This window comes from Saccharopolyspora sp. NPDC002578, assembly GCF_053592695.1.
Map to the genome: position 1 here is coordinate 57,672 of NZ_JBSFWJ010000017.1, position 48,216 is coordinate 105,887.

The 48,216-nt window shown below is 71.3% G+C and carries 42 protein-coding genes; 25 read left to right on the forward strand and 17 right to left on the reverse strand.

What is annotated here, in order from left to right:
- Nucleotides 1–169: 169 nt before the first annotated feature.
- Entirely contained in the window at nucleotides 170–1,276 is a 1,107-nt protein-coding gene (locus tag ACWD38_RS11270; protein ID WP_184484134.1) for a sulfite oxidase, read from the forward strand.
- Nucleotides 1,277–1,821: 545 nt separating this feature from the next.
- On the opposite strand, the gene ACWD38_RS11275 is transcribed toward ACWD38_RS11270, so the two are convergent.
- Nucleotides 1,822–3,099 carry an acetyl-CoA C-acetyltransferase gene (locus tag ACWD38_RS11275; protein WP_184484136.1) on the reverse strand — a complete coding sequence of 426 codons (1,278 nt, stop codon included), beginning with the start codon at nucleotides 3,097–3,099 and terminating at the stop codon, nucleotides 1,822–1,824.
- Nucleotides 3,100–3,382: 283 nt separating this feature from the next.
- Here ACWD38_RS11275 and ACWD38_RS11280 point away from each other — a divergent pair, with 283 nt between their 5' ends.
- Together ACWD38_RS11280 and ACWD38_RS11285 are read left to right on the forward strand one after the other, a co-directional pair.
- The gene (locus ACWD38_RS11280; protein WP_184484138.1) at nucleotides 3,383–4,720 is read left to right on the forward strand and encodes a 3-oxoacyl-ACP reductase; all 1,338 of its coding nucleotides are present in this window, start codon (nucleotides 3,383–3,385) and stop codon (nucleotides 4,718–4,720) included.
- Nucleotides 4,717–5,562: a MaoC/PaaZ C-terminal domain-containing protein gene (locus ACWD38_RS11285; protein ID WP_184484140.1), complete on the forward strand. Its 846-nt coding sequence runs from the start codon at nucleotides 4,717–4,719 to the stop codon at nucleotides 5,560–5,562. Before ACWD38_RS11280 ends, ACWD38_RS11285 begins: the two co-directional genes overlap by 4 nt.
- Before the next feature lie 109 nt (nucleotides 5,563–5,671).
- Here ACWD38_RS11285 and ACWD38_RS11290 read toward each other — a convergent pair whose 3' ends face one another.
- Nucleotides 5,672–6,361, reverse strand: a complete 690-nt coding sequence (locus tag ACWD38_RS11290; RefSeq protein ID WP_184484142.1) for a TetR/AcrR family transcriptional regulator — start codon at nucleotides 6,359–6,361, stop codon at nucleotides 5,672–5,674.
- Between the two features lie 179 nt (nucleotides 6,362–6,540).
- Between ACWD38_RS11290 and ACWD38_RS11295 the strand changes: the two genes are divergently transcribed.
- The gene (locus ACWD38_RS11295; RefSeq protein ID WP_184484144.1) at nucleotides 6,541–7,092 is read left to right on the forward strand and encodes an SCP2 sterol-binding domain-containing protein; all 552 of its coding nucleotides are present in this window, start codon (nucleotides 6,541–6,543) and stop codon (nucleotides 7,090–7,092) included.
- A gap of 161 nt (nucleotides 7,093–7,253) precedes the next feature.
- Nucleotides 7,254–8,468, forward strand: coding sequence for an acyl-CoA dehydrogenase family protein (locus tag ACWD38_RS11300; protein WP_184484146.1), 1,215 nt, complete (start codon nucleotides 7,254–7,256; stop codon nucleotides 8,466–8,468).
- 73 nt (nucleotides 8,469–8,541) lie between these two features.
- Here the strand turns inward: ACWD38_RS11300 and ACWD38_RS11305 are convergent, their stop codons facing one another.
- From ACWD38_RS11305 to ACWD38_RS11315, 3 genes are all read right to left on the reverse strand, one after another.
- The gene (locus ACWD38_RS11305) at nucleotides 8,542–9,627 is read right to left on the reverse strand and encodes a HigA family addiction module antitoxin (protein WP_184484148.1); all 1,086 of its coding nucleotides are present in this window, start codon (nucleotides 9,625–9,627) and stop codon (nucleotides 8,542–8,544) included.
- An 11-nt stretch (nucleotides 9,628–9,638) separates the two neighbouring features.
- Nucleotides 9,639–9,929, reverse strand: coding sequence for a type II toxin-antitoxin system RelE/ParE family toxin (locus ACWD38_RS11310; RefSeq protein WP_343071736.1), 291 nt, complete (start codon nucleotides 9,927–9,929; stop codon nucleotides 9,639–9,641).
- A gap of 165 nt (nucleotides 9,930–10,094) precedes the next feature.
- Nucleotides 10,095–10,634 (reverse strand): DUF4232 domain-containing protein, encoded by a 540-nt coding sequence (locus ACWD38_RS11315; RefSeq protein ID WP_450124013.1) that lies wholly within the window; start codon nucleotides 10,632–10,634, stop codon nucleotides 10,095–10,097.
- A gap of 491 nt (nucleotides 10,635–11,125) precedes the next feature.
- Here ACWD38_RS11315 and ACWD38_RS11320 point away from each other — a divergent pair, with 491 nt between their 5' ends.
- Nucleotides 11,126–11,362: a hypothetical protein gene (locus ACWD38_RS11320; protein ID WP_184484154.1), complete on the forward strand. Its 237-nt coding sequence runs from the start codon at nucleotides 11,126–11,128 to the stop codon at nucleotides 11,360–11,362.
- Between the two features lie 138 nt (nucleotides 11,363–11,500).
- Here the strand turns inward: ACWD38_RS11320 and ACWD38_RS11325 are convergent, their stop codons facing one another.
- The 3 genes from ACWD38_RS11325 to pdhA are packed head-to-tail and all read right to left on the reverse strand — an operon-like array spanning nucleotide 11,501 to nucleotide 15,176.
- Nucleotides 11,501–12,886: a dihydrolipoamide acetyltransferase family protein gene (locus tag ACWD38_RS11325; RefSeq protein ID WP_450124014.1), complete on the reverse strand. Its 1,386-nt coding sequence runs from the start codon at nucleotides 12,884–12,886 to the stop codon at nucleotides 11,501–11,503.
- Between the two features lie 11 nt (nucleotides 12,887–12,897).
- Nucleotides 12,898–13,932, reverse strand: a complete 1,035-nt coding sequence (locus ACWD38_RS11330; RefSeq protein ID WP_184484158.1) for an alpha-ketoacid dehydrogenase subunit beta — start codon at nucleotides 13,930–13,932, stop codon at nucleotides 12,898–12,900.
- Nucleotides 13,932–15,176, reverse strand: a complete 1,245-nt coding sequence (gene pdhA / locus ACWD38_RS11335; RefSeq protein WP_184484160.1) for a pyruvate dehydrogenase (acetyl-transferring) E1 component subunit alpha — start codon at nucleotides 15,174–15,176, stop codon at nucleotides 13,932–13,934. Before pdhA ends, ACWD38_RS11330 begins: the two co-directional genes overlap by 1 nt.
- Before the next feature lie 380 nt (nucleotides 15,177–15,556).
- Between pdhA and ACWD38_RS11340 the strand changes: the two genes are divergently transcribed.
- Both ACWD38_RS11340 and ACWD38_RS11345 read left to right on the forward strand, forming a co-directional pair.
- Entirely contained in the window at nucleotides 15,557–16,231 is a 675-nt protein-coding gene (locus ACWD38_RS11340) for a GOLPH3/VPS74 family protein (RefSeq protein ID WP_184484162.1), read from the forward strand.
- A gap of 51 nt (nucleotides 16,232–16,282) precedes the next feature.
- Entirely contained in the window at nucleotides 16,283–17,704 is a 1,422-nt protein-coding gene (locus ACWD38_RS11345) for a M20/M25/M40 family metallo-hydrolase (protein ID WP_450124015.1), read from the forward strand.
- A gap of 47 nt (nucleotides 17,705–17,751) precedes the next feature.
- On the opposite strand, the gene ACWD38_RS11350 is transcribed toward ACWD38_RS11345, so the two are convergent.
- Complete coding sequence (locus ACWD38_RS11350; RefSeq protein ID WP_184484166.1) at nucleotides 17,752–17,928, reverse strand: PspC domain-containing protein; 177 nt, start codon at nucleotides 17,926–17,928, stop codon at nucleotides 17,752–17,754.
- Nucleotides 17,929–18,164: 236 nt separating this feature from the next.
- Complete coding sequence (locus tag ACWD38_RS11355; protein WP_184484168.1) at nucleotides 18,165–18,962, reverse strand: endonuclease/exonuclease/phosphatase family protein; 798 nt, start codon at nucleotides 18,960–18,962, stop codon at nucleotides 18,165–18,167.
- A gap of 478 nt (nucleotides 18,963–19,440) precedes the next feature.
- Here ACWD38_RS11355 and ACWD38_RS11360 point away from each other — a divergent pair, with 478 nt between their 5' ends.
- The 5 genes from ACWD38_RS11360 (at nucleotide 19,441) to ACWD38_RS11380 (ending at nucleotide 26,114) form a co-directional block, all read left to right on the forward strand.
- On the forward strand, nucleotides 19,441–20,241 hold the full coding sequence (locus tag ACWD38_RS11360) for a transporter substrate-binding domain-containing protein (protein ID WP_184484170.1): 801 nt from the start codon (nucleotides 19,441–19,443) through the stop codon (nucleotides 20,239–20,241).
- 191 nt (nucleotides 20,242–20,432) lie between these two features.
- Entirely contained in the window at nucleotides 20,433–21,221 is a 789-nt protein-coding gene (locus ACWD38_RS11365; protein WP_184486017.1) for an amino acid ABC transporter permease, read from the forward strand.
- Between the two features lie 52 nt (nucleotides 21,222–21,273).
- Nucleotides 21,274–22,032, forward strand: coding sequence for an amino acid ABC transporter ATP-binding protein (locus tag ACWD38_RS11370; RefSeq protein WP_450124016.1), 759 nt, complete (start codon nucleotides 21,274–21,276; stop codon nucleotides 22,030–22,032).
- A 259-nt stretch (nucleotides 22,033–22,291) separates the two neighbouring features.
- A complete protein-coding gene (locus tag ACWD38_RS11375) occupies nucleotides 22,292–24,568 on the forward strand; it encodes a bactofilin family protein (RefSeq protein WP_184484172.1) in 2,277 nt (758 codons plus the stop codon).
- 673 nt (nucleotides 24,569–25,241) lie between these two features.
- Entirely contained in the window at nucleotides 25,242–26,114 is an 873-nt protein-coding gene (locus tag ACWD38_RS11380; protein WP_184484174.1) for an SGNH/GDSL hydrolase family protein, read from the forward strand.
- Nucleotides 26,115–26,257: 143 nt separating this feature from the next.
- On the opposite strand, the gene ACWD38_RS11385 is transcribed toward ACWD38_RS11380, so the two are convergent.
- Nucleotides 26,258–27,472, reverse strand: coding sequence for an ROK family transcriptional regulator (locus tag ACWD38_RS11385; protein ID WP_184484176.1), 1,215 nt, complete (start codon nucleotides 27,470–27,472; stop codon nucleotides 26,258–26,260).
- Between the two features lie 167 nt (nucleotides 27,473–27,639).
- Between ACWD38_RS11385 and ACWD38_RS11390 the strand changes: the two genes are divergently transcribed.
- The 3 genes from ACWD38_RS11390 to ACWD38_RS11400 are packed head-to-tail and all read left to right on the forward strand — an operon-like array spanning nucleotide 27,640 to nucleotide 30,703.
- Nucleotides 27,640–28,983, forward strand: a complete 1,344-nt coding sequence (locus ACWD38_RS11390; RefSeq protein WP_450124017.1) for an extracellular solute-binding protein — start codon at nucleotides 27,640–27,642, stop codon at nucleotides 28,981–28,983.
- Nucleotides 28,983–29,888 (forward strand): carbohydrate ABC transporter permease, encoded by a 906-nt coding sequence (locus tag ACWD38_RS11395; protein WP_184484180.1) that lies wholly within the window; start codon nucleotides 28,983–28,985, stop codon nucleotides 29,886–29,888. Before ACWD38_RS11390 ends, ACWD38_RS11395 begins: the two co-directional genes overlap by 1 nt.
- The gene (locus tag ACWD38_RS11400) at nucleotides 29,885–30,703 is read left to right on the forward strand and encodes a carbohydrate ABC transporter permease (protein ID WP_184484182.1); all 819 of its coding nucleotides are present in this window, start codon (nucleotides 29,885–29,887) and stop codon (nucleotides 30,701–30,703) included. Before ACWD38_RS11395 ends, ACWD38_RS11400 begins: the two co-directional genes overlap by 4 nt.
- Before the next feature lie 145 nt (nucleotides 30,704–30,848).
- On the opposite strand, the gene ACWD38_RS11405 is transcribed toward ACWD38_RS11400, so the two are convergent.
- Nucleotides 30,849–31,013: a hypothetical protein gene (locus ACWD38_RS11405; RefSeq protein ID WP_184484184.1), complete on the reverse strand. Its 165-nt coding sequence runs from the start codon at nucleotides 31,011–31,013 to the stop codon at nucleotides 30,849–30,851.
- Nucleotides 31,014–31,159: 146 nt separating this feature from the next.
- Between ACWD38_RS11405 and ACWD38_RS11410 the strand changes: the two genes are divergently transcribed.
- Entirely contained in the window at nucleotides 31,160–31,882 is a 723-nt protein-coding gene (locus tag ACWD38_RS11410; protein ID WP_184484186.1) for a tyrosine-protein phosphatase, read from the forward strand.
- Nucleotides 31,883–31,951: 69 nt separating this feature from the next.
- On the opposite strand, the gene ACWD38_RS11415 is transcribed toward ACWD38_RS11410, so the two are convergent.
- Together ACWD38_RS11415 and ACWD38_RS11420 are read right to left on the reverse strand one after the other, a co-directional pair.
- On the reverse strand, nucleotides 31,952–33,772 hold the full coding sequence (locus ACWD38_RS11415) for a phosphoenolpyruvate carboxykinase (GTP) (RefSeq protein ID WP_184484188.1): 1,821 nt from the start codon (nucleotides 33,770–33,772) through the stop codon (nucleotides 31,952–31,954).
- Nucleotides 33,773–34,189: 417 nt separating this feature from the next.
- Nucleotides 34,190–34,906, reverse strand: coding sequence for a DUF6802 family protein (locus ACWD38_RS11420; RefSeq protein ID WP_184484190.1), 717 nt, complete (start codon nucleotides 34,904–34,906; stop codon nucleotides 34,190–34,192).
- A 122-nt stretch (nucleotides 34,907–35,028) separates the two neighbouring features.
- Between ACWD38_RS11420 and ACWD38_RS11425 the strand changes: the two genes are divergently transcribed.
- Nucleotides 35,029–35,970 carry a quinone oxidoreductase family protein gene (locus ACWD38_RS11425; RefSeq protein ID WP_450124018.1) on the forward strand — a complete coding sequence of 314 codons (942 nt, stop codon included), beginning with the start codon at nucleotides 35,029–35,031 and terminating at the stop codon, nucleotides 35,968–35,970.
- A 243-nt stretch (nucleotides 35,971–36,213) separates the two neighbouring features.
- Here ACWD38_RS11425 and ACWD38_RS11430 read toward each other — a convergent pair whose 3' ends face one another.
- The 3 genes from ACWD38_RS11430 to ACWD38_RS11440 form a co-directional block, all read right to left on the reverse strand.
- Nucleotides 36,214–38,082: a dynamin family protein gene (locus ACWD38_RS11430; protein WP_184484194.1), complete on the reverse strand. Its 1,869-nt coding sequence runs from the start codon at nucleotides 38,080–38,082 to the stop codon at nucleotides 36,214–36,216.
- A gap of 627 nt (nucleotides 38,083–38,709) precedes the next feature.
- Nucleotides 38,710–39,063, reverse strand: a complete 354-nt coding sequence (locus ACWD38_RS11435) for a nucleotide exchange factor GrpE (protein ID WP_425503589.1) — start codon at nucleotides 39,061–39,063, stop codon at nucleotides 38,710–38,712.
- 139 nt (nucleotides 39,064–39,202) lie between these two features.
- On the reverse strand, nucleotides 39,203–40,756 hold the full coding sequence (locus tag ACWD38_RS11440; protein ID WP_450124019.1) for a dynamin family protein: 1,554 nt from the start codon (nucleotides 40,754–40,756) through the stop codon (nucleotides 39,203–39,205).
- A gap of 187 nt (nucleotides 40,757–40,943) precedes the next feature.
- Here ACWD38_RS11440 and ACWD38_RS11445 point away from each other — a divergent pair, with 187 nt between their 5' ends.
- The 7 genes from ACWD38_RS11445 (at nucleotide 40,944) to ACWD38_RS11475 (ending at nucleotide 47,727) form a co-directional block, all read left to right on the forward strand.
- Complete coding sequence (locus ACWD38_RS11445; RefSeq protein ID WP_184484200.1) at nucleotides 40,944–41,345, forward strand: hypothetical protein; 402 nt, start codon at nucleotides 40,944–40,946, stop codon at nucleotides 41,343–41,345.
- Between the two features lie 97 nt (nucleotides 41,346–41,442).
- Nucleotides 41,443–42,624, forward strand: coding sequence for a sensor histidine kinase (locus tag ACWD38_RS11450; RefSeq protein WP_343071646.1), 1,182 nt, complete (start codon nucleotides 41,443–41,445; stop codon nucleotides 42,622–42,624).
- Between the two features lie 140 nt (nucleotides 42,625–42,764).
- On the forward strand, nucleotides 42,765–44,297 hold the full coding sequence (locus tag ACWD38_RS11455) for a glycosyltransferase family 39 protein (protein WP_450124020.1): 1,533 nt from the start codon (nucleotides 42,765–42,767) through the stop codon (nucleotides 44,295–44,297).
- Between the two features lie 72 nt (nucleotides 44,298–44,369).
- Nucleotides 44,370–45,026: a response regulator gene (locus ACWD38_RS11460; RefSeq protein ID WP_184484204.1), complete on the forward strand. Its 657-nt coding sequence runs from the start codon at nucleotides 44,370–44,372 to the stop codon at nucleotides 45,024–45,026.
- Nucleotides 45,027–45,075: 49 nt separating this feature from the next.
- Nucleotides 45,076–45,876, forward strand: a complete 801-nt coding sequence (locus ACWD38_RS11465; RefSeq protein WP_343071647.1) for an HAD family hydrolase — start codon at nucleotides 45,076–45,078, stop codon at nucleotides 45,874–45,876.
- 178 nt (nucleotides 45,877–46,054) lie between these two features.
- Complete coding sequence (locus tag ACWD38_RS11470; protein ID WP_184484206.1) at nucleotides 46,055–47,005, forward strand: ABC transporter ATP-binding protein; 951 nt, start codon at nucleotides 46,055–46,057, stop codon at nucleotides 47,003–47,005.
- Nucleotides 47,002–47,727 carry a hypothetical protein gene (locus ACWD38_RS11475; protein WP_184484208.1) on the forward strand — a complete coding sequence of 242 codons (726 nt, stop codon included), beginning with the start codon at nucleotides 47,002–47,004 and terminating at the stop codon, nucleotides 47,725–47,727. The genes ACWD38_RS11470 and ACWD38_RS11475 overlap by 4 nt, the downstream gene beginning before the upstream one ends.
- The last annotated feature ends 489 nt before the right edge of the window (nucleotides 47,728–48,216 follow it).

The following is a 48,216-nucleotide window of genomic DNA, read 5'->3' on the forward strand; positions in this document are numbered from 1 at the left end:
CTCTGTGGGTGAGTTGGCGCCGTTCTCCCGGGCGGTTTCGGCTTGTTGACCAGCGCATACGGTCATTTCGGCGGGTTTCCGGGGAACACGGGACTCCACTCGTTCGGCCGAGCGCCTGCGATGTGGACGGGAGTTCCCGACGGGCCCGCTCGCAAGCATGCTGGCGGACATGGATGCACAGCTGCGCGACGTGAGCCTGCCGTCCCGGATCGCCGAGCCGGGCGAGGGCATCAGCACGGCGGAGTTGGCGCTGGCCGCGCGCAACCACGGGATCCCGCTGGAGGCGCTGCGCTACGACGTCACCCCGATCGGGCTGCACTACCTGCTCACCCACTACGACATGCCCGCGCTGGACGCGGCGAGCTGGCGGTTGTCGCTGACCGGTTCGGTGGCGGGCGCGCGGGAGTTCGCGCTCGACGAGCTGCGGTCCCTGCCGTCCCGCACGGTGCGGGTGACCATGGAGTGCGCGGGCAACGGCCGGGCCCGGATGCATCCGCGCCCGGTGAGCCAGCCGTGGCTGGTGGAGGCCGTCGGCACCGCGGAGTGGACGGGGGTGCCGCTGCGCCACGTGCTCGACGCGGTGGGCGTGGGCGACTCGGCGGTCGAGGTCGTGTTCACCGGGGCCGATCACGGCGTGGAACGCGGTGTGGAGCAGGACTACCGGCGCGGCCTGCCGCTGGCGGAGGCGCTGCGCGACGACGTGCTGCTGGCCTACGAGATGAACGGTCAACCGCTGCCGCCGCAGCACGGGCATCCGGTGCGGCTGGTGGTGCCCGGCTGGTACGGCATGGCGCACGTGAAGTGGTTGCGGGAGATCTCGCTGGTCGACGAGCCGTTCACCGGCTACCAGAACGCCGTGGCGTACCGCCTCAAGCAGTCGGCGGACGATCCGGGCGTGCCCGCCACCCGCATCGAGCCGCGTTCGCTGATCGTGCCGCCGGGCTTCCCCGACTTCATGTCCCGCGACCGGGTGGTCCGGCCGGGGCCGCTGACGGTCACCGGCCGCGCCTGGTCCGGCCACGCCCCGATCACCCGCGTCGAGTTCAGCACCGACGGCGGCACCACCTGGGCGGACGCCGACCTGGACGCGGCGGGACCGCGCTGGGCGTGGCGCGGCTGGCGCGTGAGCTGGCGGGCGGAGCCCGGCGAGCACCTGCTCACCGCCCGAGCGACCGACGCCGAAGGCCACGTGCAGCCCGTGGACGAGCCCTGGAACCGAGGCGGCTTCGCCAACAACCTCGTCCATCACGTCCCGGTCACCTGCATCGAAGACTGACCCGCCCCACCCCGAACGCAACGAACGGCTTGGCGCCCCGAAAACCACCGACCCGTTCACCGATCACCGAGGGACCTCGCACCACCAACACCGACAAAGCCGCAAAGACACCCCCACGCCCCACCCGAAGGCCGTGCACCGGACAAGCGAAGCAAACCCGCCTAGCGTCGAAGCCGTGCGCTGGGCGGCGAAGCCCACCTGCCTCTCGGCCGAAGGCCGTGCTTTTGCGGCGTAGCCGTGCTTAGCGGCGAAGCCGTGCAGTGGGCGGGCGAAGCCACGCCTGCCTCGCGGCCGAAGGCCGTGCCTCGCGGCGAAGCCGTGCCTTGGGCGAGCGGAGCGAAGTCTGCCTGGCGGCCGTAGGCCGTGCCTGTATGTGCGAAGCACATAGCCCACGTCAAAAAAGTGGCCCATCCGCGGGTTCTCAGCCGGTCTCTCGCGAGGACAGCTTTTCCCTCGTGGCGGAGCCACTTGGGAAAAAGATCCCGCAGCGAGAGACCGGCTGAGGTTCCGCCACCCAACCCCCAAAGCAGAACGACCGGCTCGAATCACCGCTCCAGGATCGCAGTGACCCCCTGCCCGCCTGCTGCGCAGACGGAGATCAGCCCACGACCGGAACCGCGTTCGGACAGCAGTTTCGACAGGGTCGCCACGATCCGTCCGCCGGTGGCGGCGAACGGGTGCCCGGCGGCCAGCGAGGAGCCGTTGACGTTCAGCTTCGCCGGGTCGATCTCGCCGAGCGGCGCGTCGAGGCCGAGCCGGTCCTTGCAGAAGTCGGGGTCCTGCCAGGACTTCAGCGTCGCCAGTACCTGCGAGGCGAACGCTTCGTGGATCTCGTAGAAGTCGAAGTCGCCGAGTCCGATCCCGGCCCGCTCCAGCAGCTTCGGCACCGCGTACGCCGGTGCCATCAGCAGGCCTTCGTCGCCGCTGACGTGGTCGACGGCGGCGGGCACGATGTCGCTGAGGTACGCGAGCACGGGCAGCTTGTGCGCTTTCGCCCATTCTTCGCTGGCCAGCAGCACCGTGGAGGCGCCGTCGCTGAGCGGCGTCGAGTTGCCCGCCGTCATCGTCGCGCCGTCGCCCTTGCCGAACACGGGCTTGAGCTTGGCGAGCTTTTCGGCGGTGCTGTCGGGGCGCAGGTTCTGGTCCCGCGTCTGGCCTTGGAACGGGGTGATCAGGTCGTCGAAGAAGCCGCGGTCGTAGGCGGCGGCGAGGCGCTGGTGGCTGCGGGCGGCGAGTTCGTCCTGGTCTTCGCGGCCGACCTGCCAGTCCAGCGCGGTGCGGGCGGCGTGCTCGCCCATCGACAGGCCGGTGCGCGGTTCGGAGTTCTCCGGGATGTCGGGCACGACGTGCTGGGGCCGGACGCCGGTGAGCGCTTTGACCTTGCCGCCGGTGGTCTTGGCGTGGTTGGCGGCGAGCAGCACCCGGCGCAGGTCGTCGTTGACGGCGATCGGCGCGTCGCTGGCGCTGTCGACGCCGCCGGCGATGCCCGAGTCGAGCTGTCCGAGCGCGATCTTGTTCGCGACGGAGGTCACGGCTTCGAGGCCGGTCGCGCAGGCCATCTGCACGTCGTGGGCGGGGGTGCGCGGGTCCAGGCCGGAGCCGAGCACGGTTTCCCGCGCCAGGTTGAAGTCGCGGCTGTGCTTGAGGACCGCGCCCGCGACGAACTCGCCGACGAGTTCGCCTTGGAGGCCGAAGCGGGCGATCAGCCCGTCCAGCGCGGCGGTGAGCATGTCCTGGTTGGACGCCTGCGTGTAGGGGCCGCCGGATCGGGTGAAGGGGATCCGGTTGCCGCCGACGATCGCGACGCGTCGAGTGGTGGGCATGCGGGACTCCTTCGAGACGGGACCGGTGGTCCGTGTGGTCGTGACTGCGGGCGGGCCGTGACCGCTGCCGGGTGCCGGCGGCGGTCGGTTTTCCGCCGGGGTGGCCGGGCGCCGGATCGGCCGGGGCGGGCCGATCGTGCCGGGGCTCTGGTGCCGACCCCTCGGACCCTCTAACCTACCCGTGGGTAGGTTAGACGTCGAGTCCGCTGCCCGCGCGTCCGCCGTGCTTCGGCGAGCGGGCCCTGCCAAGTTCACCCGACCACCCGCCTCCACGGGAGCACGCATGTCCGACCGGTACCAGCAGTTCACCTCGACCGGATTCGGTCGATCGCTCGCCCAGCGCCTCGGCCTGCCTACCCCCACGCCGCTGCGCCGCTACCAGCCCGGTGACCCGGTGGTGAACGGCCCGGTGCTCACCGGCGCCGCCGACGGCTCGCGGCTCGGCGACGCGATCGCGGCGACGTTGCGCGCCGTCGACGCCGAGGTCCGCACCGAATCCGCCGAGGACGCCCGCTACGCCGCGCTGGTCTTCGACGCCACCGGCATCACCTCCAGCGACCAGCTCAACCAGCTGCGCGCCTTCTTCGGGCCGGTGATCCGCCAGGTCGGCACCTGCGGCCGGGTGATCGTGCTGGGCACCCCGCCGGAGGAGACCACCGACGCGCGCGAGCGCGTCGCGCAGCGGGCGCTGGAAGGCTTCGTGCGCACCGTCGGCAAGGAGCTCAAGCGCGGCGCCACCGCTCAGCTCGTGTACGCCTCCGAAGGCGCCGAGCAGTCCCTCGACTCGACGCTGAGCTTCCTGCTCTCGGCGAAGTCCGCGTTCGTCTCCGCCCAGGTCGTGCGGGTCGGCCGCGCCGAGGCGCCGCAGGTCGACAGGGAGAAGCCGCTCAAGGACAAGGTCGCGCTGGTCACCGGTGCCTCCCGGGGCATCGGCGAGTCGATCGCGGAGACCCTCGCCCGCGACGGCGCGCACGTCGTCTGCCTGGACATCCCGGCGCAGGGCGACGACCTCACGAAGGTCGCCAACCGCATCGGCGGCTCCGCGCTGCAGCTCGACATCACCGCGGAGGACGCGCCGCAGCGCATCGTCGAGCACTTCGCCGAGCGCCACGACGGGCTCGACGTCGTCGTGCACAACGCGGGCATCACCAGGGACAAGACGCTCGGGCGGATGGACGACGGGCGCTGGGACTCGGTGCTGGCGGTGAACCTCACCGCGCAGGAGCGCATCAACGAGGCGCTGCTCGCGGACGGCTCGCCGCTGCGCGACGGCGGCAGGCTCATCGGCGTCGCCTCGATCAGCGGCATCGCGGGCAACGTGGGGCAGGCCAACTACGCGGCCTCCAAGGCGGGCGTGATCGGCCTGGTGCAGGCGCTGGCGCCGGTCGCGGCCCGGCGCGGCGCCACCATCAACGCCGTCGCGCCCGGCTTCATCGAGACGAAGATGACCGCGGCCGTGCCGCTGTTCATCCGCGAAGCGGGCCGCCGGATGAGCAGCCTCTCGCAGGGCGGCCGGCCGGTCGACGTCGCCGAGACCATCGCCTGGTACGCCAACCCGGCCTCCTCCGGGGTCAACGGCAACGTCGTGCGGGTCTGCGGCCAGAGCCTGCTGGGGGCGTGATGAGCACCGAAGTCGACGCGGCGCCGAACCTCTCCGCGCTCTACGCGAAGGCCGCCGTCACCGGTCCGATCCGGCGCGGCGGCGAGCTGCCCGCCACCGAGTACGTCCGGCGCGACATCACGATCGACCACGCGCACCTCGCCGAGTACGACCGGGTCTGCGGCTTCGGGCTGCGCGACGTGCTGCCCGCGACCTATCCGCACGTGCTCTCGTTCGGGCTGTCCGTGCGGCTGATGACGGATCCAGGCTTCCCGTTCCCGCTGGTCGGACTGGTGCACGTGGCCAACAGCATCACCGTGCACCGGCCGGTGCTGGTGACCGACGTGCTCACCCAGCGGGTCCGGGTGGCGAACCTGCGCCCGCACCCCAAGGGCAGGCAGCTCGACGTGATCACCGAGACCAGCGTCGAGGACGAGGTGGTGTGGCGGGAGACGAGCACCTACCTGCGCCGCGGCAGGTCCGACGATTCCGCGCCGCGCGCCGACCGGGTCGCGGAGATCGAGCCCGGCTCCCCCACCGCGTTCTGGCAGGTGCCCGCCGACCAGGGGCGTCGCTACGCGGCGGTGTCCGGGGACCGCAACCCGATCCACCTGCGGGCGCTGACGGCGAAGGCGTTCGGCTTCCCGCGCGCCATCGCGCACGGCATGTGGACGAAGGCGCGGGCGCTGGCCGCGCTGGAGGGAAGGCTGCCGGAGTCGTACACGGTGGACGTCGACTTCGTGAAGCCGCTGCTGCTGCCTTCGAAGGTGGAGTTCACCGCGATCGGGGACCCGGGCGACGGCGCCACGTTCGCCGTGCACTCCCGGTCCGGCAAGCCGCACCTGTTGGGACGGGTGCACTGACCTGCGGGAAGGCGGGGAAAGGTCCGCTGCGGAGCGGACCTGGATGAGGGAGGGCGGGGGCGGTCGAGTCGCGGGGGTCAGGTAAGCGACTCGGCCGTTCCCGCCCAGCTCAGTCCTCGTTCGCCGGGGCTTCGGAGCTCGCCGGGGCCCAGGAACGGCCTTCGACGAGGTCGCCGAAGCCCATCCAGGCGAGGTTCATCAGGCGCATCGCCAGCCCGTCCGCGGTGTGCTCGGGATGTTCGATCCACCAGTCCAGCAGCGATTCGCCCGCGCCGACGAGCGCCGCCGCGAACGGTTCCATCTGCTGGACCTGCATCGGCCGGACCGCGTTCTCGGTGGCGCGGGCCAGCAGCGTCGCGATGAGGACCACCGCCCGTTCCCGCCACTGCCCGAACTCGGTGGCGAACGGCTCGCCACCGGCGGCGGCCTGCCGGTGCACCAGCGTCCAGCTGGCGCGGTTGCGCTGCACGTAGTCGAAGAACACCCGCAGCCCGCGCCACAGCTGCTCGTCGGGCGTCACCTCGGGGTCGACGGCGGTCCCGATGGCTTCGATGAGCCGGTTGGCCTCGCGTTGGATGCACGCCACGAACAGCTCTTCCTTGGAGCCGAGGTAGGCGTAGATCATGGGCTTGGAGATGCCGGCGACTTCGGAGATCTCGTCCATCGACGCGAGGTGGAAGCCGCGGGCGGCGTAGACCTCGACGGCCGCGTCGAGGATCTGGCGTTCCCGCACCGAGCGCGGCAGCCGCCTGCTGCGGGGGCGCGGGTTCTCCTCGTGATCGTCCGGGTCGGACTGCATCCCACCTCCTGTTTCCCTGGCCGGGGCGCTCGTCGGCCGGTCTGCCGATCGGGTGTCGTAGCGTCGTTCGGCCGGTTCGGATCTGCGGGAAAGGCTAGAGCAGAACGATCAGCGGCATGCCTTGCCCGCCTAACCTACTGACGCGTAGTCTTACCCGCCAGTAGGTAAATGGAGGTCACATGTCCCAGACGGATCCGATCAGCGCGCTCGCCGAAGCGGACCCCAAGAAGATCGGCGAGGAGGAGTTCGTCGCGCTGCTCGAAGCGGCATCGACCCAGGCCTCCAATGGCACCGCAGACCTCAGCGCCCTGCGCCCCGAGCAGTTCGCCAAGCTGATCTCCCGCGCGTCCGCGAAGCAGGTCGAAGCGGTCATGGCCCGCCCCGAACTGCGCGTGCAGGTGCTCGACGAGGTCTTCCGCCGGATGAGCGAGCACTTCAAATCGGACAAGGCCCGCTCCACCGAGGCCGTCGTGCGCTGGCGCATCGGCACCGACGAGCAGGACACCGTGCGCTACGAATCCGTGCTCTCCGGCGGTACCTGCACGGTGAACAAGGAGCCGCAGCACGACGACCCGCGCGTCACCATCATGATCACTCCGGTGGAATTCCTCAAGCTGGTCTCCGGCAACGCCTCGGCCCCGGTGCAGTTCATGAGCGGGAAGCTGAAGGTCGCCGGCGACGTCGGATTCGCCGCGGGACTCACCAAGCTCTTCCAGATCCCCAAGGCCTGATCCGCCCCCACGGCTGAGAACCCGCGGCGGCCCGCGGTCGTTGCTCCGCCGGGAGGGGACAACCGGAATCGCCGCCGCGCCCGCCCCGTCGACCGCCAGGGTCGAGGTCGCGCACCCTCCACCACCGCGTCACGCACTCCGCCACGAACTGAAGGATTTTGATGAGCTTCTCCCTGGAACTGAGCGAAGAACACACCGACCTGCGCGATTGGGTGCACGGATTCGCTGAGAAGGTCATCCGCCCGGCCGCGGCGGAGTGGGACGAGCGGGAGGAGACTCCCTGGCCGATCATCCAGGAGGCCGCCAAGGTCGGCCTCTACGGCTTCGAGACCATCGCGACCTTCTGGGCCGACGACACGGGCCTGTCGCTGCCCATCGCCAACGAAGAGCTGTTCTGGGGCGACGGCGGCATCGGCATGGCGATCTTCGGCACGACGCTGGCCGTCGCGGGCATCTTCGCCGCGGGCACCCCGGACCAGATGGCCGAGTGGGTGCCGCAGTGCTACGGCGACGAGGACGACCCGAAGGTCGGCGCGTTCTGCTCCTCGGAGCCGGCCGCGGGCTCGGACGTCTCGGCGATGCGCACCCGCGCCGTCTACGACGAGGCCAAGGACGAATGGGTACTCAACGGCCAGAAGGCCTGGGCCACCAACGGCGGCATCGCCAACGTGCACGTCGTGCAGGCCGTCGTCGACTCCTCGCTCGGTTCGCGCGGGCAGGCCGCGTTCATCATCCCGCCCGGCACCAAGGGCCTGGAAGCTCCCAGCAAGATCAAGAAGCACGGGCTGCGCGCCTCGCACACCGCCGACGTGTTCCTCGACGACGTGCGGGTGCCCGGCAGCTGCCTGCTCGGCGGCAAGGACAAGCTGGACGAGAAGCTCGCCCGCGCCCGCGAAGGCGGCGGGAAGGGCGGCGGCCAGGCCGCGATGAAGACCTTCGAGCTGTCGCGGCCCACCGTCGGCGCCCAGGCGCTCGGCATCGCGCGCGCCTCCTACGAGCACGCGCTGGAGTACGCAAAGGAGCGCGAGACCTTCGGCAGGCCGATCATCGACAACCAGTCGATCGCCTTCACCCTCGCCGACATGCGCATGGAGATCGACGCGGCGCGGCTGCTGGTGTGGCGCGCGGCGTGGATGGGCCGCAACGACGTGCCGTTCACCGCGGGCGAGGGCTCGATGTCGAAGCTCAAGGCCGGCCGGGTCGCGACCTGGGCGACCGAGCGCGCCATCCAGATCCTCGGCGGCAACGGCTACACGCGGGAGTTCCCCGTCGAGCGCCTGCACCGCGACGCGAAGATCTACGACATCTTTGAGGGCACCGAGCAGATCCAGCAGCTCGTCGTCGCCCGCAACATCTCCGGCCGCCACATCCGATGAGCCGGTAGGCCGGTCTCCGGTGCGAAAGCCCCTGACGTCGTGGACGTCAGGGGCTTCCCGCCGTCGTGACCGGTCAGTCGTTCCACCGGGCGAGCACGTTCTTGACCCGCGGGACCGCGGCGTTGAAGTGGCTCCACGGGATCACTCCCGCGTGCTGCAATTTCCCCACGAGCACCGCCGGGTGGACTCCGAGCCGAGCTGCTTCCGCCTCGACCGCGGCCTTCGAAATCCGGCCCGTCGTAGCGAACCGCCCGGGGATCGCCCAGTCGGCGGCGACCGAATCCGCGTCGCGCTCCTGTTCGGTGTCGGCGGCGGTGCCCAAGTCCACGTCGATGGTGTAACCGCTGGTCACGTGCCCCAGGTGTACGTGCGCGATCTCGTGCAGAACGGTGAACAGGACACCGTCGAACCTGCCGCCGCGTCCGGAGATGCCGATCACCGGGCCCCGGTCGTCGCAGAAGGCGACACCGTCCATCTTGCCGCCTCGGAACGAATCGACGTGGACCAGGCGAACGCCGACCTCGGCGAGCAGCGCGGGAAGCGTCGACAGCGCGGCCGGTGTGATCACGGTTCGCGTCAGGTGGCGGCCCAGCGCCGCCAGCCCGTCCGGGGCGAACGGTTCGACCGGCCGATCGCGCGCCACCGCGCGAACGCAGCCCACCCAGCTCAGTTGCGCGGGTGAGAGGGCTTCCGCTTCTTCCACGCGCCGCGCGGCGACCGCGAAGGTCGGCGTCTCCTCCGGCGAGCTGATCCCGAGGAGGGCGCACACGGCGTCCTCCTGGGCGTCGATGTCGTCGCCCTCCGGTGCGAAACCTCGCTTGCGCAGTTCCGTCAACGGGGCGATACGGCGAAGCCTCGCGCGGCGTGCGACCTCGCTCAGCCGATCCGCGAGGGGCTCTCGCCGGAGCTTCCACAGCCGGTAGGTGTCCTGGAGGCCGAGCCAGGTCTCCGGTGTGGTGTCGGTCGCCGCGGCGATCTCGGTGGCGGTTTCCGGAGTGATCTCCTTGTGGTTGTTGAGGATCTGGGACACCACCTGTGGGGGGCGACCCAGGATCTCGGCGAACTCGGCGCCGGTCAGCCCGCGCGCGTCGAGCTCGTCGCGCAGGTACTCGCCGACCGGGAACGCCTCGGCCGGCCGCGACGCATCGATGATCTCCATGCCGCCTCCTCTCAGTGGTAGTCCACGACTTCGACGACCACGACGAGCTTCCCGTCAGCGTCGGTGTCGAAGAGCAGGATGAGCCGCCACTGATCCGTCAGCCGGATCGAGTGCTGACCGGACCGGTCCCCCTTGAGCTTCTCGAGCCGCAAAGCCTTGTGCCGTCGCAGTTCCAGCTCGGTCGGCACCGCCGCCAGCAGTCCGACCTTCTTGCGGAACGCGCGGATGAGTTCCGGGCCGAACCGGGGTGCGCGGAAGTCGTGATCCACGTAGAGGCGACGCAGGTCGTCGTCCTTGAACACAAGCCGCAACCATGCGCTCCTCCCTTCACCCTAGGGGTGATACGAGACTACCTCGAATTGGGCGGGAGCTTAGGTCGATCGCGAGCCGATGTGGGCTTCCGCTGCCGAAGGCGACCCGAACGATGAGTCGGGTGACTTCTGATCAAGCCCGGGGCTCGGATCGGGTCAGGGCTGCGGGGCCGAGTTGATGTTGGTGATGGTGACCGGGCCGGGGACCGTCGCGCCGTTCCACGGGAGGGTCACGGCGTAGGGGGCGACCGGGCCGGGGAACGAGATCTCGACGCCGCCGGGGGTCGCGCCGGGGATGCTGTTGCCGGTGTTCGGGTCGGTCACCGGGTAGCTGAACGCGGCGGTGGCGGGGTGGTCCTCGTCGATGCGGACGTCCTCGGCGCCGCCGCTCGGGCGCGTGGTGGGGATGTGGGCGGAATTGCCCTGCACGTCCAGGAATTCGAGGCCGGGGGCGCCGCCGAGCAGGCAGCTCGCGCCGGGCTTCGCGGTGAACCGGACGTCGCCGCCCTCGTGCATCATCGCGTGGTCGAGCGGGCCGATGGTGACGTCGACCTGCTCCGGCGTGCAGTACTCGTCGTAGTTCGGGTGGTCGCTCGGCATGGCCTGGGCGGTGCCCGCGAACGAGACCGCGGCGAGCAGGGCGGATCCGGCGATGGCGGCGATCTTGGCGCGCTGGGTGCGGAACATGGAACTCATCTCCCCGGTGTCGCCGTGCGATCCCCCCGACGGGGACCGTTGACCGTCACGGCCACACGTTCGAGTGATGTTCGGGAGCCCCTCCGCGTTGACTCGGTGTGATGCGGAACACGGCATCGAGTTCTTGCGGTGGCCCGGAATCCCCGCTGACGAGGGGTTCGCGGGAGCGGGCGCGCGAGGTTGCCGGAGCGTGGCGATCGCCACTCGGGGAATGACCGCAGCGGCCTCGATGTTGGAATGTGGGATGGAAACCTCCAGGGGTGTGCACCCTCGCGAGTGGCGCGAGGCATCATGGACTCACCCGAAGGAATGAATATCGGTGGTCGGCGCGAGGCGAACGGTCTAGTTCGCGTTTGATCGGCACGGTGAGCGCGTGGGCTCCACCGGGCCGTCGGCTGTCAGAGCCGAATCGCGCCACGAGCTCGGCGCCGCACGGGTGCCGGCTCGATCTCAGCAACACGGCTTCGAGAACGAAACGGGAGGGCGAAGCGGTGAACAAGCCCGATCCAGGTACGCCGATCTTCGGCGAGCTGAACAACGAGCTCGGCGGTCTGCCGGACATCGACGTGCACGAGTTCGACTCGCACAGCTTCGACTTCGGTGGCGGTTCGGCCGAGTCCGACGGCAGCGGCGCCGCCGCCGCACCCGCCGCCCGGCAGAGCGCGAACACGGCCGCCAAGGCGAGCAAGGGCGGCCGCGGAGGCGGCCGCCGCCGCAAGGAGGACTGATCGCCCGTCCCCGACCTGCGGGAACGGGGACCGGTAGCCGCGTGCGGAGCTGGGGGCGGCGCACGACGACAGCAGTACCGCGCACGACGGCCGGGGTGAACGCGCTCAGCGCTCACCCCGGCCGTCGTCGTCAGCGGATCAGTACGTGATGGCCAGGCTCGGGTCGGCCAGCAGCGCGCCGACGTCGGCCAGGAACTGCGAACCCTGCTGGCCGTCGACGACGCGGTGGTCGAAGCTCAACGCCAGCTGGCACACCTTGCGCGGGACGACCTGCCCGTCCACCACCCACGGCATGTCGCGGATCGCGCCGAACGCGAGGATCGCGGACTCGCCGGGGTTGAGGATCGGGGTGCCGGTGTCGACGCCGAACACGCCCACGTTGGTGATCGTGATCGTGCCGCCCGCCATGTCGGCGGGAGTCGTCTTCCCCTCCCGCGCGGTGGCGGTCAGCGCCTCCAGCGCCGCTGCCAGCTCGCGCAGCGACATGCCGTCGGCGTCCCGGACCTTGGGCACCACCAGACCGCGCGGCGTCGCCGCCGCGATGCCCAGGTGCACGTAGTCCTTGTAGACGATCTCCCCGGCCTGCTCGTCCCAGGTGGCGTTCACGTCCGGAGTGCGCCGCGCCGCCAGGCACAGCGCCTTCGCGGCGAACGCCAGCGGCGTGACCTTCACGCCCTGGAACTCCGGGTGCGACTTGAGCCGCTGCCGCAGGTCCATCATCGGCGTCACGTCGACGGTGAGGAACTCCGTGACGTGCGGTGCGGTGAACGCGCTCTGCACCATCGCCTGCGCGGTGGCCTTGCGGACGCCCTTGATCGGCACCCGGCGCTCCCGCGCGCCCGCCGGAGCGGCCGCGGCGGGGGTGACCGGTGCCGACGCGGTCTCGACGTCCTGGCGGGTGATCACCCCGCCCGCCCCGGACCCGGCGAGGGCCCGCAGGTCCACGCCGAGGTCCTTGGCGAGCTTGCGCACCGGCGGTTTGGCCAGCGGCACGGAGCCGCGAGCCGACCCCCCGGCGGGAGCCGGAGCGGGTGCCGGAGCAGCGGCAGCGGCCGGGGCCGCGGCCTGCGCCGGGACGGCGGGTGCGACGGCCGAACCGGCCATCGCGCCCTGCAACGCCTGCTGCGCCGCCCCCGCGGCCGGCGCGGGGGCCTTGCGCGGGCGGCGCTTCGAACTCGTCGCCTGCGGCCCGTAGCCGACCAGCGTCGCGGTCTGCCCGTTGGTGTCGGCCTCGGCGGGAGCCGGGTCCGGAGCGGGCTCGTCGACCGCGGTGCCCTCCGGGTCGAGGTCGATGGAGATGATCGGCGTGCCGACCTCCACGGTCTGCCCCGCCTCGGCGAGCAGCTCGACGACCTTGCCCGCGTAGGCGCACGGCAGTTCCACCGCGGCCTTCGCCGTTTCGATCTCGACGAAGACCTGGTTGACCGCCACCGTGTCGCCAGGGCTCACCTTCCAGCCGAGGATCTCGGCTTCGGTGAGTCCTTCCCCGACGTCGGGCAACGGGAAGTGCTTGAGTTGCGGCATCGGAGACTCCCTCAGAAGGCCAGCGAGCGGTCGACGGCGTCGAGCACTCGATCCAGGTCGGGCAGGAAGTGCTTCTCCAGCTTCGTCGGCGGGTACGGCACGTCGAAGCCCGTCACCCGCAGCACCGGTGCCTCCAGCGAGTAGAAGCACTCCTGCTGCACCCGCGCGGTGATCTCCGAGGTGATCGACGACTCCGGCGGCGCTTCGCTGGCCAGCACGAGCCGGCCGGTGCGGCGCACCGACTCGAACACCGGGCCCAGGTCCAGCGGGGACAGGCTGCGCAGGTCGATGACCTCCAGCTCGGTGCCCTCCTCGGCGGCGGCGTTCGCCGCGGCCAGGCAGGTCGGCACCGTCGGCCCGTAGGTCGCGATCGTCGCCGCCGTGCCCCTGCGCAGCACGCGCGAAGCGAACAGCGGCGGCGGCTGCGCCTCGGTGTTCAGCTCGGCCTTCTCGTAGTAGCGCCGCTTCGGTTCGAAGAACAGCACCGGGTCGTCGCACTCGATGGCCTGGCGCAGCATCCAGTAGGCGTCGACCGGGTTCGAGCAGGACACCACCTTCAGCCCGCCGATGTGCGCGAACAGCGACTCCGGGGATTCCGAGTGGTGTTCGACGGCGCCGATGCCGCCGCCGAACGGCACCCGCACCACGACCGGCATCTTGACCTTGCCCTGGCTGCGGAAGTGCAGCTTCGCCAGCTGCGAGACGATCTGGTCGTAGCCGGGGAAGATGAACCCGTCGAACTGGATCTCGCACACCGGCCGGTAGCCGCGGATGGCGAGGCCCACGGCGGTGCCGATGATGCCGGACTCTGCCAGCGGCGTGTCCAGCACGCGGTGCTCGCCGAAGTCCTTCTGCAGCCCGTCGGTGACGCGGAAGACGCCGCCGAGCTTGCCCACGTCCTCGCCCATGACGAGGACCTTCGGGTCCTGTTCGAGCGCGGAGCGCAGCCCCATGTTGAGGCTCTTGGCCATCGTCACGGTCCGCGTCGCGTCCGGGCGGGCGCTGCCGTTGGTGACGTCGGTCCGTTCCATCGCTGGTGCGGCCATCAGTGCACACCTCCCTGCGCGGCGGCGGGCTGTTCGGCGAAGCCGTCGAGGTAGCCGAGCAGTTCGTCGCGCTGCGCCGTGACGGCGGGGCTGGGGTCGGCGTAGACCTCGGAGAAGATCCGGCCCGGATCGGGCTCGGGCATGCTGAAGCAGAACTCGCGGAACCGGGCGGCGAGCTCGTCGGACTCGGCCTGCACCTCGTCGAAGAACGCCTGGTCGGCGTCGTGCTCGCGCACCAGGTGGACGCGGAGGCGTTCGATGGGGTCCTTGAGCTTCCACGCCTCCAGCTCGTCGGAGAGCCGGTAGCGGGTGGGGTCGTCGGTGGTGGTGTGCGCGTCCATCCGGTAGGTGAACGCCTCGATCAGCACCGGCCCGTTGCCGTGCCTGCACTCGTCGAGCGCCCACTTCGACACGGCGAGGCTGGCGAGCACGTCGTTGCCGTCGACGCGGATGCCGGGGAAGCCGTAGCCCGCGGCGCGCTGGTACAGCGGCACCCTGGTCTGGCGTTCCAGCGGCTCGGAGATGGCCCACTGGTTGTTCTGGCAGAACAGCACGAGCGGCGCGTCGTAGACGGAGCCCCACACCATCGCCTCGTGCACGTCGCCCTGGCTGGTGGCGCCGTCGCCGAAGAACACCATGGTCGCTTCGCCGTCGTCGTCGCCGACCTTGCCGTCGAACTTCTGGCCCATCGCGTACCCGGCGGCGTTGAGCGCCTGGTTGCCGATGACGATCGTGTACAGGTGGAAACCGGTGCTCAGCGGGTCCCAGCTGCCGTGGTCGGTACCGCGGAAGATGCCGAGCAGTTCGGTGGGATCCAGTCCCCGGCACCAGGCGACGCCGTGCTCGCGGTAGCTGGGGAACGCCATGTCCCCGGAGCGCAGGGCACGACCGGCACCGATCTGCGCGGCTTCCTGGCCGAGCAGCGGCACCCAGATGCCGAGCTGGCCCTGCCGCTGCAGGGCGTTGCCCTCCCGGTCGAAGCGGCGGACCAGCACCATGTCCCGGTACAGGTCGCGCAGCTGCGCGGCGGTGAGGTCGATGTCGAAGTCCGGGTGCGTGACCCGTTCGCCTTCCGGGGTGAGGAGCTGAACGAGGTCAGCTCCGCCTTCACTTGTCGCGCGCAAACCGGCGATCACCTGCTCCCGTGTGGGTTTCGCTGCAGTAGCGGCAGGGGGGCCGGAGGTGACGCCGTTGTCTGGCTCGTCTGCTGGATGGGCCGGTCGCGTCCAGTGTTCCGGGGACATGCGGATCTCCTCGTGTCGCGCCGGACCGCCGCTTGTGACGACTGGGTCCGGCAGCTCCGGTCGGGGCCGCGCCGGCCAGGGTTGGGGCCATGCGAGTGCTCGACCGGAGTGGTTCGGATCGCTCCCCGCCATCCTGGCACGCGTACCGCCGATTCAGTGAGCCCTGCCACAGGGACGAAACCCGCGTGCAACGCCGCGGATCTTGTTCCCTACTGCACCGTAACCTTCGGAATTTCGGGCAAAAATCGCAGGTCATCCAAGCAATGGGGTTCCGACTAACGCTCTTGGGAAGATCGCGGTACCGATACTGCGGGCGGCCGATGATCGGTGGTTGCGAGAACACGCCATTCCGCGGTGGCGCGGGCGGCACACTGGCCCGCATGAGCGATCTCGAGGACCGCCCGCCCCCGGTCACGCTGCCCGACGAGTTCGTCCTGCTGCTGCACCGGCCCGGCGGCGGGCACCGCTGCGCGCAGGTGGACCTGCTCACCGCGGTGGCCGAGCTGGGCGAGCTGGCGCTGCGCGGCCGGGTGGAGGTGGCGGTGAGCGCGAAGCTGACGGTGCTCGACCCGCGCTCCACCGGCATCGGGTGGGCCGATGAGCTTTTGGGGCGGCTGGTGCGCAAGGCAGGCCCGAAGGGCAGGCCGGTGGAGCTGACCGGGGTGCTGCCGGGCCGCCTCGGCCGGTTCCGCGAGCACCGCGGCCTGCTGGCGGAGCACGGCGTGCTGCGGCACCGGCGGCGCAAGCTGCTCGGTTTCATCCCCGACGACCTCTACGTCCCCGCCGAAGGGGTGCGGGAGTCGCTGGTCGAGGAGGTGCGGGACGCGGCGCGGCTGCGGCGGCCCGTCGACGGGAGGCTGGCCGCGCTGTGCGCGCTGGTGCACGCCGCCGGGATCGGCCCGTCGCTGGGCTGCGGCGCGGACGAGCGGGCGGTGCTCGAATCGGTGTGGCGGGGCGACGGGCTCGGGGAGGCGGAGCTGCGCCCGCTGGCGGCGGTGTCCGCGGTGACGGCGGTGGCGGTCAGCGCCGCCGCGGCGGGCTCCGCCGGGTACTGATCGGGCCGAGCGGCCGGGAACGCGGTCCGGCGGCGGGCATACGATCGCGGCATGGATCGTTCCGCCGTGCGCACCGCCGTTGAACAGGCGTGGCAGGACTCCGTCCTGCCCAGCCTCTCCGAACTCGTCCGGATCCCGGCGGTCTCGCCGGCCTACGACGCGGGATGGGTGGCGGCGGGTCAGCTCGACGCCGCCATCGAGCACGTGCGGGACTGGATCACCGCGCGCGGCATCCCCGGCGCGAAGCTCGACGTGGTGCGGTTGCCGGAGCGCACGCCGGTGCTGCTGGTGGACGTTCCCGCGACCGCGCCGGACGCCGACGAGCAGGACACGGTGCTGCTCTACGGCCACCTCGACAAGCAGCCGCCGGTCGGCGGCTGGTCGGAGGGCCTGGACCCGTGGACGCCGGTGGTCCGCGACGGCAGGCTCTACGGCCGCGGCAGCGTCGACGACGGCTACGCGCCGTACGCGGCGATCACGGCGATCGAGTCGATCCGCGCGCACGGCGGCGCGCACGCGCGCTGCGTGCTGCTGCTGGAGACGGGCGAGGAGTCGGGCAGCCCCGACATGTCCGCCTACCTGGAACACCTCGCGGACCGGCTGGGTTCCGTGTCGCTGGTGGTGTGCCTGGACTCGGGGGCCGCCGACTACGAGCGGCTGTGGCTGACGACCTCGCTGCGCGGGGACGTGCGGGTGGGCGTGCAGGTGCGGGTGCTCGACGGCGGGCAGCACTCCGGCACCGCCAGCGGCATCGTGCCCAGCTCGTTCCGCGTGCTGCGCAGCCTGCTGGACCGCATCGAGGACTCGGCGACCGGCGAGGTGCTGCTGCCGGAGCTCAACGCGGAGATCCCGGCGAACCGGGTGGAGCAGGCGCGGGCCGCGGTGGCGGCGGTGCCCGGCCTGATCCGCGACTCGATCCCCGCGCGGGAGGGCATGCGCTGGGTCTCCGAGGACGAGGTCGAGCTGGCGCTGAACAACACGTGGCGCCCGACGGTGTCGGTGATCGGCGCGGAGGGCCTGCCGTCGCTCCCGGACGCGGGCAACGTGCTGCGCCCCTCCACGACGGTCGCGCTGAGCGTGCGCACTCCGCCGACGACCGACCCGGAGGTGGCGCTGGCGGCGCTGCGCGAGGCGCTGTCGGCGGATGTGCCCTACGGCGCGGAGGTGACGTTCCCGCTGTCGGACGGCGCGGCGGGCTGGAACGCGCCGGACACCGAGCCGTGGCTGGAGTCGGCGCTGGACGCGGTGAGCGACGACGTGTTCGGCGAGCGGTGGGCGACGATGGGCCTGGGCGGGTCGATCCCGCTGATGGGCCTGCTGCAGGGCGCCTACCCGGACGCGCAGTTCGTGGTGACCGGCGCCTTGGGGCCGGGCAGCAACGCGCACGTCCCGGACGAGTCGCTGCACCTCGAGTTCGCCGCGAAGATCACCACGGCGATCGCCTACGCGCTGGACGCGCACGCCCGGCGCTGACGAACCGGTAGGACCGCCTCGTGCCGGTCACGAGGCGGTCCCTGCGGTCAGGACTTCGGGATGATGATCCACAGGACGATGTAGATCACGAACTGCGGGCCGGGGAGCAGGCACGACAGGATGAACAGGAACCGCATCAGGCCCCTGCCGATGCCGAACCGGTCGGCGAGGCCGGCGCAGACCCCGGCGATCCGCTTGCCGTGCTGCGGGCGGGACAAGTTCATCTTCTGATTCCTCCTGTTTCGCGGTGTTCGTCCCCATCGTGGGTGATCGACTCCCGCTGCGGATCAGGGGGGACCCCTGATCTCTGCTGGTTCCGGGGCACCGGGCTCGGGGTTCGAGTGGCGTTCCCGACTGCTCCGCCACTCCATCACGCGGCGGAGGCCCGTGACGGCACCCTTCCGGCCACGACCGGGTAAGCGGAAAGTCGTACTCCGCCCCCGGTCGGGCCGGGACCGGATCAGTGCGCCATCTCGACGAGCAGACCGGGGTGGTCCGTGCCGTCGACGGGCAGGTTCTCGGTGCGCTCGAACCGGAAGTCGGCGGCGGCGAACACGTGCTGCACGCCGCCGTCGCCCTTGCGGAACCAGCCGTCCGGCACGCAGTCCTGCACGTCCGGCGTGCCGCCGTGGCTGAGGTTGAAGTCGCCGCCGACCACCGCCGGGCGTCCGGCCCGGGTCGCGGCGCCCATGAGTTCCCGGCACTGCTCACCGGCGACGTCCGGGGCGTCCGCCGACAGGTGCGTGGTGCACGCGGAGACCGCGGAGAACGGCGCGCACAGCATGACCCGCTGCTCCACGCCGCCGTCCTGGGCGGTGTAGGTCCGCTCGGTGACGGCGCCGCTGGGGGCGCCCAGGTCGGGGTGGGCCAGGATCGCGACGCCGTAGTCGCCGCGGCCGTCGGTGCACTGGTACGGGCCGCCGTCCCGGCGACCGGCCGGGGCGAACTCCGCGTGGTAGCCGGTCTCGCGGGTCATCGTGGTGATGTCGTGCGCGCAGACCTCGTTGAGCGTGACCACGTCGGGCCTGCGCTCCCGGACGGTGGCGATCCCGGAGCGCACCGCGGTGTCGTCGCCGGTGTAGCAGTCGGCGGCACCGCTGTGGCAGAGGTTCAGCTGCAGCACGTCGAACGATCGGGCCGTCGTGTCGGCGACCGCGGGCGCGGCGAATCCGGCGCAGGCGAGCAGCGCCCCGGCGGCGGCGAGCGCTCCGGTGGTCGTGCGGGGGTGCTTCGGGCGGGGTAAGCGGATGTGGGTCATCGGCATCTCCTCCTCGGCGGCGCAGTCTGCCGAAGGTGGCCCGCGGAGGGCAGCAGCCGAAGGTGCGGTTCTGCGCGCTCGACCTTCGAGGTCCCCCGGACAGCGGCACGAGTGCACGGAACGTGATCACGCTGTCGCGACTCCGAGCGGCGCAACCGGCCGGGGCCGAACAGCGCAGAACCGCATCCGGCGCATGACATCTCCCACACCCCGAGCGGCTCGGCGGCGGTGAACTCGCTGTTGACCAGGGGCGTCCAGCGCATGAAACTGAGCCTCTGCGCGGCCTGGGCGTGCGGGAATCGAACGTCGAGGACGTGGTTCGCGCACGATCTCGCCGGGTGGGGCGCGGGGCTCAACGGGGGGTTCCGCTGGGGACCTCAGCAAATTTGACAGCTTCGCAACATCGCGAGCCGGGACTTGAGCCCATTCGGGTGGCACTATCTCAGCACTCGCGTTCTCACCTACTAGGAGTGACATCGTGGCGCGTCGGACCACCTGGAGAGCTCTCGCCCTGCTGCCCGCGTTGGCGCTGACCGTGGCGGGCTGCGCGCAGTCCATCGCGCCGGTCGGTGCCGACGGCGAGCTGCAGTTCAAGGAGCCCGGCAAGCTCACCACCTGCACGCACCTGCCGTACCCGCCGTTCCAGTTCGACGAGAACGGCAAGACCGTCGGCTTCGACGTGGAGCTCGTCGACCTGGTGGCCCGCGACCTCGGCCTGCAGCAGGAGCTCTTCGACACGCCGTTCGAGGGCATCCAGTCCGGCGAGGCGCTCAACACGCGCAAGTGCGACGTGGCCGCGGCGGCGATGACGATCACCGACACGCGCAAGCAGAACATGGACTTCTCCGACCCGTACTTCGACGCGAAGCAGGCCCTGCTGGTGACCAAGAAGGCGCCGTACCAGGACCTGGCCGAGCTGCGCGGCAAGAAGCTCGGCGTGCAGCTGGGCACCACCGGTGAGGAGTACGCCACCGAGCACAAGGCCGCGCACGGCTACGAGATCGTCCAGTTCGAGGACGTCGCGCTGATGCAGAGCGCCGTGCAGTCCGGGAAGGTCGACGCCGCCATCAACGACAACGGCGTGGTGCTCGACTTCGCGAAGAAGAACCCGGACACCGAGGTCACCGCCGAGTACGGCACCGGCGAGGCGTACGGCATCGGCGTCCAGAAGGGCAACGCCCAGCTCGTCGCCAAGGTCAACGAGTCGCTGCGCAAGGCGCAGGAGTCCGGCGAGTACGACCGGATCTACCAGAAGTGGTTCGGCCAGGCCCCGAAGTGACGGTCCGAGCCGGGGCCGGGCGCCGCGCAGGCCCCGGCCCCGGCCGCTGCGCGGGAGATCGGGCCTGAGCCCGGCCGAATCCCTGCGCGGTCGCGTGATCACCTGCAAGGCTCTGAGGAAATCGGCAGCACCTGGCCGGGGAGAGTTGAGGAATGGCGACAACGGACACCGCAACGCCCGCGAAGCCGCGGATGAGCAAGCGGCAGCGCACCCGCGTGATCCGCGGCGTGCAGTACGCGGTCCTCGTGGTGGTGGTCGTGCTCGCGGCGCTGTTCGCGGACTGGCCCAAGATCGCGAAAGCGTTCTTCGACGTCGACGTCGCCGTGGCGCAGTTCCCCGACATCATCACCTCGGCGCTGCTCAACACCATCGTCTACACCGCGCTCGGGTTCGCCTTCGGCCTGGTGCTGGGCGTGGTGCTCGCGCTGATGCGGCTGTCCTCGGTGGCGCCGTACCGGTGGATCGCCACGATCTACATCGAGTTCTTCCGCGGCGTGCCCGCGCTGCTGGTGTTCATCGCGCTCGGCTACGGCGTGCCGATCGCGTTCCAGCTGGTCTTCGACATCTACTCCACGGTGATGCTGAGCCTGGGCCTGGTCGGCGCGGCCTACATGGCCGAGACGATCCGCGCCGGCGTGCAGGCCGTGCCGAAGGGGCAGGTGGAGGCGGCCCGGTCGCTGGGCATGTCCTCGGCGCGCACCATGGTCACGGTCGTGATGCCGCAGGCGTTCCGGATCATCCTGCCGCCGCTGACGAACGAGCTGATCCTGCTCACCAAGGACTCCTCGCTGATCTACCTGCTGGGGCTGTCGACCGCGCAGTACGAGTTGTCGAAGTTCGGGCGCGGCGCGCTGAACCAGTACCAGTCGCTGACGCCGATCCTGCTCGCCGGGCTCTGCTACCTGATCATCACGATCCCGTTGTCGAGGTTGTCGAGCCGCCTGGAGCGCCGCTACGGCGGAGGCCGCAGCAGCAAGTGACCGGGCGCGCGAAGCACTCGAAACCCACGACCGACGCAGTGAGGAACGCCGGATGAGCGCGATGATCGAGATTTCCGGGCTGGACAAGTCGTTCGGCTCGCTGGAGGTGCTGCGCGGCATCGACCTGACCGTGCGGCGCGGCGAAGTGGTGTGCGTGATCGGCCCGTCCGGTTCCGGCAAGTCCACCTTGCTGCGCTGCGTGAACCTGCTGGAGCAGCCCACGAAGGGCCGGATCGCGGTGGACGGCGTCGAGGTGACCGACCCGGACACCGACCTCGACGCCGCGCGCAGGCACATCGGCATGGTGTTCCAGGGCTTCAACCTGTTCTCGCACCTGACGGTGCTGGAGAACCTGACCGTGGCGCAGCGCAAGGTGCTGCGCCGCGACCGCGCCGAAGCCGACCGCGTCGCGCGGGAGAACCTGGACCGGGTGGGGCTCGCGGAGAAGGCGGACTCGATGCCCGCGCAGCTCTCCGGTGGCCAGCAGCAGCGGGTCGCGATCGCGCGGGCGCTGTCGATGAACCCGAACGTGATGCTGTTCGACGAGCCGACGTCCGCATTGGACCCGGAACTGGTCGGCGACGTGCTCGGCGTGATGCGCGGGCTGGCCGACGAGGGCATGACGATGCTCGTGGTCACGCACGAGATGCAGTTCGCGCGGGAGGTCGCCGACCGCGTGCTGTTCATGGACGGCGGTGTCGTCGTCGAGCAGGGCCCGCCCGCCGAGGTGATCGGGGACCCCAAGGAGGAACGCACCCGGACGTTCCTGTCGCGCGTCCTGGACCCCACGCACGCCGGCCCGAAGGACTGATCCCCGCGCGCCGGATGCGGTGCGTAGTCGTGATTTCGGCGTCCCGTCCCGCGAACCGTCCGGCGGGGACTCCGGTGGAGTAGTCCAGTTCGGACGTTCGGTGGTTCCGCGCGGCGCCCCGCGCATTCGAGTGCGCTCCCTCGGCGGTGTCACGTGAGCCCGTCGCAACCCCAAGCTGAGTTCACGCGTCTGAGCTGTCGGTGGTAGTTGATCTACTACGCTGCGTGGAGTTCGCCGGATCGATGTCGGGGGCAGGATCGTGCCGAACAGGCCGTGGGACAACATCGGGGCGCCGACCGCCGCCGAGCAGCGACTCGACGATCTGCTCGGCCAGGGCAGAGCGTGGGGACGCCGCCCGGAAGGGCCGGTCGTCCCGCTCGACGTGCACGCTGACATGTTCGACCCGGACCGGGAGATCCGCGGCGAGTACCTGACGCGCAAGCTCGTCGAATCACCCGACGAGCAGGGCTGGCGCGCGTTCTGGCGCCGCGGCGGGCAGCAGCCCGTGGTGCGCATCGAGGACGCCGTCATCACCGGCCGGCTGGACCTGCGGGCGGCGGAACTGCCGTACCTGCTGGAATTCGTGCGCTGCCGCTTCGACATGCGGCCCGACCTGCGCCAGGCCACGCTCGCCGGGCTGGTGCTGTGGAACTGCCGCTTCCCCGGGCTCAACGGGCGGAACCTGCGCACCAGCCACGACACGGTGCTGCGCAACTGCACGAGCGTCGGCGGCATCGTCGACCTCGCCGACGCCCAGCTCGGCGGTTCGCTGTTGCTCAACGATTCCGAGCTGCGCAACCCCGGCGGGCGCGCGATCTACGCGGACCGCCTGGAGATCGCCGGGGCGATGCTCGGCCTGCGCCTGAAGGTCTCCGGCGAGGTGCGGATCCCCGGGGTGAAGATCGGCGGCAACCTCAACTTCTCCGGCGGAGCGCTGCGCAACCGGGGCCGCACGGCGCTCAACGCCAACGGGATCCAGATCGGCGGCAGCCTCCGCGGCGACGTCGACCCGATCAGTGGCGGCCCGTTCAGCGTCGCCGGGCTGCTGTACCTGCCGAGCGCGCACATCGAAGGCGACCTGCGGCTGCGCGACGCGGTGCTGGAACCGGGCGTGAGCCCGCCGAAGCGGGGCGAATCCCAGCACGACGACCCGATCAGCACGCTGCTGCTGGACCGCGGCGAAGTGCGCGGCGACGTGCAGCTCGACCAGGGATTCCGCAGCGGCGGCACGATCCGCCTGGTCAGCAGCAAGATCGGCGGCGACCTGCGGATGGCGGGCGCGCAGATCGACCTCAGCTGGTCGCGTTCCCCGTCGGCCTCCGTGGAGAAGCCGATGCGCGCCCTGCACCTCGACGGCACCGAGATCCTCGGCAACCTGGAAGCCGCGAACACGGTGCTGCACGGGCAGATGCGCATGGTGGACGTCAACGTGCACGGCAGCTTCCAGCTCACCCGGGCCCGCCTGATCGGACCGCGCACGGACACGTTGCAGGCCAACCGGATCCAGGTCGGCAGCAACTTCGACTGCCGCGAAGCCGACATCTCCGGGACGTTGCAGCTGCAGGGCGCGGACATCGGCGCCAACGTGGACCTGCGCTCCGCGCAGCTGCTCAAACCCGCGTGGCACCGCCACCGCAGCGCCTACAAGTCCTCGCTGGACCTGCGGGCGGCGAACATCGGCCGCGACCTCGTGTGCGCCGAAGGGATCCGCCCGTTCCGCGCGGAAGGCGAAGTGCAGCTGCGGCGCGCGGTCATCGGGCGGGCGGCCAACTTCTGGGGATGCGTGCTCGGCGACGGCAGCTCCACGAACGCGTTCAACGCGTTCGGGCTGGTCGCCCAAGAACTGACGCTGCTGCCCGCGGAACCGCCGCAGGGACGGGTCGTGCTGCGGCAGGCGCAGTGCGAACTCCTCGCGGACAACGCCAAGACCTGGGACGCCGTCGGCGGCGTCGACGTCGAGGACTTCACCTACTACAACCTCAGCCGGCCCATCGAACCCACCGACGCGGCCCGGGTGCGGGAACGGCTCGCGTGGCTGCGCACCACCTCCGGGCGCTACCAGCCGGGGCCTTACGACCAGCTCGCGACCGTGTTCCGCAACAGCGGCAACGAAGAGCACGCCGTGACGGTGCTGATCGAGAAGCAACGCCGCCGCTACCAGGCGCTGGCCGGGGCCTCACCGCTGCTGCTGCGCCCGCCGGTGCGGCTGTGGAGCCTGCTGCAGCGCAGCACCGTGGCCTACGGGTACCGGCCGCTGCGGGCGCTGCTGTGGCTGCTGGCGTTCGCCGCGGGCGGCTCCGCGTGGTTCAGCGCGCACGAGCTGCAACCCATCAACGAAGAGGACCACCCGGTCTGGAACCCGTTCCTGTACACCGTGGACCAGCTGGTGCCGATCATCAACCTCGGCCACGACGTGATGTGGCGGGCCGACGGGCACTCGCAGTGGATCACCGTGGTGCTCATCGCGGTGGGCTGGGTCCTGGCCACAACAGTCGCAGCAGGCATTACTCGTGCTCTTCGTCGTGAGGAGCGGTGAGCCGGTCGTTTTGCTTTGGTGGTCGGGTGGCGGAACCTCAGTGCCTTCCTCGCTGCGGGATCTTTTTCCCTAGTGGCTCCGCCACGAGGGAAAAAGCCGTCCTCGCGAGGAAGGCGCTGAGAACCCGCGGGTGAGGACTTCTCGACGTGGGCTATGTGCTTCGCACATACAGGCACGGCTCCGCCGCAAGGCGGACTTCGCTTCGCTCGTCCAAAGCACGGCTTCGCCGCAAAGGCACGGCCCTCGGCCGCAACGCAGGCGTGGCTTCGCCCGCCCAAGGCACGGCTTCGCGCGCGCAAGGCACGGCTTCGCCGTGAGGCACGGTCTTCGGCCGTTGGGCAGGCGTGCCTTGCCGCCCACTGCTCGGATTGATGCCAGGCACGTCGTTCACTGTGCGGATTTGTTGCTGGGTGGGGCTTTTTTGGGGTGGCGGGGTCGGATTCGGGGTGGGGCGGGCCTTGGTCGCTTCTGGGGTGGTTGGGCTGAATGGCCGTCACTCGAAGTGTTGATGTCGGGGGATTGTGCGCGGATGGCGGAGGGGGAATTGCGCCGCGTGTGCTAAATCAAGGTGGCCTGATCGCGAAATTCGGAGGTCACCGTGGAGATCCGCTCTGCCCGTTCCGGCCGTCGGCGGTCCCCGAGCCCTGGTGAATCCTCTGTGGACGGTCACCGGATGTTCGTGCGGCGGTGGGGCGTGGTGTGCGCGGTGGTCGTCGCGTGCGGCGCGGCGCCGGTGGTCGCCGACGCCGCGGAGCCGCTGGACTACGTCGCGCTCGGCGACTCCGCCGCGGCCGGGCCGCTGATCCCCGGCCCGGACCCGAACCTCGCCTGCCTGCGCTCGACGCGGAACTACCCGCGCGTCACCGCCGACGCGCTCGGCGCCCGGCTCACCGACGCGACCTGCTCCGGCGCGGAGATCGAGGACTTCACCGGGCGCCAGCACGGTTTCCTGCCACCGCAGTTCGACGCGCTCAGCGCCGCCACCGACCTGGTCACCGTCACCATCGGCGGCAACGACGTCGACCTGGTGGGCGCCGCGGTGAGCTGCCTCAACGCCTTCCCCGAACCGTTCGGCAAGTCCTGCGCCGACGAGTTCACCCAGGACGGCCGCGACGAGCTGTCGAGCAGGATCGCCGGCATCGAAGGCGATCTCGACGCGGCGCTCACCGGCATCACCGACCGGGCGCCGAACGCGAAGGTGGTCGTGGCGGGCTACGGCACCTACATCCGCCCCGGCGGCTGCTACCCGAAGGAACCGATCTGGGCGCGCGACGCGGACTACGTCCAGTCCAGCGTGGACGAGCTCAGCGACCTGCTCCGGGACCGCGCGGCGGCGCACGGCGCGGAGTTCGTCGACATCGGCGCGGTCAGCGAAGGCCACGACGTGTGCGCCGCGCCGCAGGACAAGTACCTCGAAGGCGTGCTGCCGACCTCGGTGGCCGCACCGCTGCACCCCAACGCCCGCGGCATGGCGGCCTTCGGCCGCGCCATCGCCGAATCCGTGCGCGAGGGTGCGGCCCGCACGCCCGCCGACGACGCGGCCTGACCCCGCGTCGCGACGGCACCTGACCCGCCCCGGTGCCCAGGGCGGCGTCAGGGTGAGCGGCCCGTTCGTCCCGTGATGGCGGACGGGCCGCTCGCGTCGCACCACCGGCGCCGGGAGATTTCGGGAATCCCGCCCGGGTCCGCTCAGCCGCCGAGCAGGTTCGCCAACCGCGGCGAGTAGGCGTGGTCCAGCACCAGCGAAGCCGCCCCCACCGCCCCGGCGTCCTCGCCGATCAACGCCGAGTGCACCTCGACGGGACGCACCCCCGCCGCCCACACCTGGGCGTGCAGCACCTTGCGCACCCGCTCCCGGATGATCTCGCCCGCGTGCCGCAGCGCCGGACCGCCCAACACCACGCGGTCCACGTCGAGCACGCTGACCACCGTCGCCAGCGTCTGCCCGAGCCTGCTCGCCGCCTGCCGCAGCAGCCGCGCCGCGGCGGTGTCGCCCTGGGCGGCGTCCCGGCAGATCCGCTGGTACACGTCGGACACGGCCGCGTCCGCGCCGTCCCCGCCCGCGGCGGCCCACTCCCCGACGACGGCCCGCATCGAGCAGTACGCCTCCAGGCAGCCCCGCTTGCCGCAGGCGCACTCCTTGCCGGTGCCGGTGGGCAGGTGCCCGACCTCGCCCGCGTTGTTGCTGATCCCCCGGTACACCTGATCGCCGAGCACCACGCCGACGCCCACCCCGGAACCGAGGTAGACGTAGACGAACGAGCCCGCGCGCTCCACCCCGCCGGCCCAGCGCTCCCCGATGGCCGCGGCCGTCGCGTCGTTGTCCATCACCACCGGCAGGCCGGCCCGCTCCTGCACCAGGTCGGCGAGCGGAACCTCCGTCCAGCCGGGCAGGTTCGGCGGGCTGAACACCCGCCGGTGGGTGTCGTCCAGCGGCCCCGGCACGGCCAGCCCGACGCCGAGCACCCGCCCGTCGCCCGCTTCGGAACGCCGCACCAGGTGGTGGACGGTGCGGGTGAGCGCGCCGACGACGGCCTCCGGGGAGGCGCCCTCGGCGACCCGCCGGGTGCTGCGCAACCGCACCCGTCCGTCGAGGTCCAGCAGCACGCCGGTGATGCGCTCCGGGTCCAGGTGCAGCCCCACCGACTGGTAGGCGTCCGGCACGACGCGCAGCATCACCCGGCGCTTCCCGCCGGTGGAGGGCGCGTGCCCGTCCTCGGTGACGAGGCCGTCGGCCATCAGCGCCCGCACGATGTTCGACATGGTCTGCGCGGTGAGCCCGGTTCTGCGGGCCAGTTCGACGCGGCTGACGCCGCCGTTCGCGCGGATCGCGTCGAGCACGACGGCGCGGTTGAACCCACCCACCCTGGGGAGGTTGGTGCCCTGCCAGAACTCCTGCTTCATGCGGGGGCTCCCCGAGGCGCTCGTGTCGTTGACTTGCTTCATCGAATGGAATTACGGTGCAGTGTGATCCTGATCTCACAGCGGGCGCAAGCGCCGAGTGGGTCAGGGGATCGCGCAGCTCCTCGAAGATCGGCCGGCCCCGCCGGGGCGGCCGCGACGGTTCCGAGATGAGTTCCTCACTGGGAGGATCGATGCGTCGCTGGCGATTACCCGTGGTCCTGACCGCCGCGCTGCTGGCCGTGACGGGCTGCGGCGGCGGAGTGGCCGATGATCCGAACACGATCAACGTGACGTACCACCGCTACGGCAATTCGACTTACGTCGACACCTTGATGCAGCGGGTGAAGCAGCAGTACGAGCAGGCGCATCCGGGCAAGCGGGTCGCGCTCGACCCGGTGGTGGCGCCCGAAGGCGAGTACCTGTCGAAGCTGCAGCTGCGGATGCGCTCCCCATCGACCGCGCCGGACGTGCTCTACGAGGACAGCTTCACCATCAACTCCGACGTGGCGGCCGGCTACCTCGCCCCGCTGGACGAGCGGCTGGCGGACTGGCCGGACTGGGACCGGTTCATCGACACCACCAAGCAGGCCGGGCTCGCCACCGACGGCCGCACCTACGGGGTGCCGCTGGACACCGACACCCGCGGGATCTGGTTCAACCGCGACCTGTTCACCCGCGCCGGGCTGCCCGCCGACTGGAAGCCGCGCGACTGGGACGCGGTGCTGGACGCCGCGCGCCAGGTCGAGCGGCGGTTCCCGGACGTGATCGGCCTGGACCTGCCGCTGGGCAAGGCGGAAGGCGAAGCGGTGAGCATGCAGACCGTCGAAATGCTGCTCTACGGCACCGAAACGGGGACCCTGCACGACGGCAAGTGGATCGCGCCGAACCGCGGCTTCACCGAGGCGCTGGAGTTCGTGTCCACCGCCGTCGAGGAAGGACTCACGCAGAGCAAGGCGCAGATCGCCGACGCCCAGTACGACAAGAAGCTGCGCGACGACCTAACCAGGCAGGGCAAGGTCGCGATGCGGCTCGACGGCAGCTTCGCCGCCGGGCAGTGGGAGGCGTCGGGCTGGCAGGACTGGCCCTCGACGATGTCGGCGGCACCGATGCCCGCGCGGGACGGCGGGGGCACCGTGTCGATGTCCGGCGGGTGGACGCTGGCGCTGAGCGCGTCGGGCACGAAGCAGGACGACGCGTTCGAGTTCGTGAAGCTGGCGCTGAACCGGGACAACATCGCCGAGTACGCGCTGTCCTCCGGAAACCTGCCCTCGCGGGAGGACTCGGCGGCCGACCCGCGGATCACCGCCGCGAACCCGCTGGCCGGGTTCTGGTTGGGACTGCTGGACGACACCCACTACCGGCCCACGCTGCCGGAATACCCGAAGGTCTCCGAGGAGATCCAGCAGTCCGTGCTGGACGTGGTCGGCGGCGCCGACCCGGCGGAGGTGTCCGAGCGGTGGGCGCAGCAGGTGCGGCGCATCGTCGAACCGGCCAACACCCGGGGCGGCTGATGACGACCGCCGCGGTGGCCCGGCCGGCGGCGCGCAGGCGCGGCGCAGCGGTGTCGCGCTGGTTGCTGCCGATGGCGCCCGCGGTGCTGCTGCTCGGATTGTTCGTGGCGGGCCCGATCCTGTGGAGCGGTTACGTCTCGTTCACCAACGCGGCGCTGACCGGCGCGGCGGCGACGGATCCGGAGTTCGTGGGGCTGGAGAACTTCCGCCGCCTGTTCGCCGACCCGGCGCTGTGGCATTCGGCGTGGGTCACGGTGGTGTTCACGGTCGGCTCGGCGGTGATCGGGCAGAACGGGCTGGGGCTGCTGATCGCGGTGCTCACCCGGCACCGCAACCGCCTGCTGCGCAACACCGTCGGCATCGCGGTGGTGTCCGCGTGGGTGCTGCCGGAGCTGGTGGCGGCGTTCGCGCTCTACGCGTTCCTCAACCCGGAGGGCACGTTGAACGCGCTGCTCGGCGCGGTGGGCCTCAACGAGCAGGACTGGCTCTACAGCGCACCGCTGCTGGCGGTGATCTTGGGCAACGTGTGGCGCGGCACCGCTTTCTCGATGCTGGTGTACCAGGCGGCGCTGTCCGAAGTGCCCACGGAGCTGGCGGAGGCCGCCGAGGTCGACGGCGCGGGCGCGCTGCGCCGGTTCTGGCACGTCACGCTGCCGATCATCCGCCGTTCGGTGCTCACGAACCTGATGCTGGTGACCTTGCAGACGCTGGGGGTGTTCACCTTGATCTACGTGCTCACCGCGGGCGGGCCGGGCGACGCGACGCAGACCCTGCCGCTGCTGATGTACGACGAGGCGTTCGAGCTGGACGAGATCGGGTACGGCGCCACGATCTCGCTGGTGCTGCTGGCGGTCGGTGCGCTGTTCGCCGTGGTCTACGCCCGGACGCTGCGGGAGGAGGTATGAGCCGCCGGTCGTCGTCGCGCCTGGTCGGCGCGCTGCTGGGCGTGATCGCGCTGCTGTTCGCGGCGCCGCTGCTGTGGTTGCTCACGGCGTCGTTCGACGCGGAGGCGCCGCTGGCCGCGGCGGTGCCGGGCCGGTTCACGCTGGACAACTTCGAGCAGGTGCTCAGCTGGGAGACGAGCCTCCGTCCATTGTGGAACGGTCTGCTGCTCTCCGGCGGCGCGGCGGTGGTGTCGGTGGTGGCCGCGGTGCTGTGCGCCTACCCGCTGTCGCGCTACCGGCTCCGGTTCCGGCGGCCGTTCCTCTACACCGTGCTGTTCGCGACCGGACTGCCCATCACGGCCGTGATGGTGCCGGTCTACAGCATGTTCGTGCGGCTCGACCTGGTCGATTCGATGCTCGGCACGACGTTGTTCCTGGCCGCGACCTCGCTGCCGGTGGCGATCTGGATGACGAAGAACTTCATGGACGGCGTGCCGATCAGCCTGGAGGAGGCGGCCTGGGTGGACGGCGCCTCGGCGCTGCAGGCGCTGCGCTCGGTGGTGCTGCCGCTGATCGTGCCCGGGGTGAGCGTGGTCGGGATCTTCACGTTCATCAATGCCTGGGGCAACTTCTTCGTGCCGTTCGTGCTGCTGCTGGACCCGGCGAAGCAACCGGCCTCGGTGGGGGTGTTCGCGTTCTTCGGCCAGGGCGGCCTGATCGCCTACGGGCAGCTCGCGGCGTATTCGATCCTCTACACGGCACCGGTGATCGCGCTGTACCTGATGGTGTCGCGGTCGCTCGGTGGCGCTTTCACGCTCACCGGTGCGATCAAATGATCCGGCGCGATTCGCGGACCTTGTTATCCGAGGACCTGTTGTCCGAGGACGGAGTGCGGGTGCGGAATGGAACGAGCGGCGAGGGAATGATCTCCACTCGCCGCTCGTTCTCCCGCTGACCCCAGGTTCCCCGGAGCGTCGTCCATCACGCGTTTTCCTTTTCGTTCGCCGCTACCGGGAGATCGTTCTGATCTTCCGCGCGGGGGGCGGGAATCGTCACCGTTCCTTCTTCGTCGTCGTGTCGGTCGGGTGCGAGCAGAACCAACACGATCGCGATCAACGCCAGCAACAACAGCGCCGCACCTGCCATGACACACCTCCTCTCTCGTGATCTCTACTTCCGTAAGACGCACAGAGTGCCAGTCCGGTTCCATTCCGTCGCCGAATTTTCGGGGACCGGCGGGGAACGCACGAACGGCCGCCAACCGCGGCCCGCCGCTGGACGTCCGGGGGAACATGACCGCGAATCGAAACCTGTTCTGGGACGGCGCCTTCAACACCCGCGACCTCGGCGGCACGACCACCGCGGACGGGCGGGTGATCAGGCGTGGCGCGCTGGTGCGCTCGGCGACGCCGGAGTACCTGACCGAGACCGGCTGGGCGCAGCTGCGCGACCACGGCATCCGCACCGTCATCGACCTCACCGGCGGCGAGGACGGGCATCCGGACCTCGCGCCCCGCCCACCGGAGCTCACCACGACGACCATCCGGATGGACCCGACGGAGGACACCGAGTTCTGGGCCTACTGGGGCCGGGGCCTGCACGGCACGCCGCTGTACTTCCGCCCGTTCCTGGACCGGCATCCGCAGCGCGCCGTCGAGGTCGTGCGGGCCTTCGCTCGCGCGCCCGAAGGAGGCGTGCTGGTGCACTGCCACGCCGGCCGGGACCGCACCGGCATCGCCGTGCTGCTGTTGCTGCTCATCGCGGGGGTGGGCCAGGCGGAGATCCTCGCCGACCACCTGCGCAGCCACGAAGGGCTGCGCCCGCTGTGGGCGAAGCTCGGCACCGACGACCAGGAACCGATCATCGAGTGGGCGCTGGCCGAGATGGGCGGCTCCACCGGGGAAGCGCTGCGGGCCGCCACCGAGCTCGACGTCGACGCCTACCTGCTCGGCGCGGGCCTCGCCCCGGAGGACCTCACCGCGGCCCGGAACCGGCTGCTGGAACCCCCGGCCTGAGCCCGCGCACGAAGAAGGGCCGCCCGCGGAAGATCTCCGCGGGCGGCCCTAGCTCGGTGCGGTGGTGCGTCAGGCGGCGCCGAGGCGCTGCTTGAGCGCGTCGAACTCGTCCCGGATGGAGCTGGGCAGGTCGTCACCGATGGTGGCGAACCACTCCTCGATCAGCGGGATCTCGGCCTTCCACTCGTCGACGTCCACGTTCAGCGCGATGTCGACGTCCTCGCGGGAGGTGTCCAGCCCGGACAGGTCGATCTGGTCGGCGGAGGGAACCCGGCCGATGGGGGTGTCCTCGGCGGCGGCGGTGCCCTCGATGCGCTCGACGACCCACTTGAGCACGCGGGAGTTCTCCCCGAAGCCCGGCCACACGATCTTCTTGCCGGACTCGTCGCGGCGGAACCAGTTCACGTAGAAGATCCGGGGCAGCTTCGACGCGTCCGCCGACTTGCCCATGTTCACCCAGTGCTGGAAGTAGTCGCCGACGTTGTAGCCGATGAACGGCAGCATCGCCATCGGGTCGCGGCGCACCACGCCGACCTGGCCGGTGGCGGCGGCGGTGGTCTCCGAGGACATCGTGGTGCCCATGAAGACGCCGTGCTGCCAGTCGAAGGACTCGTTGACCAGCGGAACCGTCGTCTTGCGGCGACCGCCGAACAGGATCGCCGAGATCGGCACGCCCTGCGGGTCGTCCCACTCGTCGGCCAGGATCGGGCACTGCGACATCGGCGTGCAGTAGCGCGAGTTCGGGTGCGCGGCCTTCTCGTCGGAGTCCGGCGTCCAGTCCCGCTGCTTCCAGTCGGTCAGGTGCGCGGGCGCGTCGCCCATGCCCTCCCACCAGATGTCCTTGTCATCGGTGAGGGCCACGTTGGTGAACAGCGTGTTGCCCTGCTCGATGGTGCGCATCGCGTTCGGGTTGGTGTTCTCGTCGGTGCCGGGGGCGACGCCGAAGAACCCGGCCTCCGGGTTCACCGCGTACAGCCGGCCGTCCTCGCCGAAGCGCATCCAGGCGATGTCGTCGCCGAGGGTCTCGGCCTTCCAGCCCGGGATGGTCGGCTGCAGCATCGCCAGGTTCGTCTTGCCGCACGACGACGGGAACGCGGCGGCCACGTAGTGGACCTTGTTCTCCGGCGAGGTGAGCTTGAGGATCAGCATGTGCTCGGCGAGCCAGCCCTCGTCGCGGCCCATGGCGGAGGCGATGCGCAGCGAGTAGCACTTCTTGCCCAGCAGCGCGTTGCCGCCGTAGCCGGAGCCGAAGCTCCAGATCATCCGCTCCTCGGGGAAGTGGGTGATGTACTTCGTGTCGTTGCAGGGCCACGGGACGTCCTGCTGACCCGGCTCCAGCGGGGCGCCCACGGAGTGCAGCGCCGGTACGAACTCGCCGTCCTCGCCGAGCTTGTCCAGGACCTTCGACCCCATCCGGGTCATGATGTGCATCGACGTGACCACGTAGGCGCTGTCGGTGATCTCGACGCCCAGCTTCGGCTGCTCGGCCTCCAGCGGGCCCATGCAGAACGGGATGACGTACATGGTGCGACCGCGCATCGAGCCCCGGTAGAGCTCGGTCATGATCGCTTTCATCTCGTCGGGCTGTTTCCAGTTGTTCGTCACGCCCGCGTCCTTGCGCTCCTGGGAGCAGATGAAGGTCCGCTCCTCGACGCGCGCGACGTCGGTCGGGTCGGAAGCCGCCCAGAACGAGTTCGGCTTCTTCTCCAGCCGGGTGAAGGTGCCCGCTTCGACCAGCTCGTCGGTCAGCCGTGTCCATTCCTGCTGGGAGCCGTCACACCACACGACCCGGTCGGGGGTGGTCAGCTCGGCGACCTCGCGCACCCACGACAGCAGGCGTGCGTGCTGGGTCGGTGCCTGGTCGAGACCGGGGATGGTCAAGGCGGTCATCGCTTCGCGTCTCCTGACTGGGCGCCACAGCCCGGAATCCTGTCCGACGGCGGTGCCGTCGGCGTGTTCAGAGAATGCTCCGCCCCACCCGCAGAACGGGCGGAATGGAAAGGGATGCACCGAGGCTAACGGTGCCGGGCGCTCGCCATGGAGATCAGCTGTGTCGGTTCTCTCACAGGAACGATAAGGGGATCGATTCAGTACCGAGCCGGTGCAGAGGTCTAGACGAAAATTCGGCCGCTGTTGAGCCTGGATGACCAAGGATTTCCGGCGAAGCGGACAGTGCCGCGAACGAGAGGTGACACGTCGGCGTCCGTCGAATGGCCGCTCGCCTTCCGGAGAGGGGCACCGGAAGGGGTTCGCGGAGCACGCGGAGGCGCCCGAAACGCACCGGAACGGGCGAATTCGGGCGGGAGATCAGCTCCAGGCGGCGTCCGAATCGGAGCACACGTCCTGCGGGGCCTGAGCGCCCAGCGGACGCGGGTCCTGCTGCGGCGGCTCCGGGGCGTCGAACGTCCAGGTCGCGTCGTCGGTCGCGCCCGCGACCGGGTGCGGAGCCGGGGTGTACTGCCCCTGCTGGTCGAGGCGCCCCTGCTCGACGACCGTCCACTGACCGGCGCCGGTGTGGTGGGTGATGGTGACCTCGCCGGTGTTGCCGATCTCCACCAGCTGGTCCGCCGAGCCGTCGCCGTCCACGTCGGTGACCAGCATCGTTCCCGTCTCGGTGGTGACCACGGCGGTGTCCGCGCGGCCGTCGTTGTCGGTGTCCTCGGTGGCGGGGCCGACCTGCTGCTCGCCGCCGGGGGTGTCGATCACCATCGACGCGCCGCCCTGCTCGCGCGGGTCGTCGTCGACGGGGTGCTGCTGCGGCTGCTCGGCGACCCAGTCGCCGCTGGCCGCGTCGTAGCGGGCCTGGCCGACGACGGCGCCTTCGGCGTCGACCGTCTGCATGATGTCGGCGCGCCCGTCGGCGTCCTCGTCGACGTAGGCGACGTAGCCGTCGTCGGTCATGATCGTGACCGCGTCGTCCACGCCGTCGCCGTCGAGGTCGTAGTTCGCCTCGGCGGTGTACTCCGCGCCCTCGACGGTGACCTTGATGTCGCCGTCGCCCGCGCCGGTCTCCTCGATGTACATGTGTCGACCCCACTTCCAGCGGCTCAGCGTTACGACGCAGCGTAGAGCCGCGCGGTTCCCCTCCGGTACCTACTCGGGTGAACCCGGGAATCAGCCCGGCGCCCCCGGGCGTTCGCACCGACATGGCTGAACAGGTCGTCGCCACCGCGTTCGGTGGCCCGGAAGTGCTGTCCGTCGTCGACACCGAGGTGCCCGAACCCGCCGCGGGCCGGATCACCGTCGACGTCCGCGCGATCGGGGTGAACCCGATCGACCACAAGCTCTACAGCGGCGCGTTCGGTTCGAACCCGGACAAGTTGCCGCTGCCGGTGGGCAACGAACTCGCCGGGGTTGTCACCGCCGTCGGCGAGGGCGCCACCGGCAAGGCGGGCCCGATCTCGGTGGGCGACGAGGTGCTGGTCCAGCCGGCCCCCGGCGCGTACGCGAGTTCGGTGACGGTGCGCGCGACCCACGCGGTGCCGAAACCGGCCGGGCTGTCCTGGGAGACCGCGGCCGGTCTGCTGCTCGCCGGTGAGACCGCCGTGCACCTGCTGACGCTGCTCGGCGACGTCGAGGGCACCACGCTGCTGATCCACGGGGCGTCCGGTTCGGTCGGAGTGCTCGCCGCCCAGCTGGCCGTGGCCTCGGGCGCGCGGGTCGTCGGCACCGCGGGCGAGAAGCGCGCCGAGGCGCTGCGCGGCTACGGCGTCACGCCGGTGCGCTACGGCGAGGGACTGGTCGACCGGGTGCGGGAGGCGGCGCCCGAGGGCATCTCCGGGGTGATCGACACCTCGGGCACCGACGAGGCGATCGACGCGTCGCTGGCGCTCGTGCCGCCGGACCGGGTGGTCAGCGCCGCCGCGTTCCAGCGCGCGGGCGACGGGATCAAGCTGGTCGGCGGCGGTCCGGGTGCCGATCCGGGCGCGGAGATCCGCAGCGCGGCGTGGGAGCGGCTGGTGCCGCTCGCGGCCGAGGGACGGCTCGAAGTCCCCATCGCCCGCACCTTCCCCCTGGCCGAAGCCGCCGAAGCCCACCGCCTCTCCATCGACGGCCACCCGGGCGGGAAGCTGATCCTGCTGCCCTGACCTTTAACCAGCGGCGAAGCCGTGCCTTGGGCGGCGAAGCCACGCCTGCCTTGCGGCCGTAGGCCGTGCCTGTATGTGCGAAGCACATAGCCCACGTCGAAAAGCCGACCACCCGCGGGTTCTCAGCGTTCTTCTCGCGAGGACAGCTTTTTCCCTCGTGGCGGAGCCACTTGGGAAAAAGATCCCGCAGCGAGAAGAACGCTGAGGTTCCGCCACCTGACCACTACGAGAGAAGAGCCGTGGTCATTCCGCGCGGTCGCGGAGGCCGCGGATGGCGCCGAGGAGGTGTTCGGCGCGGTCGCGGCCGGAGGTGGCCTCCGCCAAGCGCTGCTCGGCGGTGTGCAGCCGGCGGCTGCGTTCGGCGGCGTCCATCTTCAGCGCCTTGTCGACCTCCCGCAGTTCCGCCTCGATCGACTCGATGCGCCTGCCCAGCGCGTCGTCCAGCGCCAGCGACAGCTGCTGCTCGGCTTCGATGAGCTGCTCGGACACCAGCTGGTCCAGCGCGGATCGCGCGTCGGCGATGGCCTCGGTGAGCCACTGCTTGAGGTGCTGCTTGTCGGCGGCGTGCTTGCGGGTGCGCGCCATCCACCAGCCCGCGCCCAGCCCGAGCACGATCGTCACCGGCAGCACCACCGGGTTCAGCACGCCCACGCCGATCCCGGCCAGCGGCATCGCCGCCGCCCGGCCCACCCCGAGGCCGCCGGAGATGCCCATGAACACCAGCAGCTTGTCCTCGGCCGTCGGCGCGCGCTTGTCCGGTGGCCGCAGCGCGATGGGCGACTGCGCGCCGCGGGCGAACTGGGAGCGGATCACGTCGAGCTCTTCGGCGGAGAACAGCTCCGCCAGCGACACCTCCGCCACCTTCGCCAGCCGGGCCGACAGCAGCGCCGACACCCGCGAGGACACCATCTGCAACGCGGTGTCGACCTGGTGCGGCAGGGCGGTGAGCGCGCCGTGCTCGGCGGTGTCGATGGCGCGGCGGAACCAGCTCTGCACTTCCCGCATCTGCCGCGTCACCTCGTGGCTGACCTCGACGCGGGTGCGCTGGATCTCGCCGCGCAGCTTGAGCTGCCAGCCGCGGGTGGAGGAGCGCCGGGACGCGGCGAGCTCGTCGCGGCGGGCGCGCAGCGATTCGGCTTCGGCCTCGCCCACGGTCAGCGCTCGCTGCTCCGCGGCGAGCCGCACCGCGAGCTCGCCGAGCACGGTGGACAGCGCGCGCATCGTGTTCGCCTCGCCGAGCATCGCGGCCCGGCCGCCGACGAGCTGTTCCAGCGCGGAGCGCAGCTCGGTCACCCCGGAGCGCTCCCGCAGCATCGTGGCGGCCTGCTCGTTCGGCGCCTGCGCCGCGAGTTCCAGCATCCGCGCCGAGACCGGGTGGATCGGCACGTCGGCGAACCGCGGCGCGTGCTCGGCCAGCAGCCTGCGGTTCTCCTCCAGCACCTGCCGCCAGCCCCGGTGCTGGTCGGTCTTGGCGAGGGCGAACACCACGGTCTCGACCCGGTCCGCCGCGCCGTGCAGGAAGTCCAGCTCGCCGCGGGTGAAGGGGGCGGAGGCGTCGGCGACGAACAGCAGCGCGGTGGCGGCGGAGGCGGCTTCGGCGGCGAGCTCACCGTGGATGGAGTCCAGCCCGCCCACGCCGGGGGTGTCCACGATGGTCAGTTCGGCGAGCGAGTCCAGCGGCGCCTCGATGCGCAGGTGCCGGGGAGGTAAGGCGTCCGCGGGCAGGACTCCGCGCGCGGAGGCCCAGGACGGCAGCGCGTCGACGGCGAACTCGACGGGGTCGGCGTCGGCCGGGTAGCAGGCGAGTCCGCGCCACTGCTCGCCGTGGCGGAACTCCAGGTACGTCGACGTCGCCACCGAAGCGTCCACAGGGGACAGTCCGGGGCTGTCGATCAGGGCGTTCACCAGGGAGCTCTTGCCCCGGTTCGTCTCGCCGACCACCACCACGCTCGGCACCCGAGGACGGGAGAGCCGCACCTCGTCCACCCAGTCCGCCGAGGAGGGGGCGGCTTCCCGCAGCAGCGCGAACAGCCTGTCCCTGGTCTGCTTGACCTGCTGGGGCAAGGCGGTGGCCGCCACGGGCACCCCGGTCGCCGGGCCGGCCGAAGTCATGCGCACGCTCCTGTCGCTGGGTCGGATGCCGCTCGGGCGCGGGTCTCGCCGCTGGAACCGATGGGATCCGGCGCGGGCGTGAATGTACCCGCCGAGTCCCGGCCGGCGGCCCGTTCCGCGCCCGGTCCACCCGACTCGACGAGCTCATGCCCCGGTTGCCGCACGGGCCGTGGCGGGGAGCCGGTCGACGAACACCTGATCGTGCGGCGCGGTCGTCCCCGTTCGCCGCAGCCGCGCGCTCCACCGGTCGTGCTCCGCACCGCCCGTCGTTGATCTTGCCCAGGTGAGCGGCGTCGTCGGTCAGGCCGAGAGCGAAGGCGGACGTATCGGCCGATCGGCCAGGTGTGCCGCCGCAGGGCACTGGCCGGAGGTAGTAGGAGCGTCGAGCCTGTCGGCTGATCCGCGAACCCCCGCTGACCGGCGATTCTGATGTCAGCCGCGGAACAGCGGCGAAGTCACCGGCAAGGAGGCACACCATGCTCACCACCATCGGCACGGCTCTCGGCTTGATCCTCGCGTTCGCCGTTCTGCTCCTGATGTCGCTCAGCTCGGTCCTGCCCGACTTCGCCGAACCCCGTGAAGCCGCCCCGCGCCCGGAGCGGAACCGGACGTCGCCGCGGCAGTGGTTCAGCTCGTTCCGGATGTTCCCGAGCGCAGCTGGTACACGGTGACGATCGGCGCCCGCAGCACCTGGTCGCGGTCGGCGAACCCGAGCACCTCGGTCTCGGCGATGATCCCGTCCAAGGCGGGATCATCGGTGGGCGCGGTGCCGCCGGCTTCGTGCCGCGCCGGGTCGAACGGCTGCCCGTCCGGGCGCAGCAGCGCCACGCCGATGCCGTCGAGCCCTTCGGCGAGCCGCTCGACGACGCCGTTGCTGCGGGCCCGGTCCAGCGCGTACAGGCACAGCTTGATCAGCGCGGCGCGTTCGGAACGTGCCTGGTCGAGCGGGTCGATGTGCACGGCGGTCATGTCAGCCCCCAACTCGGCGTCCGGCTCCGCGGGTTCGTCCGCGCTCGGATCGGACGGCGGGGCCTCCCGCTCGGTTCCACGACCGGGTGAAGATCGTCGTCGAAGCCAGTCCCGCACCGCCGCGTCCCCTCCGCTCGCCGGTGGCTGAAGCTCAGCCGGGTATCCGGACCTGTCCGGGCTGAAGTTGCTGCCAGATCAAGAAGTACGCCCGGTGCACCACGAACGCGATGCGGCTCTGCGCCGGCGTCGCACCGAACGAGGCGTACGACCGCCACCACCCGGCCCGCTCCATCGCGTACTCGACGAGTTCGTGCTGCGGTCGCCCGGCCAACCCCAGCCGCGCACCCGGATCGGTGCTGCCCCCGATGCGCAGCACCTCCTCCACGAGATCGTCCGGCAGCACCACCGAACCCGAGGCGACCAGCGTCAACGCCTCCAGCAGTCGCAGCTGGTGCGCCTCCGGGCGGGTCAGCAGGACCTCGACCGCGTCGTGCACCCGCTGCCGTTCGCCCGCGTCACCGGACGCGTGCGCCAGCGCCGTCACCGAGGCGAGCGCGGCGGCGGCCTTGATCCCGTCGGCGCGGGCCCGGAACACCTCGTCCAGCCTGCTCAGCACTCCCGCCAGCCCGGAGCAGTCCAGCAGCGCCCGGCGCAACGCCCCCGCCGTGATCGCCGGATCGGCGTCGAGCTCCGCCAGCGCCCGCCGCACCCCGTACAGGTCCAGCCGCTCCAGCAGCCGCGCGCGGTCCCGCTCGGGGATCTCGCATTCCCAGCTCGTGAACAGGTCCGCCGACATCAGCATCGTCCGGCGCGTCGTCTCGTCCAGTTCCCCCAACGCCCGCAGCACGTCGGCGTCGGCGGACGTGAAGCCACCGGTCTCCGCGGTCTCCGCCAGCAGCCCGATCACCGGGAGCACCTCCGCCACCCGCGGCCCGAGCAGCGCGGCCTGCTCACCGGCCAGCGCGGCGGCGGCCCGCCACACGTCGCCCTCGGAACCCGGGATCGAGTCCGGTTCGACGGTGTCGGCCTTGTTCAGCACCGCGATCGCGTTCACCGGCCCCGCCTCGCGGCTCGCGGTGGCCGCGGTGAACGCCTCCAAGGCGTGCTGGTCGTCGGCCCGCACCGCCTGCGTCACCACGTAGACCACCGCCTCCGCCCCGGCGACCGCGCCGTGCGACACCGGGTCCAGGTCGTCACCGGTCGTCTCGCGGGCGCCGAGCAGCTGCTCGGTCCGCGCCACCGAGGCGGCGTCGAGCGAGCCGAGCCCGGGGGTGTCGATCACCGTGAGGTCCCGCAGCACGGCGTTGGTCAGGTAGGCCTCCAGGTGCGACACCCGGTGCAGCTCCACGCCCAGCTCACCGGGGATGCCGCCGTCGGCGTCGAACGGAACGGCCTGCTTGGTCCCGTCGTGGAAGACCACTTCGACGCGATCGACCGTGCCGTACTGGAAGCGGGTCACCAGCCGGGTGCACTCGCCGACGTCGGTCGGCGCGACCCGCCTGCCGATCAGCGCGTTCACCAGGGTGGACTTGCCGGATTTGATGCGTCCCGCCACCGCGACCTGCAGCGGCGCCGACAACCGCCGCAGCACCTCGTCGAAACCGGCCGCCGTCGTGTCCGAGACCTGGGCCCGCAACCCGGCGCACAACCGGGCGACCGACGACGACAGCGGACCCGCCCAGTGCTGCTCGACCGGCGATGTCACCCCTGCCTCCTCAACCCCGTGCTGTGATCGCGGCCATCGTGCCATGCGCGGCGGATCTTCCGGCCGGGTCGTCGGCGCTTCGCCGCGGATCGGCGGGGCGACATCGTTTGGCGAACGATCAACCCGGGAATCCGTTGCGGGCACGGACTTGCGCACAGCGCACTCGACGACGGAACTGGTGATTCCCGTGGGAACCGGACACACCCTCGCATTCCTGGTCATCGGCATCGTGCTCGTCTTCGTCGACGGTTGGCTGCTGCGCCGCAGCGGCACCACCTACCTGGAAGCCGCCTACCCGGACGGGAAGGTCGCCGACTCGGTGAACCAACTGGTCACCGTGCTGTTCCACCTGACGACGCTCGGCGTGGTCACCTTGCTCTCGACCGTCCCGATCGGCGGTGCCGACCCGTTCTACGCCGTGCTCACCCGCACCGGCGTGCTGCTGCTGGTGCTGGCCGCCGCGCACGGCATCACGATCTGGATCCTCGCCCGGCTGCGCACCAAGCAGCGCGACAAGGCCCTGCAGGAGGAGATCGCCGCCCGGACCAGCGAGCACTTCGACGCCGAACCGCACCCCCGCACCGGCTGATCGCCCGGTCACGGCCGCCGCGCGTACGACCCGGGTAGGACGCGGACCGTCTCCGAGGAGGACGAACCCGGGGTGGCCGACGCCTACGCTCGGGGCGGTGCGGAACCGGAGCGCGTGGTCGCGGAAGCATCGAATCGCCCTGGACGCGTGCATCGCGACGGTGCTGCTCGTCGCGCACCTGATGTCCGAGGCCGGTATGCACGGACCGTTCTGGCCGACGGCGGTGTTCGGCGGAGTGCTCGCCTGCGGTCCCGTCGCGCTGCGCCACCGGGCACCGGCGCTCGCTTCGGTCACCGTCGTCGCCGGGGTGGTCCTCACGAACCTGCTGCTGGGTTCGGGCCCGGTGTTCACGCCGGGTCAGGTCGCGGCGTTCTTCGTGCTGCACACGCTGATCAGCACCGGGCACCGCCGGCTCGCGGTGGCGCTGACCGCGGCGCTCAACCTGATCGTGCTGGCCGGGCTGCTCACCGTCGTCCCGCTGCCGATCGCGGCGCCGCTCACCGCCGCTTCCTGGTCGATGCTGAGCTACCTGCTGCTGACCGCGCTGATCTGGGCGTTCGGCGAGTTCATCGCCGCGCGCCGGGCGCACCTGCGGGAAGTCGAGGAGCGGTTGCGCCGCGCCGAGGCCGAACGCGACCGGCAGGCGCGGCTGGCAGTCGCCGAAGAGCGCAACCGCATCGCTCGCGAGCTCCACGACGTGCTGGCGCACTCGCTCAGCGTGATGATCGCGCAGGCCGATGGCGCGAGCTACGCCCTGCGCACCGACCCCGAACTGGCCGGACGCGCGACGCGCACCGTCGCGGACACCGGGCGGTCGGCGTTGCGCGAGCTGCGCGGCCTGCTGGACGTGCTGCACGATCCGGCCGAGGACGGCGCGTGGACGCCGCAGCCCGATGCGGCGGCGCTGGGCGAACTGGTCGAGCGGGTGCGGCGCCCGGACCTGCCGATCCGGTTCGAACTGACCGGGAACGTCGAGGAACTGCCGACCGGGCTCGGCCTCGCCGTGTACCGGATCGTGCAGGAAGCGTTGACGAACGTGCTCAAGCACGGTGGTGGCGCGGCGGAGGTGCGGGTGGACGTCGGCGGTGGAGCCGTCGTGCTCGACGTCGCCGACGGTGGAGCGCCCGGCCCGCGCGACCTGCCCTCCACCGGCAACGGACTGGGCGGGATGCGGGAGCGGGCCGTGCTCTACGGCGGAACCTTGACCGCGGGTGCTCGCCCGGGGGGCGGCTGGCGGGTGCGCGCGGAACTGCCGGTGCCGAGCGCCGATCAGGGCTGACCGCGACGGCGGGATGAGGCGTCGTCCTACTGCGGCGGGACGCGCGGCGGATCCGATTTCCCCGCCCGGACGGACGCGGGTCCAGAGTTCCGCGCCGCAGCCTGGTCCGGTCCGAACCCGACCGGCCCCGGGATGTGCCCATGACCACCACCCTCGACGTCCGTTCGGTCCGCGCCCCGCGGGGCGCGACCCCGCCGGCCCGCGTCGATCCGCCCGCGCTCGCGACCCGCCCGCTGCTGCTGATCGCGGCGGCCGTGAGCGCAGTGCTGCTGATCACCAGCGGTCGCTACGGCTATTACGCGGACGAGCTGTACTTCCTGGCCGCCGGCGACCACCTGGACTGGGGCTACGTCGACCAGCCGCCGCTGGTGCCGCTGATCGCGCTGCTCGCCGACACGGCGGCCCCCGGTTCGCTGTTCGCGCTGCGGTTGCTGCCCGCTCTCGCCGCCGGTGCCGGGGTCGTGGTGACGGCCCTGCTCGCTCGGGAATTCGGCGGTGATCGCCGCGCGCAGCTGCTGGCCGGCGGAGCGTGGGCCGTGTCGGGGCAGACCTTGGCGGGCGGGCACATGCTGGCGACCGTCTCCTTCGACCCGCTGCTGTGGAGCGTCGTGCTGTGGCAGCTGGTGCGCTGGGTTCGGCTGCACGAGCAGGGCGTCCGGCGGGATCGCGCGCTGCTGCTCGCCACCGCCTGCACCGCGCTGGCCGTGCAGGTGAAGCTGCTGATCCCGGTGCTGTGGGCGGTGCTGGTGGTAGTGCTGCTGTGCGTCGGCCCGCGGTCGCTGCTGCGCCGTCCGGCGCTGTGGGCCGGTGCGGCCGGGGTGCTGGCGCTCGCGGCGCCCACGCTGTGGTGGCAGGCCGAGCGCGGCTGGCCGCAGCTCACCATGGGCGAGGCCGTCGCCGCCGAGAGCTCGTTCGGGCCGCTGGCGCTGCCCGCGGTGGTGCTCTGTGCCGGCGTTCCCGGCGGCGTGCTGCTGTGCCTGGGGCTGTGGCGGTTGCTGCGCGCACCGGAGCTGCGGCCGTACCGGTTCCTCGGCTGGACCGTCCTGATCGTGACGGGCCTGGTGCTGCTGGCGCAGGCGCGGCCGTACTACTCGGCAGGCTTCTACGGCTTGCTGTTCGCCGCGGGCGCGACCGGACTGCGGGCGAGGTGGCCGTCCCCGCGGCTGTACGGGATCTCCGCGCTGGTCGCGGTCCTGGCCACGTTGCCGGTGCTGCCCGTCGCGCTCATCCCGCGGTTCGACCTGGTCGGCACCGGCAGCACCGGCTGGCCGGAGCTCACCGCGGTCGTCGAGGACCATGCCCGGCGGGAGCGGGCCCCCGTGATCACCGAGGACTACTGGGTGGCGAGCGCCGTGCACCACTACGGCCGCACCGAGGTGCACAGCGCCAGCCGCGGCTTCTGGGAGTTCGGCAGGCCGGCCGACGACACCGCCCGAGCGATCTACGTGGGCGCCGACCGCGAATTCCTCGCCCGGCACTTCGGGTCCGTGCGACGAGTGGACACAGTGGACTTGCCGGTGCCTTCGCGGTACCAGGGGACTCCGGTGTGGGCGGTGGCGCAGCCGAAGCGGCCGTGGGATCGGCTGTGGCGGGACCTGTGGCACGTCGGCCTCCGCCACGGCGGAACCGCGCCGACTCCGCCACCTGGAGCGACGCCCGGGGCAGCGGAGTAGCGGACCGCCGTCGCGCTCCGACCGCCCGAAAACGGTTCCAGCGCGGGAGAAGCGGACCTAGGCTTGCGGATCATGATTCGAGTGCTGCTCGTCGACGACCAGGAACTGATGCGCATGGGGTTCCGCATGGTGCTCGACGCGCACCCCGACATCGAGGTCGTCGGCGAGGCGGGCGACGGCGCACGAGCCGTGCAGCTCGCCGAGCAGGTCGAACCGGACGTGGTGCTGATGGACGTGCGGATGCCGGTGCTCGACGGCATCGAAGCCACCCGGCGGATCATCGCGGGCTGCGACGCGCGAGTGCTGGTGCTGACCACCTTCGACCTCGACGAGTACGCGCTCGCCGCGTTGCGCGGCGGTGCCAGCGGATTCCTGCTCAAGGACATCCCACCGGAGAGCCTGGTGACCGCGGTGCGCTCCGTCGCCGGCGGCGACGCCGTCGTCGCGCCGAGCGTCACCCGGCGGCTGCTCGAACGGTTCCTGGACACCGCGGACGGCGGCAGCCGGGACCGGGCGGTGCTGGACGTGCTCACCGAACGGGAACGGGAAGTGCTGGCGCTGGTCGGCAGGGGGCTCAACAACCAGGAGCTGGCCGCGCGGCTGCACGTCTCCGAAGCCACCGTCAAAACCCACATCGGCCGGGTGCTGGCCAAGCTGGGAGTCCGGGACCGGGTGCAGGCCGTGATCCTCGCCTACGAGACCGGGCTGGTCCGGCCCGGCGCTCGGTGACGGTGTCGGGGCGGGACGTTCGCGCTGGTGGGCGGTTAGCCTGGGCGGCGTGCCAGCTCCCGGATGGAAACCCAGGCTCGTCGCGCTCGACGTGGACGGAACGCTGCTCGACCCCGATCCGCAGACCATCTCGGCGCCGGTGCGCGCGGCGGTCCGCCGGGTCGCGGCCGCCGGCGCGCACGTGGTGATCGCCACCGGGCGCAGCATGCTCGGCACGCTGCCGGTGCTCGACGAGCTCGGGCTGACCAGCGGAGTCGCCCTGTGCTCGAACGGTGCGGTCACCCTCGACGCCACCACCGGCGACGCCCTCGCCGTCGAGACCTTCGACCCCGCTCCGGTGCACGCGCGGCTCACCGCGCTGCTGCCCGGAGCGAGCTACGCGGCCGAGCAGATCGGCACCGGCAGCCTCGTCACCAGCCCCTTCCGCGAATACCAGCTGCACGGGCCGCAGCGGCTCGCCGACCTGGACGAGCTGTTCGCGGAGCCGGTACCGCGGCTCATCGCGAACTGGGAAGGCCACGAACCCGCAGAGGTCACCGCCGCGCTCGCGGGAGTGGACCTGCCCGGCTGCACCGTCACCATCGACCACTACGAGCCGTGGGTGACCCTGGTGCCCGCCGGGGTGACCAAGGGCTCCGCGCTGGAGAAGTTGCGCACCGAACTCGGCGTGGCCGCCGAGGACACCTTCGCCGCGGGCGACGGCACCAACGACGTGCAGATGCTGCGCTGGGCGGCGCACGGCGTCGCCATGGGCCAGGCCCCCGCCGAAGTGCGCCTCGCCGCCGCCGAAGTGACGGGTCCCGTCGCCGAGGACGGCGTGGTTCCCGCCCTCGCCCGCTGGTTCCCGTGACGCGCTGAACACCGAGCGTGCGGCACCTCGACCGCGGGGATGAGCCGAACCCGCGCGAACTTGGCCGATAGGTGTACCCGCCATGGCCGGAAGGCCGAGGCGTCCGGCCCGGCCGGTGCGGCAGAGTTCTCCTCGTCGCTCGGACCACGCCGAGGGCCCGCCGCACACGGGAGACACCATGATCGAGGCTGTCGGCCTCACCAAACGCTACGGATCGACGGTCGCGGTCAACGACCTGTCGTTCACCGTCCAACCCGGCACCGTGACCGGATTCCTCGGGCCCAACGGCGCGGGCAAGTCCACCACGATGCGCATGATCCTCGGCTTGGACCGGCCCACCGCCGGAACCGTCCGCGTCGACGGCAAGGACTACCGCGAGCTCACCGAACCGCTGCGCACCGTCGGAGCGCTGATCGACGCCAAGTGGGTGCACCCGAACCGCTCCGCGCACGCGCACCTGCGCTGGCTCGCGCGGTCCAACCGCATCCCGGTGAGCCGCGTCGACGAAGTGCTCGAAATGGTCGGGCTCACCGCCGTGGCCAAGCGCCGCGCCGGCGGCTTCTCGCTGGGCATGTCGCAGCGCCTCGGCATCGCCGCCGCGCTGCTCGGCGACCCGAAGATCCTGCTGTTCGACGAACCCGTCAACGGGCTCGACCCGGAAGGCATCCACTGGATCCGCCGGTTCATGCGGCAGCTCGCCGACGAAGGCCGCACCGTGTTCGTCTCCAGCCACCTGCTGTCCGAAATGGCCTTGACCGCCGAAAACCTCGTCGTCGTCGGCAAAGGCGAACTGATCGCCCAGTGCAGCACCGAGGAGTTCGTCGCGGGCGCGGGCACCGGCTCGCTGAAGGTCCGCTCGCCGCACGCCGCCCGGCTGCGCGAACTGCTCGTCGACGACGGGCGCACCGTGCTCCCGTTCGACGCGGCGAAGCCCGACACCATCGTCGTCACCGGCGCGGACACCGACCAGATCGGTGAGCTCGCCGCCGCCCACCAGCTCGTGCTGCACGAACTCAGCCCGCAGCAAGGCTCGCTGGAAGAAGCGTTCATGCAGCTCACCAGCCAAGCCGTGGAGTACCAGACCGATTTCGGCGGCGTGCTCGCCACCGCCGGGGAGGACGCCCGATGACGCTGCTCGCCGTGGAACGCATCAAGCTGTTCTCCACCCGCTCGCCCTGGTGGTGCTCGGCCACCGCGCTCGCGCTCACCATCGGCTTCGCCGCGATGATGGGCTGGGCCGTCGACGGCGGCATGTCCCTGAGCCAGGCGCTGTCCGGCTACCAGTTCGGGCTGATGGTCGTGCTGGTGCTCGCGGCGCTGGCCGTCACCACCGAATACCGCTTCGGCACCATCCGGGCCACCTTCCAAGCGGCGCCGAACCGGACGGCGGTGCTGCTGGCGAAAGCGGGCGTCGTCGCCGCCCTCGCGTTCGTCCTCGGCGAGCTCGCCGCGTTCGGCTCCTGGGGCGTGGCCCAACTCCTCGCGCCCGGACCGGAACTCGCCGTCAGCACCGCGACCGAATGGCGGCAGCTCGTCGGCATCGGACCGCTGTTCGCGCTGGCCGCCGTGCTCGCCGTCGGCGTCGGCGCCCTGCTGCGCCAGACCGCCGGCGCGGTGACCCTGCTGATCATCTGGTCGCTGCTGGTGGAACAGCTCATCCTGCTGGTCCCCAACATCGGCCCGGACCTGCAGGAGTGGATGCCGTTCACCGTCGGGGCCCGCTTCCTGCAATCCGACCTCATGGGCGGCGACCCGCCGCTCGGTCCGTGGGGATCGCTGGCCTACTTCGCCGCCGTGGCGTTCGCGGTGCTCGCCACCGCAGCCGTCGTGGTGCACCGGCGAGACGCCTGATCATGCGCGGAGGGTGACGGCGCGAACCGTCGCGCCGTTACCCCTCCCGCTGGAGAGGCTGATCACGCCAGCAGATAGGATCTCGGCAAGATCGAGCCGTGATCACAGTTCCACCCGGATTCCGCGCAGGCCGAAACCTCTCCGCCGCCCGCCGGACGAAGTGGACGGATCGCGGCGGATCCGAGACCAAGGTGCCGAGCCTGGCTCGACACCTCCGGCACGGTCACCGCGCCAGTGAGCGCGGCGACCGGACGGCACAACAGAATCGACCGACTGCATTAGCGCTCGGGGGCGCCGGCGGTCGGGACGGGGGAGGGCCCGGGCTGTCATTCGGGGGATGGCCCGGGCCCTGTGCTTTTCTGGTTGTTTTCACGGCTCGTTTTGCTTTGGTGTCCGGGTAGCGGAACCTCAGTCGGTCTCTCGCTGCGGGATCTTTTTCCCAAGTGGCTCCGCCACGAGGGAAAAAGCTGTCCTCGCGAGAGACCGACT

What these genes read in the sequence shown, in the direction of transcription:
- ACWD38_RS11340 (WP_184484162.1), top strand. Translation starts at nt 15,557, where the DNA reads ATGAGCGATCTCGAGGACCGCCCGCCCCCGGTCACGCTGCCCGACGAG.
- ACWD38_RS11470 (WP_184484206.1), top strand. Translation starts at nt 46,055, where the DNA reads ATGATCGAGGCTGTCGGCCTCACCAAACGCTACGGATCGACGGTCGCG.
- ACWD38_RS11425 (WP_450124018.1), top strand. Translation starts at nt 35,029, where the DNA reads ATGGCTGAACAGGTCGTCGCCACCGCGTTCGGTGGCCCGGAAGTGCTG.
- ACWD38_RS11270 (WP_184484134.1), top strand. Translation starts at nt 170, where the DNA reads ATGGATGCACAGCTGCGCGACGTGAGCCTGCCGTCCCGGATCGCCGAG.
- ACWD38_RS11290 (WP_184484142.1), bottom strand. Translation starts at nt 6,361, where the DNA reads ATGCAGTCCGACCCGGACGATCACGAGGAGAACCCGCGCCCCCGCAGC.
- ACWD38_RS11295 (WP_184484144.1), top strand. Translation starts at nt 6,541, where the DNA reads ATGTCCCAGACGGATCCGATCAGCGCGCTCGCCGAAGCGGACCCCAAG.
- ACWD38_RS11330 (WP_184484158.1), bottom strand. Translation starts at nt 13,932, where the DNA reads ATGGCCGCACCAGCGATGGAACGGACCGACGTCACCAACGGCAGCGCC.
- ACWD38_RS11365 (WP_184486017.1), top strand. Translation starts at nt 20,433, where the DNA reads ATGAGCAAGCGGCAGCGCACCCGCGTGATCCGCGGCGTGCAGTACGCG.
- ACWD38_RS11355 (WP_184484168.1), bottom strand. Translation starts at nt 18,962, where the DNA reads ATGACCCACATCCGCTTACCCCGCCCGAAGCACCCCCGCACGACCACC.
- ACWD38_RS11280 (WP_184484138.1), top strand. Translation starts at nt 3,383, where the DNA reads ATGTCCGACCGGTACCAGCAGTTCACCTCGACCGGATTCGGTCGATCG.
- ACWD38_RS11460 (WP_184484204.1), top strand. Translation starts at nt 44,370, where the DNA reads ATGATTCGAGTGCTGCTCGTCGACGACCAGGAACTGATGCGCATGGGG.
- ACWD38_RS11405 (WP_184484184.1), bottom strand. Translation starts at nt 31,013, where the DNA reads ATGGCAGGTGCGGCGCTGTTGTTGCTGGCGTTGATCGCGATCGTGTTG.
- ACWD38_RS11305 (WP_184484148.1), bottom strand. Translation starts at nt 9,627, where the DNA reads ATGGAGATCATCGATGCGTCGCGGCCGGCCGAGGCGTTCCCGGTCGGC.
- pdhA (WP_184484160.1), bottom strand. Translation starts at nt 15,176, where the DNA reads ATGTCCCCGGAACACTGGACGCGACCGGCCCATCCAGCAGACGAGCCA.
- ACWD38_RS11420 (WP_184484190.1), bottom strand. Translation starts at nt 34,906, where the DNA reads ATGTACATCGAGGAGACCGGCGCGGGCGACGGCGACATCAAGGTCACC.
- ACWD38_RS11350 (WP_184484166.1), bottom strand. Translation starts at nt 17,928, where the DNA reads ATGAACTTGTCCCGCCCGCAGCACGGCAAGCGGATCGCCGGGGTCTGC.
- ACWD38_RS11455 (WP_450124020.1), top strand. Translation starts at nt 42,765, where the DNA reads ATGACCACCACCCTCGACGTCCGTTCGGTCCGCGCCCCGCGGGGCGCG.
- ACWD38_RS11300 (WP_184484146.1), top strand. Translation starts at nt 7,254, where the DNA reads ATGAGCTTCTCCCTGGAACTGAGCGAAGAACACACCGACCTGCGCGAT.
- ACWD38_RS11275 (WP_184484136.1), bottom strand. Translation starts at nt 3,099, where the DNA reads ATGCCCACCACTCGACGCGTCGCGATCGTCGGCGGCAACCGGATCCCC.
- ACWD38_RS11395 (WP_184484180.1), top strand. Translation starts at nt 28,983, where the DNA reads ATGACGACCGCCGCGGTGGCCCGGCCGGCGGCGCGCAGGCGCGGCGCA.
- ACWD38_RS11370 (WP_450124016.1), top strand. Translation starts at nt 21,274, where the DNA reads ATGAGCGCGATGATCGAGATTTCCGGGCTGGACAAGTCGTTCGGCTCG.
- ACWD38_RS11400 (WP_184484182.1), top strand. Translation starts at nt 29,885, where the DNA reads ATGAGCCGCCGGTCGTCGTCGCGCCTGGTCGGCGCGCTGCTGGGCGTG.
- ACWD38_RS11380 (WP_184484174.1), top strand. Translation starts at nt 25,242, where the DNA reads ATGTTCGTGCGGCGGTGGGGCGTGGTGTGCGCGGTGGTCGTCGCGTGC.
- ACWD38_RS11315 (WP_450124013.1), bottom strand. Translation starts at nt 10,634, where the DNA reads ATGAGTTCCATGTTCCGCACCCAGCGCGCCAAGATCGCCGCCATCGCC.
- ACWD38_RS11325 (WP_450124014.1), bottom strand. Translation starts at nt 12,886, where the DNA reads ATGCCGCAACTCAAGCACTTCCCGTTGCCCGACGTCGGGGAAGGACTC.
- ACWD38_RS11385 (WP_184484176.1), bottom strand. Translation starts at nt 27,472, where the DNA reads ATGAAGCAGGAGTTCTGGCAGGGCACCAACCTCCCCAGGGTGGGTGGG.
- ACWD38_RS11410 (WP_184484186.1), top strand. Translation starts at nt 31,160, where the DNA reads ATGACCGCGAATCGAAACCTGTTCTGGGACGGCGCCTTCAACACCCGC.
- ACWD38_RS11415 (WP_184484188.1), bottom strand. Translation starts at nt 33,772, where the DNA reads ATGACCGCCTTGACCATCCCCGGTCTCGACCAGGCACCGACCCAGCAC.
- ACWD38_RS11345 (WP_450124015.1), top strand. Translation starts at nt 16,283, where the DNA reads ATGGATCGTTCCGCCGTGCGCACCGCCGTTGAACAGGCGTGGCAGGAC.
- ACWD38_RS11390 (WP_450124017.1), top strand. Translation starts at nt 27,640, where the DNA reads ATGAGTTCCTCACTGGGAGGATCGATGCGTCGCTGGCGATTACCCGTG.
- ACWD38_RS11430 (WP_184484194.1), bottom strand. Translation starts at nt 38,082, where the DNA reads ATGACTTCGGCCGGCCCGGCGACCGGGGTGCCCGTGGCGGCCACCGCC.
- ACWD38_RS11475 (WP_184484208.1), top strand. Translation starts at nt 47,002, where the DNA reads ATGACGCTGCTCGCCGTGGAACGCATCAAGCTGTTCTCCACCCGCTCG.